Source organism: Kitasatospora sp. NPDC056327, assembly GCF_042261735.1.
In the GTDB taxonomy this organism is placed as follows: domain Bacteria; phylum Actinomycetota; class Actinomycetes; order Streptomycetales; family Streptomycetaceae; genus Kitasatospora.
Genome location: NZ_JBHJRC010000010.1, coordinates 1 through 55195, shown reverse-complemented (window position 1 = coordinate 55195; position 55195 = coordinate 1). Strand labels below are relative to the sequence as shown.

Here is a 55195-nt window from a genome sequence, read left to right as displayed (position 1 = left end):
CGGAGTTCGCCGCGTGCGTGGGCGCCGCGGAGCATGGCGACGGCCGAGCGGGCCTTCATGCCACCGGCGCTCAGCCCCTCCAGCTTGGCCCAGAAGCCGGGGTGCGGATGGGGCAGCGGGGTGGTGATCCGGGCCAGCGGGGTGCGGCCGAGCAGCGGCAGCAGGTCCGGATTGCCGAGCGCCGCGCCGGGATCGAGCAGGGCGGTCACCGGGCCGCACCCCCGTACTGGTGGAGGACGGTGGGCCCGCCGTCGAGCCAGAAGAAGGGGTAGGGCTCGGCACTGACGCCGGTCACGCCGTCGCCGAGCAGGCACGGCAGCACGGCGCTCGCGGTCTGCGCGAAGAGCACCAGGGGCTTGCCGGTGGCGCGGGCGTGGGCGAGCAGCGGGTCGAGGGAGCCGTTGCCGAGGGTCATGCCGGAGGCGAGGATCGCGTCGCAGTCGGCGAGCCGGGCGAGGGCGTCGGCGTGCACCGGCTCGTCCCATTCGGTGGTGCCGCCCTTGAGGTCGCACGCGAGGTAGTCGACGCCGTGCGAACGGAGCTGTTCCAGGAGGGAGTTGACGACTCCGACGACCAGGACCCGGCGGACGGCGGCGAGCGGCAGCAGCCGGACCACGGCGGCGGCGCGGGCGCGGGACTTCGCCAGCGAGGTGCCGGCCGGCAGGGCGACCGCCCGGGCGCCCCGGGCCGGTCCGTGCGGCCGGCAGTGGCCGAGGTAGGCGTCGAGTGCGGCGACCCGGACGGCGGTGCGCGGGTGGTCGAGCAGCTCGTCGACGGTGGCGCCGACGCAGTCGGTGAGGGTGTCGTCGGGCAGCTCGCCGGGCTCGACGGCGCAGGAGCCGACGGCGGCGCCGAGCCGGAGGCTGAGCACCTCGTTGCGGTAGCCGCGGGTCCGGCCGCCGTGCCGGACGGCCTGGGCGGTGGTGAAGGCGAGGGCGATCCGCAGGGAGGCCGGGTCGGGCCCGTACGCCCCCGTACGGGCCCGCCCGGTGATCAGGTCGAGCACGGGACCGGCGGCGGTCCCGGTGCCCGGGGTCGGGCCCGGGATCGGGCCCGGGGTCCGGGCTCCCGGGGCCGTGGCACTCCGGGTCGCGGCGGCGCTCACGCCGGCACCGCCGTGGATCCGGCCACGGACTCCGCGGCACGCCCGGCGGCCGGAACGGCCGGCGCGACCGGCACGGTGGGCCCGGCGGGCGCAACCGGTGCGGCCGGCCCGGCGACCCGGTCGGCGCCGGCGAAGCGGGGGGTGAGCCCGGCGAGCAGCCGCTCGGCCGTGCGGCGCGCCCCGGCCCCGCCGGTGTCGGCGGTCATCACGTGCCCGAGGTACTCGTTGTTGCTGGTGGCCGGCCGCACGGCGCGCCCGGCCCCGGCGAGGCCGAGTTCGACCACCGCGGGGTCGTTCCGGACGTCCTCCTCGCCGTCGAAGCCGTCCAGCAGCCCCGCCTGCCCGTCCCCGGGCACGAGGAAGGCGATCGCGGCGCTGGCGACCCCGGTCGGGTGCACGGTGAGGTCGGGCCGACGGCCGAGGGCGACGTCGACGGCGGCGGCGGCCAGGTCGACCCCGGTGACCCGCCGGACCAGCTCGGTGATCCGGTTCCCGGCCGGCCGGGGGTTGACCTCGACCACGCGCGGCCCGGCGGGGGTGAGCTTGATCTCGGTGTGCGCGACGACCTGGTCGAGCCCCAGCGCGGTGAGCGCGGCGACGGCCGTGCCGGCGGCGGCCGCGGCCTCGGCCGGGTCCAGGGCCGCGGGGAACATGTGGCCGGTCTCGACGAAGGCGGGCGCGCCGCCGACGCTCTTGTCGGTGATCCCGACGACGTGCGCGACGCCGTCCGCGGAGACCGTCTCGACGCTGACCTCGGGCCCGGTGAGCAGTTCCTCCAGCAGCACCGCCGTCTCCCGCCGCTGGCCGCGCGCGTTGACCGGGAAGGCGTCCAGCGCTCGCATCGCCGCGAGGAGTCCGCCCTCGTCGCGGACCTCGGTGACGAACATCCCGGCGCACAGGTCGACCGGCTTGACGACCAGCGGGTAGCCGATCTCCCGGGCGGCGGCACAGGCCTGCGCCCGGTCGGTACAGAGCGCGTACGCGGGCCCGCCGACACCGGCCTCGGCGAGCCGCCGGCGGGTGAGGTCCTTGCGGCAGGCGTCGGTGACCGCCGCGGGCGCGGGCCCGGGCAGGCCGAGCCGGTGGGCCACCCTGGCGACCTGCGGCAGGTAGTAGTCGCAGGAGGAGAGCACGCCGTCGAAGCCGAGCAGCCCGTGCAGCCGTTCGGCGAACGGGAGCAGCGCGTCCGGGTCGTTGGTGTCGGCGGTGAGGATGTTCTCGGCGGCGAGCAGCGGGTGCGGGCCGTCGGCGGGGGTGGTGGCCCGCAGGTAGTGGTGCAGGTCGCGGGTGAGGAAGGTGAAGCGGTGGCCGCCCTCCCCCAGCGCCCGGGGCAGCAACCTGCTCATGGAGCCGACCCAGCTCTCGATCACCAGCAGATGCGCCACGACTCTCCCTTTCGACGGACACGACGGCACGGCGGACGCGGCGGACACGCCGGCGGCGGACCCGGCCGGTACGTCCGACACGGCGAACAGGCAGGACCGTAACGGGATTCGTTTTCATTTTCAACACGCCCGGCCGAGACATCCGCCGGGGCATCAGATGAAATTGATTTTCATGTACTCTGGCCCTCACCCGCCCCGCCGCAGCCCTGCCGGAGCCGTCTGATGAACCGTCATTTCCCCTATGTCGTCCGCCATGCGCTCCCGCAGGACGTGCCCGGAGCGCGCCGGCTGATCCTGGACACGTTCTACCGGGAGTTCGGCTACGGCTACGTGCCCGACTGGCACGCCGACGTCGTGGACCTCCAGAGCCACTACCTGGACCACCCCCGGCACGCCCTGCTGGTCGCCGTGCACGACGGCGAGGTGGTCGCCACCACCGCCCTGCACTCCGCCGGACCGCTCCACCCGCCGCACCCGCGCGAGATCGCCGAGCGCTACCCGTCCGGGACGACCGCCCAGCTGGTCCGGGTCTACGTCCGGGCCGAGCACCGCCGGCACGGACTGGCCCGCGAGCTGGTCCACCGGGCCCGCGAGTTCGCCGCCGGGGAGGGCGGCTACCGGCGGCTCTACCTGCACACCAACACGGAGATCGCCGGGGCCGAGCCGTTCTGGCGCAGCCTCGCCGAGGAGGTCTACGACGCCCGGCCGACCGGCGAGCACGGCCCCGGCGTGGCCACCGTCCACTTCGAGATCCCGCTGCGCCGGCCGGTCGCCGCGGCGGGCGCGGCGGGCCCCGGCGGAACCGTCGGAGCCATGTGACGCAGGTCACGTCCGGGTACGAAATTTCCGGGGAGCGATTCCCCGTTTAGCCCTTCGTAGGACTAAGCGGGGAGTGACTCCCCGGAAGCCGTTTTCCCGGGAGGAGCAGACCCGTGACCACCGTCGCCCACCGGACGGCCCGCGAAGCGGGGCCGGTCCGCACGCCCAGACTGCGTGCGGACGCGAGCCGCAACCGCGAGCGGATCCTCCTGGCGGCCCGGGACGCGCTCGTCGAGCACGGCGCGGACGCGCCCCTGGACGAAATCGCGAAGCGGGCGGGCGTCGGAAACGCTACGCTCTACCGGAACTTCCCCACCAGGGTGGCGCTGATCCGCGAGGTGGCGCTGCACGTCAAGAACCGCGTCGTGGCGATCGCCGAGCGGGCGGCCACCGAGGTCGTCGGCCCGTTCGACGCCCTGGAGCGGTTCGCGCACGAGACGGTCGACGAGAAACTCGGCGCACTCTGCCCGATGCTCACCGACCGGATCGATCTGCACGACCCCGATCTGGTCGAGGCCCGCGAGCGGCTGCTCGGTGTCGTCGGCGGACTCCTGGACCGGGCGAAGGCGGCGGGCGAACTCCGGCCCGACGTCGACCACGGCGACCTGTTCATCGCCATCAGCCAGCTCACCCGCCCGCTGCCGGGCACCTCGTGCCACGTCATGGGGGATTTCGTCCACCGGCACCTGCAACTGTTCCTGGACGGCATGCGGGCACCCGCCCGTTCCCTCCTGCCCGGCCGCCCCGCGACCTTCGAGGACTTCCACAGCGACCACTGATCCGTAGCGCCGGCCGCACGGCGCGCCCCGACGCGCGCCGGCCCGGCCGCGCGGCGCCCCTCCGCCACCGCGCACCGCGGGACGGCGACGAGTGACCGCCGCGTGCCGTGCCGTGCCCGCGCGCTCCCACGGCTTCCGCACCCTTCGTGTGCCGTTCCGCACCTTTCCGCACCCATCCGCACCGTGAATTGAGTACCCCCATGCCACGAACCGACGCCCTGCCCGCCACCCAGCCCGATCCGAGGCGCTGGAAGGCCCTGATATTCATCGGCCTGGCGCAGCTGATGGTCGTCCTCGACGCCACCATCGTGAACATCGCGCTGCCCTCCGCCCAGAAGGACCTCGGCATCACCGACGGCAACCGCCAGTGGGTGATCACCGCGTACGCGCTCGCCTTCGGCGGTCTGCTGCTCTTCGGCGGCCGGGTGGCCGACCTGTGGGGGCGCAAGCGGACCTTCATCGTCGGCCTGACCGGCTTCGCGCTGGCCTCCGCCCTGGGCGGCGCCGCCGCCAACACCGCGATGCTGCTCGGCGCCCGCGCCCTCCAGGGCGTCTTCGGCGCACTGCTGGCGCCGGCCGCGCTCTCCCTGCTGGCCGTCATGTTCACCGAGGCCAAGGAGCGCGCCAAGGCGTTCGGCATCTACGGCGCGATCGCCGGCGGTGGCGGCGCGATCGGCCTGATCCTCGGCGGCCTGCTCACCGAGTACATGAACTGGCGCTGGACCTTCTTCGTCAACATCCCGTTCGCCGTGGTCGCCGCCGTGGGCGCGGTCATGGTGATCCGCGAGCCCGCCGAGGGCCGCAACCGCAACAAGCTCGACGTCCCCGGCGTCCTGCTGGTCACCACCGGCCTGGTCGCCCTGGTCTACGGCTTCACCCGCGCCGAGTCGGACGGCTGGGGCTCGGGCGTGACCATCGGCCTGTTCGTCGCCGCCGCCGTGCTGCTGGGAGCGTTCGCCCTGGTCGAGCAGAAGGTCAAGGCGCCGCTGCTGCCGCTGCGCGTCGTGCTGGACCGCAACCGCGGCGGGGTCTACCTGTCGCTGGGCCTGGCCGTGATCGGCATGTTCGGTCTCTTCCTGTTCCTGACCTACTACCTGCAGATCGTGCTCGACTACAGCCCGGTCCTGACCGGCGTGGCCTTCCTGCCGATGGTGGCGGGCATGATCACCGGCTCGACCCAGATCGGCGCCCGGCTGATGACCCGCGTCCCGGCGCGGTACCTGATGGCCCCCGGCTTCCTGGTCGCCTCGATCGGCATGCTCATGCTGACCCAGATCGACCTGGACACCTCCTACCCGGCGCTGATCCTGCCCGGCCTGGTCCTGATGGGCCTCGGCATGGGCACCGCGTTCATGCCGGCCATGAGCCTGGCCACGCACGGCGTCGAGCCGCGCGACGCCGGTGTGGCGTCGGCCATGGTCAACACCTCGCAGCAGGTCGGCGGCGCCATCGGCACCGCACTGCTGAACACCATCGCGGCGAGCGCCACCACCACCTGGCTGGCGGCCCACGCGGGCGCCGCGACCAGCCCGGCCGCCGCCAGGGCGGTGCAGTTCCAGGGCATGGTCGAGGGCTTCTCGACCGCGATCTGGTGGTCCTTCGGGATCCTGGTGCTGGCCGCCGCGATCGCCTTCGTGCTGATCAACGCCGGCCGCCCCGGCTCCGGCGGCGCGGGCGAGGGCACGGGCGCGGCGGACGCCAACGAGGTGCCGGTGCTCGTGCACTGACCCTCGCGGGGTACGCGACGGTGCGCTGCGGCCCGCCCGGTGTCTTCACGGCACCGGGCGGGCCGTTCGCCGTCTCCGGGCACCCCCGCCGTGGAAATGGGGAAGAGTCCCCGGTTATTCTGGTCGAGCCCAGAAACGGGGATAGCTCCCCGCTTCACTTCGACCGAGGTGCGTGGACATGACCCGGAATCAGAGCACCGCCGGCGGACGCGGACAACGCGCCGCCGACTGGGCCGACGGCCGGCTGGGGATCTACACCCTGGCCAGGGCCAACCTGCGCAAGATCTTCCCGGACCACTGGTCCTTCATGCTGGGCGAGATCTGCCTGTACACCTTTGTGATCATCATCCTGACCGGCGTCTGGCTGACCCTGTTCTTCAAGCCCTCCATGGGCGAGGTCGTCTACGACGGCTCGTACGTCCCGCTCAAGGGCGTGCCGATGTCCGGGGCCTACGCCTCGACCGTCGACATCAGCTTCGAGGTGCGCGGCGGTCTGCTGATCCGCCAGATCCACCACTGGGCGGCGCTCGTCTTCATCGCCGCGATGTTCGTCCACATGATGCGGGTCTTCTTCACCGGAGCGTTCCGCAAGCCGCGCGAGATCAACTGGCTCTTCGGATTCCTGCTGCTCTTCCTCGGCATGCTCGACGGCTTCTTCGGCTACTCGCTGCCCGACGACCTGCTCTCCGGGACCGGCCTCCGCTTCGTCGAGGGCGCGGTCCTCGCCGTCCCGCTGGTCGGCACCTACGTCCAGATGTTCATGTTCGGCGGCGAGTTCCCGGGCACCGACATCGTGCCGCGGTTCTTCACCATCCACGTGCTGCTGATCCCCGGGGTCATGCTCGGCCTGCTGGTCGCCCACCTGATCCTGGTCTTCCACCACAAGCACACCCAGTGGGCCGGGCCCGGGCGGACCGAGCGCAACGTCGTCGGCATGCCGCTGATGCCGGTCTACCTGGCCAAGGCCGGCGGGTTCTTCTTCCTGGTCTTCGGCGTGATCGCCGCCGTCTCGGCGATCGCCACGATCAACCCGATCTGGGCGTACGGCCCGTACCGCCCGGACCAGGTCTCCACGGACGCCCAGCCCGACTGGTACATGGGCTTCGCCGAGGGACTCGTCCGGGTGATGCCGGGGTGGGAGGTCGGCCTGTGGGGGCACACCCTCAACCTCGGCGTGCTGATCCCGTTCTCGCTCTTCCCGCTCGTGCTGGGCGCGATCGCCGTCCACCCGTTCGTGGAGGCCTGGGCCACCGACGACAGGCGCGAACGCCACCTGCTCGACCGCCCGCGCAACGCCCCCGTGCGCACCGCGCTCGGCGCCGCCTGGATCTCGCTCTACCTGGTGACGCTGGCCGGCGGCGGCAACGACCTCATCGCCACCCACCTGCACCTGTCGCTCAACTCCATCACCTACGCCGTCCGGGTGGGATTCTTCGTCGTCCCGGTGGCCGTCTTCGTCGTCACCAGGCGCTGGTGCCTGGGGCTCCAGCGGCGGGACCGCGAGAAGGTGCTGCACGGCCGCGAGACCGGCGTCGTCAAGCGCCTGCCGCACGGCGAGTTCGTGGAGGTGCACGCCCCGCTCGCACCCGCCGAACTGCACCGGCTCACCGCGCACGAGCAGCCGCGCGCCCTCGAACTGCCCGCCGCCGTGGACGACAATGGAGTGGTCCACCCGGCCGGGGTGCTTGACCGGGCCCGTGCGAGGCTGTCCCGTGGGCTGTACGGCGGGGGCGCCCGGATCCCCGGGCCCACCGCAGAGGAGTTCCACCGGGCAGCCGCGCACCACGGTCCCTCCGGGCCGGACGGGCACGACGGGCGGTCCGGGTCCGACCCGCACCGTGCCAGTTCCGAGCAGCACGCCGTCACCGACCAGCACGCCGTCACCGAGCGCCACGAGAGCAGTGGCGGACGCGGCCACTGAGACCGCGACCGTCCGCACCCGCCCGCCGAACCGGAGAGGGAGGACACCGTGCACGACCGTACCGACCAGTTGGCCGACAGCAGATACCTCCTGCTCACCACCTACGGCGAGGACGGCCGTCAGGTCCGCTCGCAGATCTGGGTGGTCGCCGACGGTACCGCCCTCGGCATCTGGACGCCCGCCCACTCCGGTGAGGCGGAGCGGATCCGGCGACACCCCAAGGTGCTGGTCGGCCCGTGCGACGCGCACGGACGCCCGACGGGACGCCAGCTCCCGGCCCGCGCCGCCGTCTGCGACGCGGACGACACCGCCCGCTACCGCACCTCGCTGATCAACAAGTACGGTCTGACGGCGTTCCTGGCCCTGGCCCGCAGCCGGATGCGGCTCGGGCTGGCGGGGACGGTCGGCATCAGGATCACGCTCAACGAGCTGGAGCAGCGGCTGATCGGGCCGGAGTGGCAGGTGCCGACGACGTACTGTCCGAACTGAGCGGGGTCCCGGCCCGATCGGGGGCCGGCCGGGCGGGCACGCGGACCCGTCGGGCCGGCCCCTCCCGCGTCCGGGGCCCGGTCCGGGGTGGGCGGGGCCGTGGGCGGGCTGCTGCTCGGGGGTCGGGGCGCGGGGGCGTGCCGTTCAGGGCGCGCCGTCGTCCGGGGCGCGGGCGAGGTCTCCGGGCTCGCAGGCCTCCCGCCCGGTCCCGGCGTGCACCACCTTGACGGCCCGGCCGGGCCCGCCCGGCACCACCCGCTGCTCCCGGCCGCAGCGCGGGCAGATCAACGGGATGCGCGCGCGACGGCCGGCCGGTCCCGCGGCACCATCCGGCCGAGTCACGTCAGCGGGTGGGTCGGGACCGGACTGACCTCCTGGATCTCGCCGTGGGCCTTGGTGAGCAGCTGCGAGGTGAGGTCGCTGAGCGCCCGCGCCGCCGCGATCTCCTCGCCGACCCGCAACTGGTCCGGGTCGGAGGGGTGACGGCTGGCGGAGCCGTGCGCGCGCAGTTCCGTCCCGTCGCCCAGCCGCAGAAGGGCGGCGGCGGTCGTCCTCGCCCCTTCCTCGCGGAATTCCATCTCGATGTGCCAACCGACAAGAGTCTGCATGGCGGATCACCTCCGACGGTCGCTTCTCGTCCGGCTACTCCTCCAGGGTGCGCCGCCCCGGCCGTGAGCACCAGGGCAGGCCGTGCGACCTGCACCGGAGCAGGACTTGAACGCGTTCAATCCGGGGCGTAGAGTCGGCGCGCGAGATGGGTTTGAACGCGTTCAAGGGAGGTGCGGGCCGTCATGGGGCGAGGAACCGCCGAGCTGGTCGACCTGCTGGTCCTGCTCGCCATGGGCGCGGTCGTCCCGCTCGGCCTGGCCCTGATCGACGAGCCCGGCCTCGCCCGGCTGCGCCGCCTCTGGCCGCTCGCCGCCGTCCCAGGAGCCCTCTCGCTCTGGCTGCCGCGCGGCCCGCTCGCCACCGGCAGCGCCGCGCTGTACGCGCTCGGCACCCTCGCCCTCGCCGCCCGCGCCCCGCTCCGCCTGGCCCGCACCCGCTCCCTGGCACCGCCCGAGATCGCCGTGCTCACCGCACTGGCGACTCCCTCGGTCGCCGGAACCGCCCTCGTCGCGGAACGCTCCGGACACCGCCTGTTCGGCTTCGACCTCGACGTCCTGGCCCTGACCGTCCCGCACTTCCACTACGCCGGATTCACCGCCGCGCTGGTCGCCGGGCTCGTCTGCCGTGCCGCCCCCGCCCGGCGGACCGGCCGCTGGGCCGCGCTCAGCGTGCCGGCCGGGACCCTGCTCGTGCTGGGCGGCTACTTCGTCGGCGACTGGGCCGAACTCGCCGGCGCCGCCGTCCTCACCGCCGGCATGTGGCTGGTCGGCCTGCTCACCTGGCGCGACCTGCGGACCCGCGCCGACGACCGCGCCACGCCGGTCCTGCTCGGCGTCTCGGCCGCCGTCCTCGCCGTCACCATGCTGCTCGCCCTCTGGTGGGCGCTCGGCGAGGCCTCCGGACTCCCCCACCCCACCCTCGGCTGGATGGCCGCCACCCACGGCGTCGGCAACGCCCTCGGCTTCGCCCTGTGCTCGCTGCTCGCCTGGCGCCGTCTCGCCCCGACCCCTGCGGAGCGCGTCCGATGAACGACCTCGGCGACCTCGGCGACCTGAGCGACCTCTGCTACCCCGAGGTCGGCGCCAGCGGCGACCTCGGCGCCCCGCTCCCTCCCGGGTACAACCACCTCCGCCACCGCGCCCGGATCGGCCACGGCCGCGCCGCCCTGGACGCCGCCGGCGCGGCCGTCCTCGACTGGCGGATGCACCGGGCCGCCGGCGTCCGGATCACCGCCGGCGCCGACCGCGCCGCCCCGGGCGTCGCCGTCCACTGCGCCATCGGCCTCGGCCCGCTGCGGGCGTCCGCCCCGTGCCGGGTGGTGCGGAGCACGGGCGGCGGAACCACCGGCGACCGTCACGGCTTCACCTACGGCACCCGCCGGGGCCACCTCGCGGTGGGTGAGGAGACGTTCGTGGTGGAACTGGAGCCGGACGGCACGGTGTGGTTCACCGTGAACGCCTTCAGCCGCCCCCACCGCTGGTACGCCCGCCTCGCCGGCCCCCTCCTCCCCCTCGCCCAACACCTCTTCGCCCACCTCTGCACCCGCGCCCTCACCCGCATCGCGGCCACGGCCGGCGCGTAGGCGCACAGGCGCCCGGCCGTGGCCAACGCAGGAAGTCGGCCGGGCCGACTTCTCACGTGCCAACTGCCTCCGCAGGCAATGCGGACCACCACCACGAGCCCCACGGAGGACAAGCGGGGCGGGAATACCGGGGATGCCGGTGACCCGCGCGCCTCACCGAGCCGGCAAGGCACAGGAAGTCGGCCGGGCCGACTTCTCATGTACCACCTGCATTCGCAGAGCCTGCGTATGCAGAAGGCGCCAGGAGGTGCCCCTATGGATCTCCGGTCAAGGCCGTGCACCAGGACGGCGGAATGACGACGTGGGGGCCGCTGTGAACGGCAGTACGGAGTTCTCGCCGAGGGCCCCATGGACGGCCGGCAGGACCGGTCCCGGGCAGCCGGGACTTCCGCGGCGGAGTTCGAGCAGCTGGGGGCCGGGGCTGGGCGGGCTCTCGGCGGTTCAGGCCGATCCGGCAGGCCGGGGTCCGTGGAAGGTGCCGTCGCGGAGCACGGCGAAGAGGACGTCGACCCTGCGTCCGGCCAGGCGGCGGAGGGCCTGGGTGTGCCGTTTGCCCTGGGCCGATCTTCCTGTCGTGGTACGCGCGGGAGGCCGGGTCGCCGAGGGAGGCGGACGCGGCCGGGAAGAAGGCCCGTTCCAGCTGCTTGTTGCCGCGGCGTGAGGGTTGCTCGCCGCGTCCGGAGGATCGGGAACTGCGGGTCGCGGGGGGGCCGGCGCAGGAGGCGTCCACCGTCGGGTGGGTGTCCGTCCACGGCTCGACGGTCGCCCCCGGTGCCCCGGCACCGTCCACGGGGCCGGGATTGGCGGCGTCGGTGTTCGCCGGAAAGGTCAGGGGGTGGGGATGGTGAGGAGGAGGGTGTCGGTGTCGAGGGTGCGGATCTCGAAGTGGTCGATGGCGGGGGGTGGATAGGCGGTGCCGCCGGTGGTGTGGAGGGGGGTGGTGGCGGGGTAGCCGGTGGCGGGGACGTTCCAGGTGGTCACCGTCTGGTGGGCGCCGGTGCTGGAGACGGCGACCAGGTGGCAGGTCAGCGGGCCCTGGACGCCGGAGAGTTCGAGGGTCACGCGGCTGCCCCAGGGCGCGGTGTCGACGCCGACGACGGCGTGCGCGCCGGTCGCCGGGTCCGTGGCGGTGAACCGGTGGGCGGCCGCGGTGGCGGTCACGGCGGGCGGGGAGTCCGCGGTGATGACGGTGGCGGTCACCACCGGGCCGGCGATCGTCAGCGCCGCGGCGGCGGCGACCAGCACCAGCCGCCGGACCTTCCCCCGCCGACGGCTCGCCCGCACCTCCGCCACCAGCCGGTCGAGCAGCACCGGATCCGGGCGGGGGACGGGGTTCACGAGGTCCGCGGCGGCCGCGTACTCCCCCAGCAGCGCCTCCACGGGGGCGAGTTCGGACAGCAGCTCGGTGCACTGCGGGCAGCCGGTGGCGAGGTGGGCCTCGAAGGCGGCGCGCTCGACCGGGTCCAGGACGCCGAGGGCGTAGGCGCCCGCGTCGGAGTGCGGAGGCCGGGGCGGGGGCTGGGGCTGGGGCTGGGGCCGGGACGGTGTCACGATGTCACTCCCCGTTCCTCCAGCGCGAGCCTCAGCGCGCGCAGCGCGTAGTGGACCCGTGAGCGCACGGTGCCCGCGGGTATGCCGAGTTCGGCGGCGGCCTCGTTGGCGGTGCGGCCCTTGAAGTAGGTCTCGACGATCGCCTCGCGGTGCGCGGGCGAGAGTTCGCCGAGCGCGTCCGCGACGGTCATCATCCGCAGCGCGCGGTCCAGCTCGTCCTCGGCGGGCAGCAACTCCAGCGGGACGGAGTCCACTTCGCGCGGCCGGGCGAGTTCGGCACGGTGCTCGTCGATGACGATCCGCCGGGCGACGGTGGCGAGCCAGGGCCGGGGGGAACCGGCGGCCGGGTCCAGCCGGTGGAGGTTGCGCCAGGCCCGCAGCAGCGTCTCCTGCACGACGTCCTCGGCGCGTTGGCGGTCCCCGGCGACCAGGTGGAGGACGAAGCCGTACAGCGGCCCGGCGTGCTCGCGGTAGAGCGCGCGCATCAGCTCCTCGTCAGGTGCCGGCGCGCCCCGGGCGGCCGGGCGGCCGCCACCGGGAGGCTCCTCGGTCACCATCACATCCTTGCGCACCCGTGCCTCCGGGTCGAGGGTCGCCGCCCCCGGCGGGGACGGTCGGGACGGGCTCCGGTCCGGGCCCCGCGCCGTGCGGCCGGGTCGGCGGACCGGGCCGAACGGGCGGGCCGAACGGACGGGGCCGAACGGGCCGGGCAGGCGGCCCGGCCGGAGGGCGGGCTCAGTAGCCGGGGCCGGCGGGACCGCTCGGCGCGGCGGCCCGGTCCCCGGTGGGGGTCACCGCGAACCAGGTGCCGTCGACGCCCTGGCCCCTGGTGTCGCCGGGCCGTTGGTCGGGCGCGTAGCGGTAGAGCGGCCGGCCCGCGAGGGTGAGCTGTCGGCTGCCGTCGGCGCGGGTGACGGTGCCGACCAGACCGGCGTCGACGCCACTGACGGTGACCGTCGCGCCGTCGGCCGGGACGGGTGGCCAGATCGCGGCGCAGCCGCCGTTGCAGGTGGCGGTGGGCGGGTCGGCGCTGTCCCGGTCGAAGCGGTAGAGGGTGTAGCCGGCACTGTCGGTGACGATGGTGCCCAGGTGGGGGTCGGTGGTGGTCCGCAGGGTGGCGCCGTTGGTGCCGGGCGCGGCGGGTGCCGCGGGCGCCGAGGGCGCGGCGGGCGGCATGGCCGGCGGCGGGCCGCCGGTTCCGGACGAGCCGCAGCCGGCCACCAGGGCGGCCGCGGCCAGTCCGGACGCGGTGAACAGGGCGAGCCGGCCGGGCCGGTGGCCGGGGCGGCGGCCCGGGCCGCCGCCCCCGTCGTCCCCCGGCCCCCCGGTGCGACGGTTGGTGCGCATGGTGACAGCTCCCCGGTGGGTGCCGGTGCACGTCGGTGCCGGACACCCTCCGGTACGGATGCGGGCCGGTGTCCGCTCAACGGACGACGCGGTAGGGTCCGCGGAATAGCTCGCGGGCGGCAGCCGTTGTCGCGGGCACATGGCCTTGACCGCCACCACCGGAAGGGCAGGAATCGCGACATGAGCAGCACGGTCGAGCTGACCAAGGAGAACTTCGACGACATCGTCCCCGGCGCGGACGGCAAGGATTTCGTCTTCATCGACTTCTGGGCGGCCTGGTGCGGCCCGTGCCGTCAGTTCGCGCCGGTGTTCGAGAAGGCCGCCGAGCGGCATCCGGACCTCGTCTTCGCCAAGGTGGACACCGAGGCGCAGCAGGAGCTGGCCGCGGCCTTCGGCATCCAGTCGATCCCGACCTTGGCGATCATCCGTGAGGGTGTGCTCGTCTTCTCGCAGGCGGGCGCGCTGCCCGAGCCGGTGTTCGAGGACCTCATCGGCCAGGCCCGCGGCCTGGACATGGCCGAGGTGAAGCGCAAGGTGGCGGCGGAGCAGGCCGCCGGCCCGCAGGCCTGACGGCCGGCCGCACGCGCGGCCCTTTCGCGACGGCGAGTTCCGGGGCGGTCCCTCCGCCCCGGGGCTCGCCTTCGCGCGTTCGGGCCCCGCGACTGCGGTTCCGGCTCCCGGCCCAGGCCCTCGGTCCCCGCTCTCTGTCCCCGCCCTCGGTCCCCGGCCTCAGTCCCCGGCTGTCGGCTCCCCGGCTGTCGGCTCCCCCACCGCCGGACCGGCGTCCGCGCTCCAGGCCGCGAGGCGGGCGGCGAGGGCGCGGAGTTCGTCCTGGAGGGCGGCGGGACGGCGGACGGTGAACGGCCAGCCGAGGCCGGCCAGCATCACGGCCATGCCGTCGAGCCGTTCGGCCCGCGCGCGGAACAGGACGCGGCCGTCCCCGGTGCCGGTGACCGTGCCGGCCGTGGGCGGGATGCGGTGGCGGGCCTCCGCGAGCGTGGTCGAGAGGAGGACCTCGACCTCGTGCGTCCACGGCACCGCGGCCAGCGACTCCAGCACCCGCTGCACCGGGTCGACGCCGGCCGGCGGTTCGAACCCGGTCTCGCACGGTTCGGCCGCGCGGATCCGGTCCAGCCGGAAGGTCCGCTGCTCGCCGCTGCGGTGGTCCAGACCCGTGGTGTACCAGCGGCCGGAGTGGAAGACCAGCCCGTACGGGTCGAACTCGCGCTCGCTGGGCGCGCCCTCGCGGTCCCGGTAGTCGAGCCGGACGCGGCGCCGGCGGCGGGCCGCATCGGCGAGGGTGAACAGCGGGCCGGCGGCGGGGCTGGGGCCGGTGGCCGGCGCGGCGGTCAGTCCGAGGGTCTGCTCGACGGCCGCGATCCGGTCCCGCAGGTGCGGCGGCAGGACCCGCTGGATCTTGGCGAGCGCCGACTCCCCGGCCTGCTCGCCCACCGACAGGCCGGACCGCCGGCCGGCCAGCAGTCCGAGCACCACGGAGGCGGCCTCGTCGCCGGTGAGCATCAGCGGCGGCAGCCGGAAGCCCGGCATCAGCCGGTACCCGCCGTACCGGCCGCGGTCGGCCTGGACGGGGATGCCGAGTTCGACGAGCCGCGCGGCGTACCGGCGGACGGTGCGGACGTCGACCTCCAGCCGGGCGGCCAGCTCGGCACCGGTGAGGCCGGGGCGGTTCTGGAGGAGTTCGAGCAGGGCCAGGGTGCGGCTGACCGGGTGTTCCACGGATCCTCCGGTCCTCGGGTCGGCCGGTGCCTCGGATCGCCCGCACGCACCCCGGAGCAGAATCGCTCGACGGGCCGATAAATCCGGTCGAGTTCTGTCCTCTTTTGATTCTAGGGTCGGAGCAACGGCGGCCGCGCGGCCCAGTACCTCAGGAAAAGAACTCCAGGAGAGGACCTTCCTCATGAGCACCTTCGTACTCGTCCCCGGTTTCTGGCTCGGCGGCTGGGCCTGGGACGCGGTGGCCGAACCGCTGCGCGCCGCCGGCCACACGGTGCACGCGGTGACCCTGCCCGGGCTCGCGGAGCGGGCCGGCGAGGCCGGTCCCGGGACCGGCGCGGAGGCCCACATCGCCGATCTGACCGACCTGTTGGTCCGGGAGGACCTCCGGGACGTGGTGCTGGTCGCGCACAGCGGCGGCAGCATCGCCGTCACCGGCGCGGCCGACCGGGTGCCGGAGCGCATCCGCCGGGTGGTCTGGGTCGACTCCGGTCCGATCGCCGACGGCGTCGCGATCGCCGACCTCTGGGACCCGGCCTACCGCACCGCGCTGGAGAACTCGCTGGTCGACGGCTGGCGGCTGCCGATGCCCTCCTGGGAAGTGCTCGCCTCGGGCGGCGCCGACGCGGCGGGGATCGACGAGGCCGGGCTCGCCCGGATCCGCGAGCGGGCGAGCGACCAGCCCGGCCTCACCCTCACCGAGCCGGTGCGGCTGACCGGCGGGGCGGAGAAGCTGCCGAAGGGCCTGGTGTCCTGTTCCATCCCGCTGGCACAGGTCCGGGAGATGATCGCCGCCGGGCACCCGTACTTCGCCGCGCTCGGCGGGCCGGAGTGGGAGCTGCGGGAGGTGCCGACGGGGCACTGGCCGATGTTCTCCCGGCCGGCCGAAACGGCGGCGGTGCTGGCGGAGTTGGCCGAGGTCGAGTAGCCGCGGGGCGGCCGGCCGGGGACGCGGGACGGGGAACGCGTTCCCGGCCGGGGACGCGGGACCGGGAACGCGCCTCCAGTCGGGGGAAGCGGGACCGGCCGGGGCAACGGGGCCCGGCGGGGCGACGCGGGCCGGGCGGAACGGCGTTCGCCCGCGTGTTCGGCTGCGCCGGGCGGACGGCCCGGCGGAGGATGGGGCAGGACACCGCGGAGCCACGGCACCGCGGCCCGCCGGCACCACGACCCGACAGCACCACGTGCCGCAAGCACCACGGCACACCCGCGCGAGCACGGAGGAACACGCATGACCTCTCCCCAGTCCACCGCCCCCGAGGAGTACGACGTCATCGTGATCGGCGCCGGCCCGACCGGCGAGAACGTCGCCGACCGGACGGCCGCCGCCGGGCTGCGCACCGTGATCGTGGAGAGCGAACTGGTCGGCGGCGAGTGCTCCTACTGGGCCTGCATGCCGAGCAAGGCGCTGCTGCGCCCGGTGGCCGCGCTCGCCGACGCCCGCGCGGTGGCCGGCTCCCGGGAGGCCGTCGGCGGCGGGGCGCTGGACGCGGCCGCGGTGCTCGCCCGGCGCGACTCGTTCACCTCGCACTGGAAGGACGACGGCCAGGTCCAGTGGCTGCGCGACACCGGCATCGACCTGGTCCGGGGTCACGGCCGGCTGGTCGGCGAACGGCAGGTGACGGTCGAGGCGGAGGACGGCGGCGAGCGGCTGCTGGTCGCGCGGCACGCCGTCGCGATCTGCACGGGCAGCCGTGCGGTGCTGCCGCAGGGCGTCCCCGGGCTGGCCGACGCGCGCCCCTGGACCAACCGGGAGGCCACCGGCTCGCCCACCGTCCCCGGGCGGCTGGCGGTGGTCGGCGGCGGCGTGGTCGGCGTGGAGCTGGCCACCGCCTGGCGGGCGCTCGGCTCGCAGGTGACGCTGCTGGTCCGCGGCGGCGCACTGCTGCCCCGGATGGAGCCGTTCGCCGGCGAGCTGGTCGCGGACGGACTGCGGGCCGCCGGGGTGGACGTCCGCTTCGGCACCGAGGCCGCCTCGCTGGAGCGGACGCCCGGGGACGCCGCGGACGGCGGACCCTCCGAGGTGACGCTGGTCCTCGGCGACGGCGAGCGGCTGACCGTGGACGAGGTGCTGTACGCCACCGGGCGGGCCCCCCGCACCGCGGACGTCGGCCTGGAGCAGGTCGGCCTGCACGCCGGCACATGGCTCGACGTGGACGACAGCTGCACCGTCCTCGGCGTCGACGGCGGCTGGCTGTACGCGGCCGGAGACGTCAACCACCGGGCGCTGCTCACCCATCAGGGCAAGTACCAGGCCCGGATCACCGGCGCCGCGATCGTCGCGCGCGCCGAGGGGCGCCCGCTGGACACCACGCGCTGGGGCGCGCACGCCGCGTCCGCCGACAGCGCGGGCGCTCCGCAGGTGGTCTTCACCCACCCGGAGGTCGCGGCCGTCGGCCTGACCGCCGACGCCGCCGAGCGGGCCGGCCTGCGGGTCAGGACGATCGACCACGACCTCGGCGCCGTGGCCGGTGCCTCGCTCTACGGCGACGACTACAAGGGCCGGGCCCGGGTGGTCTTCGACCTGGACCGGAAGGTGCTGGTCGGCGCGGCGTTCGTCGGGCCGGGCGTCTCCGAGCTCCTGCACTCGGCGACCGTCGCGGTGGTCGGCGAGGTGCCGATCGACCGGCTCTGGCACGCGGTGCCCGCGTACCCGACGATCAGCGAGGTGTGGCTGCGGCTGCTGGAGGGCTGCCGGGGCTGAGCGGTGCGGCCGGGCAACGGGGCTCGGGGTGCCGGGGTGGGTCGGGTGATCCGCCCCGGCCCGCTCGCCTCCGCCCGGTGCAGCGCGGCTCGGTGCGGCGCAGCCCCGTGCGGCGCGGCGAGATGTGACGGGCGCGCGACGGCGGGACACTGGGCCGGGGAGGGTGTCCGGCGGGGGCCGTTTCGCCGACCAGGTGGTGTGTGGCAATGACCGAGGTGCTGTTGGCCGTCGGAACCGAGAAGGGCCTCTTTCTCGGACGCAGTCGTGACCGGCTCACATGGGAGTTCAGCGGTCCGCACTTCCGGATGAACGCGATCTACTCCGTCGCGATCGACCGCCGGAACCACGCGGACGGGCAGCCCCGCGGCGACGGGAGCGTCCGGCTGCTGGTGGGCGCGGACAGCAGCCACTGGGGGCCGTCCGTCTGGCACTCGGACGACCTCGGCGCCACCTGGTCCGAACCGTCCACCCCGGCCGTCCGCTTCCCCGAGCACACCGGCGCCTCGCTCACCCGGGTCTGGCAGCTCCAGCCGGCCGGTCCCGAGGCCCCCGGCGTGGTCTACGCGGGCACCGAGCCCGCCGCGCTGTTCCGTTCCGAGGACGGCGGCGAGTCCTTCACCCTGGTCGAATCGCTCTGGAACCACCCGCAGCGCACCGAGTGGGGCGCCGGCTACGGCGGCCAGGGCCTGCACACGATCCTCGCCGACCCGCGCGACCCGCAGCGGCTGCTGGTCGCCGTCTCCAGCGGGGGCGTGTACCGCAGCAAGGACGGCGGCGCGAGCTGGGAACCGTCCAACTCCGGCCTGCGGGCCGAGTTCCTGCCGGAGGAGAGCCAGTACCCCGAGTTCGGCCAGTGCGTGCACAAGATCGCCCCGGACGCAGTGAACCCGGACCGGCTCTACCTGCAGAACCACGGCGGCGTGTACCGCAGCGACGACGGCGGCGCGAGCTGGCGCCCGATCGCCGACGGGCTGCCCGCCGACTTCGGCTTCGCGATCGCCGCCCACCCGCGCCGCGCCGACACCGCGTACGTGTTCCCGCTCGGCGGCGCCGACGACCGGATCCCGCCCGGCCGCCGCTGCCGGATCTTCCGGACCACGGACGCCGGTGACAGCTGGCAGGCGCTCGCCGACGGCCTGCCGGGCGAGGACCACTACGGCATCGTGCTGCGCGACGCGCTGCGCACCGACGACCTCGAACCGGCCGGCATCTACTTCGGCAACCGGACCGGCGACGTCTACGGGAGCCACGACGCGGGCGAGCACTGGTCGTTGCTGGTCTCCCACCTGCCGGACGTACTGTGCGTCCGGGCGGCCGTCATCGCGGACTGACACGGCGCGGGGCCCGGCACGACGCGGTGGGGCGCGGGGCCGGGCCGGGCGGCCCGGCCGTCGACGCGGCCGCCGGCCCGGAGCCGGGCTCAGGTGTCGTAGTCGCCGTCCCAGGGGGCGGAGAAGCCGAGGCCGTCGGGGTAGAACTCGGCCCAGTCGTCCTGCTCCGCGCCCTCGCCGTGCCGCTCGACGACCAGGCCGAAGCGGCAGCCCTCGGTGCGCACGGCGAAGGGCGCGATCGCGATGTCCCCGAACTCCCGCTCCGGCAGGGCGTCCAGCCAGCGCCGCAACAGCGCCTCCGCGGCCGTCACGGCCTCGCCGCCGAACACGCCCGGCACCGCCTCGATCCGGGAGCCGAGGTGGCGCCCGGCCTCGTCGAAGCGGTGCAGCACCGCGAAGCAGCGCCGGTCCGCCTGCTCCGCCCGTCCCTCCGCCGCCTCCGGCACGGCGTAGGTGACGGAGGCGAAGAACTGGCCGCCGCGGCAGCGGCCGATCGTGTCGGTGCGGTAGCCGGGCTCGTACGCGATCGGGATGACCTCGGGAACGCTCATGCCCCGCACGGTAGGCGCCGCCACCGACACTTCCCGGCCGGGAACCCCCGCTCCGGAGCGGGGCGGGGCAACCCTGCGTGGGTGCGGACGGCGGGAAGGCCGTGGCGTCGGGCACGGCGGTCCCGGGAGGGCGGGGCCGGAGCCCGGGGGGCGGACCGCCCCGGGTCAGCCGCGCCGCGCCGCCCCGGGCGCCCGCCCCCCGGCTCGTGCAGGTGCGGCCCCGTGACCGCGGGCGGCCTACCGGCCGGGACGGCCGGATAGAGCGGATCCGCCGGGCCGAGCGGATCTGCCGGACCGACCGCGTCGGCCGACGGGTTGATCGGAACGGATCGTTCACCGAGCATGGCGGGCAAGGGCGTGCCGAGGGGCGGGCCGACTCGCGAGGATCGGACGAACGGCGTGACGGAAACGCAGACCGACCGGCAGTACGGCTACGGGGCCGACGGCGTCGCCGTCGTGCGCTACGAGCGCGGGGAGCGGGAGGGCCGCCCCTGGGCCGACCGGCTGGAGGTGGTCGACCCGCGCGCCGACCTCGCCGCCCAGGCCGCGTACGTGCGGACGGAGCTGGCGGGTTGGGTGGTCTCCGGGCCGGTCGAACTCGGCCAGGAGCTGGTGCGGCAGGGCTCCACCGTGCTGCGCCACGGCCACACCATGCGCCGCGAACTCACCGACGCGCCTCCCGCCGAGGGCTGGGAGGCATGGGCCCGGACGCCGCTGCGGGACGGCCTGCGTGCCGTCCCCTGCGACCGCGACGCCAAGGAACTGGCCCCGGCCTCGCTCACCGCCTTCGGTCCCGGGCACCCTGACCACCGGCCGGACGACGACGAGCAGACCGGGACTCAGCGGCTCGCCGAACTCCTCGCCGGGCAGATCATAGGACCGGTGCTGCCGTCCAGCACGCTGGTTGTCGACGGCACCGACCGGGTGGTGGCCGGCGCCGTCCTCACCGACTGGGACGGCCTGCCCTGGATCGCCCACGTGTTCCGCGACCCGGCACGCGGCTACCCCGGTCTCGGCCGCGACGTGCTGCGCCGCGCGGTCGCCGCCGTCGCCGCCTCAGGCGCCGCCGCCGTCGGACTCGCCGTGACCGAGGGCAACCGGGCCCGCCGGCTGTACGAGGAGATGGGTTTCACGGTGACGGGCACGTCCCTGACCGTCATCGTCCCCTGAGCCGCAGCCGCACCGGTCCGGACGGCAGCCGTCGCGTGCGGCACCGGTCGTGCCGTCCCGGAGCCGGCCCTCAGGGGTGGGCCAGCTCCAGGACGGCTATGCCGGCCAGCACCGTCGCGCTCGCCGCCATCCGCAACCGCCCCAGGCGCTCCCGGAAGACCACGGTGGCGATCAGCGCGGCAACCACGATGCTGGTCTCGCGCAGCGCCGCGACAGTGGCGAGGTTCCCCCGGGACTGCGCCCAGACCACCAGCCCGTAGGCGGCCAGCGACAGCACCCCGCCGGCCAGCCCGAACGGCACCGCCGGACCGGCACCGGCCAGCAGGCCCCGCCCCCGGCGCGCCCGGGCGATCAGCGCCAGGACCGGGCCCTGGAGCAGGAAGAGCCAGGCGACGTAGCCGCCGACCGTCCCCGCCTGCCGGACACCTCCGCCGTCCGAGACGGTGTACGCGGCGATCATCACCCCGGTACCGGCGGCCGCCGCGAGCGCCGGCAGCTGCGCCCGGCCCGGCACGCCGTGCGCGAGGGCCAGCCCGACCAGCCCGCACGAGATCACGGCCACGCCGAGCAGTTCCCCCACCCCGGGCGTCTCGCCGAGCAGGGTCACCGACAGCACCGCCACCAGCACCGGCGCCGAGCCGCGCGCGATCGGGTACATCTGCCCGAAGTCCCCCAGCTGGTAGGCGCGGAGGAGGAGCAGCTGGGAGGCCACCTGCATCGCCACGGAGGCGAGCAGGTACGGCCAGGCCCCGGCCGCCGGGAACGGGAAGAGCAGCACCAGCACCACCGCGCAGGCGGTGTACGCGAGGTTGATCAGGGCGAAGCCGACCAGCTTGTCCTGGATCCGGTGCGCCAGCCCGTTCCAGACCGCGTGCAGCACGGCGGCGGTCAGGACGGCCACGGGAACGGCGGCGGACATGGCGGTGCTCCCCTCCTTCGAACGGCGCCGGACACCTCCCGGCCGGCGGGGCGGCCACGGGTGTCCGACGGGCCGGCAGCGCGCCGGCCTCGGAATCGAATTCCACGGTACACTGGATTCATGGAAGAGCGTTCCGAATTCTCTCCGCTGGAGTCCCAGCTGGCCGCACACCTCCGCGCACGGCTCGGCGAGCTGCGCGGCAGCGAGGCGCGGGTCGCCGAGGTGCTCCTCGCCCGCGGCGCCGACCTGGTCGGCCTCAGCGTGAGCGACGTCGCCGAGCTGGCCGGGACGGCGCCCTCCTCGGTGGTCCGCGCCTGCCAGCGGCTCGGCTTCCGGGGCTACCAGGAGCTGAAGATCGCCGCCGTCCGGCAGGCCCCGGCCCCCGCGCCCGACCCGGCCGACACCCGCGACCCGGCGGCCCGCGCGCTCTCCGACACCGTCCGCGCCGCCCGCGAGGCGCTCGACGGGATCGCCACGACGCTGACCCCCGACGGACTGCGGGCGGCGGCCGAGGCGCTGAACGACGCCGACCAGGTCCTGGTCCTCGGCGCGGGCCTCTCCGGCGCGGTGGTCCTGGACGCCGCGTACCGGCTGCGCGCCCTGGGCGTCCGGACGGACTCGTCCGCCGACCCGACCACCGCCCAGCTGGCCGCCGCCCAACTGCCCCCCACCGCCGCCTGCCTGGCCATCAGCCACACCGGCGCGACCCGCACCGTGGTCGACGCCGCCCGGCACGCCCGCGACAACGGCGCCACCGTCATCGCCCTCACCAGCTACGCCCGCTCACCGCTCACCGGCACCGCCGACCACACGCTGGTCGCCGGCGGCCAGGACCTCGTCTTCGGCCTGGAGACCACCGCCAGCCGGATCGCCCACCTGACCGTGCTCGACGCGCTGACGCTCACCCTCCTCACCCTCCGCGGCGAGCCGGCCGAGCGCGCCCTGCGGCTCTCCGCGGACGTCACCGCCGACCACACGTACTGACGGGTCCGGAGCCGCCCGTGCACGAGGCCTTCACGTCGCTCCAGCGGCCCTTCGAGAACGCCGGGTTCCGTCCGGGCCTCGGAACCGTCGCCGGGTGGACGGCGGCGAACGGGGACGCTCCCGCGCTGTTCGTCGGTCACACCGGGGAGGGCTCCTGGCCCGTCGGCGACGGCGTGAACGACCCCGGCCTCGGCGGCGCCTGCGCCTGCGCGGCCATGTGCATCGGGGTCGCGACCGGCCACGACTCAGGCGTGCGAGAACCCGCCGGCCTGCCCCCGGCCGGGCCGCCGAACGGGACGCGCCCGGCACTCCGGGGCACCGGGTTCCGCTCCGGCTCCCGGACCGGAGCGGCCGACAGCCGCTCAGGCGCGGAGCCGGACGGCGGGGCGGTGGCGGTGACGGTGCCGAGGCGGACGAAGCCGCGCCCGGTACGGCGGGCCGCGGCGGGCGGTGGGTCCGCCGGCGCGCCCGTGCCGTGCGATCCCCGCGCAGACGGACGGGCCCGGTCGGTCCCGTGGACGGGCGGCCACGGAGAGGGCGGCCCGGAAGGGGTGCGCGGAGCCGGGATCGGGGGAAGGCCCGGAGGAGCCCGGGCAGGGAGACCGGGGGCAGCGCCTCGGGGACGACGGGCACCGGGGCGTCGTCGCGGTCGTGCCCGGCCCGGGGCCCGGGGCTGCGCGGTGGTGGCTGTCCAGCCGGTGAAATGGCTGCGGGGCCGGTCAGTGGCGGTGTGTAGGCTCGCGGGCATGGCAAGGGTGACGCGGGACGACGTGGCGAGGGTGGCGGGGACGTCGACCGCGGTCGTGAGTTATGTGATCAACGACGGACCGCGTCCGGTGGCGGCGGCGACGCGGGCTCGGGTCCTCGCCGCCGTCGAGGAGCTGGGGTACCGGCCGAACCGGGTCGCGCAGGCGATGGCGCGGCGGCGCAGCGACCTCCTCGGCATGGTCGTGCCGGACGCCCGTCAGCCCTTCTTCGCCGAGCTCGCGCACACCGTGGAGCGGGCGGCCGCCGAGCGCGGCAAGCTCGTGCTGATCGGCAACTCCGACTACGCCGACGAGCGCGAGGCCCACTACGTCCGCGCCTTCCTCGGCATGCAGGTGGACGGTCTGATCCTGGTGACCCAGGACCCGTCCGTCCCCGGTGTCGCGGGTGCGGACTCCCCCGACGGGACGCCGGTCGTCCTGCTGCACCACCGCGCCGAGACGGAGCACGGCATCGCCGTGGTCGCGGACGACGAGGGCGGTGCCCGGGAGGTCGTGCGGCATCTGCTCGGCCACGGGCACGCCGAGGTGCACTGCTTCGGCGGGACCTTCTCGCTCAGCCCGAGCGACCCGGTGACCGTCCGCACCGCCGGGTGGGCCGCCGCGCTCGCCGAGGCGGGACTGTCCACCGAGGGCCGGCTGACGCAGGCGCCGTTCGACCGCGTGCGGGCGCACCGGGAGGCGCTCGCGCTGCTGTCGCGCGCCGACCGGCCGTCCGCCGTGTTCTGCACGACGGACGACCAGGCGATCGGACTGCTGCGGGCCGCCGACGACCTGGGCATCCGGGTGCCGGAGGACCTCGCGGTGGCCGGGTTCGACGACATCGCCGAGGCGGTGATCGCCGGACCGTCACTGACCAGCGTGGCCACGGCCCAGGAGGAGATGGCGCGCGCCGCCGTCGACCTGGTGCTGGGCGCGCGCACGGGCGGGGATTCCGCGCCGTCCACCGGGGCCCGGATGTTCCCGGCCCGGATGGTGGTCCGCCGCTCCTGCGGCTGCGGCGGGGCCTGAGGCGCTGCCGGCCGGGCCGCCCTGCGGCCGCCTCCCCGTGGTGCAGCGGGCGCGCGCGGCCCGGTCGGGCCGACCGGCGGCTCCTCCAGCCGCCGGGTGCGCGGGGTGCCGTCGCAGGCGGCCGGGGCGGCGCGGGACTCCGGTGCCCGGTCGGCGAAGTGGCGGGCGACGGCGACCCGGGTGCGCAGGGCCGGAATCGGACGGCCCTGCGGCCGGAGGGCTCTGGACCGGACGGCTCTGCGATCGGACGGCCCCGGAAGCGGGCGGCTCCGGGACCGGGACGGCGCTTGTCCCGGTCCCGGTGCCTACCGGGTGGGCAGAGCCCGGTCAGGTGCCCGGTCGGTCGGTCTCGGTCAGACCCCGGCCCGGGTGAATCGGCGGAAGAGGAGGAACGTCAGGCCTGCGGTGAGCAGGAGCAGCAGTCCGGTCTCGACGAGCTGGATCGGCACGAGGTGCGCGGGCGGGTGGTACTCGCCCCAGGCGGTCGGCGCCGTCAGGCAGCCGTCGGCCTCCGAGAGGCAGTCGGAGTGCCCCAGCCGGCGCCCGTCCGCCAGCACCACCCCGTTGTCCACCAGCCAGGAGTTGACGGGTTTGACGAAGCCGTTCAGCACCGTGCTGTAGGGCTGCTCCTCCTCGACCACCGGCCAGAAGTACGGCCGGATCACGGACATCGCCCCGTGGGTGAGGCCGATCAGCGCACCGCTCACCACCACGGCGGGGACGGTGTGCCGCACCACCTGGCCGACCAGGGTGCCGAGCACCAGGGCGAACAGCCACCAGCCGACCGGAACCACGCCGATCACGGGATAGGTGAACCCCTGGAACGGCGGGTCGAAGGCCCCGGGTTCGTCCAGGATGTCCGACCACCACACCCAGCTGGTCAGCGCGGCCAGCACGACCGAGACCGGCACGACGGCCACGGCGAACACCGCCAGCCGGGCCGTCAGCCAGCGGCCCGGGGAGACGGACTGCGCCAGCACCAGCCGCAGCGTGCCGCGTTCGTGCTCCTGGGCGAGCAGCGGGCCGCCCACGAACATGCCGATCAGCACCGGGGCGAAGGTGAGGGCCGGCTGCGCGACGTTCGTGAAGGCGTCGCTCAGGACCGACACCTGCGTGTAGCGCATCCAGCAGTCGGGCTCGGACCAGGCCTGCGGGGTGTAGCAGCCGGTCTGCCGGAGGAGTTCGAGCCGGTCCCGGAGGAGGACGTGCAGGACGACCAGGGCGACGGCGGCGAGCAGGGCGAGGACGGCCAGGTTGCGCAGCGGGACCCGGCTCTGGCGCAGCGCCAGCCACAGCACCCCGCGCGGCCGGCGGGCGCTCCGGGTGCGGGCGGGAGCGGTGGCGGACGAGGGAGCGGGAACCGGAGCGTCCGGGCCGGTCAGGGTGCTGGTGCTCATACGGCGGCCTCGGGGTCGTGGTCGGCGTGGACGGCAGGGGCGGCGGGAGCAACAGGGGCGAAGGCGGCGGCAGGAGCGGAGGGGACGGCGTGCGGGAGGGCACGGCCGGGGGCCCCGGCCCGGAGGTAGCCGAGGAGCAGTTCCTCCAGGGTCGGGCGGGCCGACTCCCACGGGCCCTTCACCGGGGTGCCGGTGCGCAGCAGTGCGGTGAGCTGACGGCCCCGGACCCGCTGCTCGACCGCCTCGCCCGCGGGGAGCGGCGCCCGGCCGGCGACACCGGTGACGACCCGGTGGCCGTCGAGGAGGTCGTCGAGGTCCCCGGCCAGCCGGATCCGGCCCGCCTGGAGCAGCAGGACGTGGTCGATGACGCCGTCGAGTTCGGGCAGGACGTGCGAGGAGACGACGATCGTGGTGCCGCGTTCGGCGGCCTCGGCCATCAGCATGCCCATCACGTCGTGCCGGGCGAGCGGGTCGAGGTCCGCCATCGGTTCGTCGAGCAGGAGCAGGTCGGCGCGCTTGCCGAGGGCGAGGGCGAGCGCCACCTGGGTGCGCTGGCCGCCGGAGAGCGAGCCGACGCGTGCCCGGGGGTTCAACTCTCCCTTGTCGATGATGCTCCGGGCGATCGCCTCGTCCCATCCGGGGTTGAGCTCGCGCCCGAGGCGCAGGGTCTCCGCCACCGTGAACGAGGGGTAGAGCGGCTTCTGCTGGGCGACGTAGGCGACCCGGGCGCGGGTCCGCTCCGTCCCCACCGCCTCGCCGAACACCCGCAGTTCGCCCTCGGTGGGCCCGGTGAGGCGGGCGGCCAGGGTGAGCAGGGTGCTCTTGCCGGCCCCGTTGGCGCCGACGATCCCGCAGATCCGTCCCGCCGGAACGGTGAAGTGGCAGTCGCGCAGCGCCCACTCGTCACCCGGATAGGCCTTGCCCAGCCCCACGGCCTCGACCGCCGGACGCTCCCCGGCCGGTGTCGCGCCGGCCGACGGCGGTGTCGTGTCTGTCATGCGGTCCCCCCACCCTCCCTAGTTCGAACCGGTCGGCGGATCCGCCGGCCCGGTGGACGACCGCGGTGCCGCGGCGGCACCGGTGCTTCCGGCGGCCGCACCGACGCCGGTCTCGAATCGCTGCTCCAGGACGGAGGCCATCAGCGCGCCGATGTCCTCCTGGTCCAGCCCGGCCCCGCGGGCTTCGTCGACCCAGGCCACCAGGCCCGCGCGCAGCGGCCCGTCGGCGGCGGCCCCGGGCCGGGCCAGCGAACGGCGGACGAAGGTGCCGAGGCCCGGGCGGGGCTCGACCAGTCCCTCGCGCTCCAGTTCGCGGTAGGCCTTCAGCACGGTGTTGGGGTTGATCGCGGTCTGCTCGACCACCTCCCGCGCGGTCGGCAGCTTGTCCCCCGGCTGCAGCACGCCCAGCCGCAACGCCTGCTTGGTCTGCTGAACGATCTGCTGATAGGTGGAGACGCCGCTGCGCCGCTCGATGCGGTACTCGATCACACCGCCATCACCCTTTCACTAGTTCATTAGTGGAATCGTGGCGGACCACGGCTCGTCGGTCAAGTCGGACCCCGGGGCGGGGCGCGGAGCGGGGACTACGGACGGTGGAGCAGGCGGAGGTCACCGTCGTCCACGACCCGCCGGTAGCCCAGCAGTTCGTAGCGGTCGAGCATCCGCCGGGTGTCGGCGATCGCGCACGGCGCCTTCACGCTCGGGTCCGCCAGATCGACGGCGACCCACTGGGGCCCGCCCCGCTCCCGGTCGGCCGGCGGCGACGGCTCGCGGCAGACCAGACCGACCGTGGTCCGCCCGGCCAGCTGGGCGGCGAGCCGGTTGGAGGCGGCCACGGTGGCGCCGTCGGGTATCCGGTCGAGCATCGCCCTGGTCGCCGTGAGACGGGGCGAGGTCCCCCAGGCGCCCGGAGCCGCGAGCTCGTGCAGCGGGTACACCGGCAGCGTCACGACGGCCACCAGGCCGGCGACCGCCAGGGCGCGGCGGGCCCGGCGTACGGCGGTCGGATCCGGTACGGCGGCACCGCCCGGTGACGTCGCACCGCCCGGGGCAGGGCCGCCGTCCGGGGCAGGAGGACCGTCCGGCGGAGGCGCGCCGCCCGGCGCCACGGACCCGTCGACGGCCGCGGCCCCCGCGGCCACCCCGGCGCCCACGAGGACCCCGGCCCGCGCGGCGGCGGCGCTCCGGGCGGCCGTGCTCCGGGCGAAGGCACCGGTCCGGTCCAGGGCGTCCACCAGAGCCGCCACCAGCAGCGGCATCAGCACCGCGCTGTAGTGGTAACCCACCCCCCAGTAGTGCGGGTTGTCCGCGATCAGCCGCCAGCCGAGGGTCGGCACGCAGAGCAGCGCCAGCGGCGAACGCAGCCCCAGGAACCCGGCGGTCGCGGCGGCCAGCCCGAGCAGCAGCCACTTCAGCGGCGGCCAGACCACCCGGACCGCCGCGGCCCACGGCGGCCCCCCGGCCTCCCCGCCCCCCATCTGCCCCCAGTAGTCGAAGGTGCCACCGGGGTTGAACGACGGCAGCACCACCAGCACGGTCAGCGCCGTCGCGGCGAGCCCGAACACCGCCGTGCCGAGGCCCAGCGCGCGCGTCCTGCGCGTGCGCGGGGCCCGCAGGAGGACCAGCAGGCCGACGACGGTCACGGTCAGCCCGAGGTCCTCCTTCACCAGCACCAGCGGCAGCGCCCAGAGCACCGCCGCGACCGGCCGTCGCCGCCCCAGCGCGGTGGCCGCGAAGGCCAGCAGCGGCACGGCGAAGGCGATCTCGTGGAAGTCGTCGGCCACCGCCTCGACGATCCCCCAGGACGCTCCGGTCAGGCATCCGACGACGAGGGCCAGCCGCCGGCCGCCGACCTCGTGGGCCCAGCGGGCGAGCGGCACCACGGCCAGCGCCATCAGCACCGCCTGCGCGACGAGCAGGGTGGCGGCGGCCGGGAACGCGCGGTACAGCGGGGCGAGGGTGACGAGCAGCGGGTGGAAGTGGTCCCCGAGCAGGTGGTAGCCGGGAGCCTTGAGCAGCACGACCGGCGCCTCACCCTGCGCGTAGGCGCGCACGGCCTGCTCGAAGATGCCCAGGTCGTAGGCCTGGGTCAGGATGCGCCGGTGCCGGTTGAGGGCGACGCAGGCGTAGAGCACGGCGAACAGTCCGGCCAGCCCCCAGGGCAGGACCCAGGGCCGGTGGAGCGAGCGGAGCACCTTCCTGCGGAGCATCCACATCAAGAAACCACCCTTTCACTATTGAATTAGTGAAAGGGTGGTGGAGCCGGTCCGGGCCGTCAACCCCGCCCGGGCCGAACGGCTGCCCGATCGCGCAGACCCGCCGCCCGGACGGCGCTCCGGAACGGGCCCGCCCGGCCCCGGGCAGCGCCCCGGAACGGGCCCTCCCGCCGTCGTGCCGGGGGCTTCCCCGCCCCGGATGCGGGGGTCAACCCCCCTAACGGAAAGGGGGTTTCTCTGATTCTCCGCAGCCGCTCCGATCAGCAGACTTTCCACCATGAGCCCAGAGCCCACCACCCTCGCGCCCCCGGCCACGGCCACCCTGCAGCGCCGCGACCCGGACGGCAGCGACTTCGCCCAGCTCACCTGCCGGATCGCCGAGGAGGGGCTGCTCGACCGCCGCCCCGGCTACTACACGGTCCGCTTCGGGCTCACCCTCGCGGCGTTCGCCGCCGGCTGGTACGCCCTGTTCGCCCTGGGTGACACCTGGCTGCAGCTCGCCCTGGCCGCCGCGATGTCCGCCGTCTTCGCCCACCTCGGCCTCCTGGCCCACGATCTGGCACACCGTCAGGTCTTCGCCGGACGGCGGAGCAGCGAGACCGGCGGGCGGATCGTCGCCAACCTGCTGATGGGCATGAGCTACGGCTGGTGGATGAACAAGCACACCCGCCACCACGCCAACCCCAACCACGAGGGCCGGGACCCGGACGTCGCCCCGGACATCGTGGTGTGGTCGCGGCAGCAGGCCCGGCAGGCGCGCGGGGTTGCCCGGTTCATCGGCCGGCGGCAGGCGTACCTGTTCCTCCCGCTGCTGTTCCTGGAGGGCCTCAACCTCAGCTTCAACAGCTTCCGCGCGCTGCGCAGCCCGTACCTGAAGCGGCCCCGGCTGGAGGGCGCCCTGCTCGTCCTGCACTTCGCGGCCTACTTCGGCGTCGTGTTCGCCGCGCTCCCGGCCGGCAAGGCGGTCGCCTTCCTCGCCGTCCACCAGGCCCTGCTCGGCGTCTACCTGGGCTGCGTCTTCGCGCCGAACCACAAGGGCATGCTGATGGTGACGCCGGAGATGCGGCTGGACTTCCTCCGCCGCCAGGTGCTGACCTCGCGCAACGTCCGCGGCAACCCCGTGCTCGACCTCATGATGGGCGGCCTCAACTACCAGGTGGAGCACCACCTCTTCCCCAGCATGCCGACCCCGGCGCTCCCCCGCGCCGCCCGGATCACCCGCCGGTTCTGCGCGGAGAAGGGCATCCCGTACTACGAGACCGGACTGCTGCGCTCCTACCGGGAGATCGTCACCCACCTGCACCGCACCGGCGAGCCACTGCGCGCGGACCACTGACCGCCGGGCACCGGGCACGGAAGGCCGGTCACCGCACGCCGGACCGATCCGACGCCCCGGGGACGAACCCCCCGGGGCGTCAGGTCAGTTCGGCGGCGAGCAGGTCCATCAGGAGGTTGTCGTGCCAGGTGCCGTCCGAGCCCCGCTCGTACTGGCGCATCACCCCGATGGGGCGGAAGCCGACCTTCTCGTAGCAGCGGATCGCCGGGGCGTTGTCGGCCGCCGGGTCGATCACCAGCCGGTGGTAGTGGTGGTGGTCGACCAGGTGGCGGGCCAGGGTGCGGACGGCGTCGGAGCCGAGGCCGCGGCCGTGCCGGGCGGGGTCGAGGTAGATGTCGATGCCGGCGTGCCGGTACTCGTCGCTGTTGTCGGCGTACCACTGGACGGCACCGATGACCCGGCCCCCGGCCTCGACCGCGAGGATCTCGGTGTCGGGCTTCTCGATCTCGGTGGTGACGGTGTCGACGAGGTCGTCACCGCCCCGCCAGCGGGCGTAGACCTCGGGGGTCCGGCGGATCGCCACCAGGGCCGGGATGTCGTCCGCGGTGGCCGGGCGGAGCGTGACGTGCGCGCCGTGCAGAATCGTCCCCATAGGAGCGGATCCTGCCACGGAACGCCGTTCCCGGCGAGTCGGGTTCGGCTTTGCGCGTGGCCTTCCCAGCAGGGATGATTCGCCGTCGTGATACGTCTGTCGATCTTCGTCCTCGCCGTCGTGGTCTACATCGTCTACCGGATCGTCCGCCGCCGTCGCCACCTGGCCTGGGCCCGCGACGGCTTCGACCCGGCCGCGTACGGCATGCCTCCCCGTGAGCGCCTCGATCCGACCCGGCCCGGACCGCCGGGCCCGCTGGAGCGGCGGCAGCGCTCGCAGGCGGTCGCCGAGGCGGCCTGGGCCGGGGACTGGCGGCCGGCCGCCGCGTACGCCGCCGAGCCCGGGGACCACTGGGACGAGCGCTGGTCGCGGCTGGAGCTGCTCGGCGCGATCGCCGAGGAGGGCGACGGCTGGCTGACCGCCTGGCGCGCCGCCGAGCCGGGCAACTGCGACGCCGCCACCCTGGAGGCCAAGCTGATGGTGCACCGCGCGTGGGAGGTGCGCGGCTCCGGCTACCGGCACGAGGTCGGCGACGAGGCGATCGAGCAGTTCGTCGCCCTGCTGCCGGCCGCCGTCGAGGCGGCCCGCCGGGCCGCCCTGCTGGACCCGGCGAACCCGGGCCCCTGGGTGGTGATCGTGACGGCGGCGCGCGGCGCGCAGTTCACGCCGGAGCAGTTCCGGGAGGCCTGGGACGAGCTGGCCGGGCGCGCCTTCTACCACTACCAGGGCCACTGGCAGGCCATGCAGTACTGGTGCGAGAAGTGGTTCGGCTCGAACAAGGAGATGATGGCCTTCGCCGAGCGCGCCATGGACGCGGCTCCGCCCGGGAGTCCGCTGGGCGGGATCTACCTGCACGCGCTCGCGGAGCTGGAGAGCCGCAAGGGCATCGCGTCCACGCTGGCCGCCGACCGGACGAAGTGGCGGATCGAGAACCTCGCCGCCCAGCTGCGGCAGGTCCGGCCGGACGACGAGCACCTGCCGCAGCTGCGGCACCTGTTGGCGCACTTCGCCGGCGAGGTGGAGTCCTACGACGTCGCGCTGGAGCAGTTCCGGGCGATCGGCCCGTGGTGCGGGGCGCACCCCTGGACCGGGCAGGAGGACCCGGTGGCCGCGTTCGACCTGGCGCGCGCGCTGGCGGTGAAGCGGGCCAAGGCGGAGCCCCTGGCGGCCGAGCTGCGGCCGGCCAAGAACACCGGTCTGCAGCAGAGCCGCTGACGCGCCGCACCGGCGGGAGGGGTGCTCCCCGCGTGCCGCCCCTCCCCGGCCGGTCCGGCGGCCCGTCCGGCCGGACCGGGAGTCAGGCGGTCCCGACCGGGAGACCCGCGCCGGCCCGGTCCCGGACGCCCTCGCGGTCCTTGCGGACGCCGGTGCGGCCGAGCGCGATCGGCCGGTCGGCGACCCGACCGCTGTCGGGGCAGGCCGTGCCGGAGCGGTGGGTGACGACGACGGCCGCCCGGTCCGGGCGCGGACCGGGGCCGGGCGGGGCCCTGCGGTTCCCCGCGGCGCCGGTCCGACCCGGGAGGCCGGCCGGGGCCCGGCGCTCCTCCGGTGGCCGGGCCGGAGAACTGCCGAAAGAATTCTCCGGGCGACTGTCGAAACGGCCGCCGGCCGTTCGACGCAGGGGTGAGAGGCGGGGACGGGCCCCGTCCGCACCGACGAGGAGTGAGCCACCATGCCGCGCTTCATGACGCTGATCCGCATCGACGAGGAGAACGCCACCCGGTTCGAGCCGGACCCCGGCTTCGAGGACCGGATGGGTGCGCTGTTCGCGGAGATCACCAAGGCCGGGGTGATGCTGGACACCGCCGGGCTGCTGCCCACCAAGGAGGGCACCCGGCTGCTCTGGGAGGGCGGCAGGGTGAGCTGGACCGACGGCCCGTTCACCGAGACCAAGGAGGTCGTCGGCGGCTACGCCCTGCTCCAGTGCAAGGACAAGGCGGAGGCCCTGGAGTGGACCCGCCGCTTCCTGGAGACCCACCCGGCGAGCTGGACGGTCGGCGCGGAACTGCGCCAGATCGACGAGGCCGCCGCACCGCCGGAGGCGTGACCGCCTGGCGGGCGTTTGCCCCGCCGGGCGGCGGCTGCTCTGATGGGTGACCGTGACGGAGCGCAGCGCTGACGCGGTGGAGCCGGACCGTACGGCCGGGACGGCCACCACGGTCGAGGCGGTGTTCCGGATCGAGTCCGCCCGGATCGTCGCGGGCGTCACCCGCATCGTGCGAGACATCGGCATCGCCGAGGAACTGGCGCAGGACGCGCTGGTCGCCGCCCTGGAGCAGTGGCCGGAGTCGGGCGTCCCGGACCGTCCGGGCGCCTGGCTCATGGCCACCGCCAAGCACCGCGCGATCGACCTGGTCCGCCGCCGCGAGACGTACGCCCGCAAGCTCGCCGAGGTCGGGCGGACCCTGGAGGACGTCCCGCCCCCGGAGCCGTCCGGGCCGGAGGACATCGACGACGACCTGCTGCGGCTGATCTTCACCGTCTGCCACCCGGTGCTGTCGGCGCCGGCCAGGATCGCGCTGACCCTGCGGCTGCTCGGCGGGCTGACCACCCCGGAGATCGCCCGGGCCTTCCTGGCCCCCGAGCCGACCGTCGCCCAGCGGATCGTCCGCGCCAAACGGGCGCTGGCGCAGGCCGGGACACCGTTCGAGGTCCCGTACGGCGCGGAGCGGGCGGCCCGGCTCTCCTCGGTGCTGGAGGTCGTCTACCTGATCTTCAACGAGGGCTACTCCGCCACCGCCGGGGGCGACCTGCTGCGGCCCGCGCTGTGCGAGGACGCGCTGCGGCTCGCCCGGCTGCTGGCCGCGCTGATGCCCGGGGAGCCGGAGACGCACGGGCTCGCGGCGCTGCTGGAGCTCCAGGCCTCCCGCACGGCCGCCCGCACCGGGCCGGACGGCGCCCCCGTGCTGCTGGCCGACCAGAACCGCGCCCGTTGGGACCGGCTGCTGATCCGGCGCGGGCTGGCCGCCCTGGAGCGGGCGGGCACCGGCCCCTACGCGGTGCAGGCCGCGATCGCCGCCTGCCACGCCCGGGCCGCGCGGTACGAGGACACCGACTGGGCCGCCATCGCCGCGCTCTACGGCCGGCTGATGGCGCTGACGCCGTCCCCGGTGGTGGAGCTGAACCGGGCCGTGGCGCTGTCGATGGCCGAGGGTCCGGCGGTGGCGCTGGAGGTGGTGGACGCGCTGGCCCGGGAGCCGGCGCTGAGCGGCTACCACCTGCTGCCCAGCGTCCGGGGGGACCTGCTGGTCCGGCTGGGGCGGGGGGCCGAGGCGCGGGCGGAGTTCGAGCGGGCGGCGGCGCTGACCCGCAACGCCCGGGAACGGGGGCTGCTGCTCGCCAGGGCCGGCACGGCCGAGGCGGCAGCAGCCCCGGCGGACGAGGGCTGAGGGCCGGAAGCTTCGAGGAGCCCGGAGGGGGTCCGAGGGGGTCCGGGAACTCCGGCGGGGGTTCGAGGGGGCGTTCGAGGGGGCTGTTCGAGGGGGGTGGAGGGCTCCGGGAGGCCCGCTCAGAGGGCGTCGTCGAGGCGCAGCCGCGCGCTGACGTGACCGAGGCCGTCGGCGAGGACGGCGAGCTGCTCCCGGGTGAGCACGTCGATGAGCAGTTCGCGGACCAGCGCGACGTGGCCGGGGGCCGCGTCGCGCAGCATCTCGCCGCCCTCCTCGGTGAGCTCGGCGAAGACGCCGCGCACGTCGCTCGGACAGGAGCGGCGGCCGACCAGGCCCATCTTCTCCAGCTGGGTGACCTGGTAGGTCAGACCGCTCTTGGAGGTGACCAGGCGGTCCGCCAGCTCGGTCATGCGCAGCGAGCCACCGGGGGCGGCGGAGAGGTGGACGAGGATCTCGTACTGGGTGTGGGAGAGTCCCGAATCCTCCTTGAGCTGGCGTTCCAGGCGGCGGTTGAGGAGGTTGCTCGCGGTGACGAAGCTCCGCCAGGCGGCCATCTCCTCCTCGTCGAGCCACTGGGGCTCGTGCGGGGAGGCGGCGGAGGGGGGCGCCGAAGGTGCGGACGAGGTGGAGGGCATGGGGTGATCGTACTCCTATTGTTCAAATTCGAAGGACGGTGTACCGTCGAACGCGAGAGTTCAAATTTGAACTACTAGCCCGTACTCGTCCGTGGGGAAACCACCACCGAGGGCCGGAGGAGAAGAGCCGCAATGAGCACCACCGCACCCGAGCGCATGCCCGCCCTCTACCTGTCGCACGGCGCGCCGCCGCTCGCCGACGACCCGGTCTGGCCCGGCGAACTGGCCGCCTGGTCCGCCGACCTGCCCCGCCCCCGGGCGATCCTGATGGTCTCCGCGCACTGGGAGGAGGCCCCGCTCGCGCTCGGCGCCGTCACCACCGTGCCGCTGGTCTACGACTTCTGGGGCTTCCCCGAGCACTACTACGGCGTCCGGTACGCCGCCCCCGGCGCACCGGAGCTCGCCGAGCGCGTGCGCAAGCTGCTGCGCGCCCCCGGCACGCCCGTCCAGGACATCCCGGACCGCGGGCTCGACCACGGCGCCTACGTGCCGCTGGTGGAGATGTTCCCGGAGGCGGACATCCCGGTGCTCCAGGTCTCCATGCCGACCCTGGACCCGCAGCGGCTGCTGGAGATCGGCCGCCGGCTCGCCCCGCTGCGCGACGAGGGCGTGCTGATCGTCGGCAGCGGCTTCTTCACCCACAACCTGCGGGCGCTCAGCCGCGACGGCGGGGTCACCTCGGTGATGGCCGAGTTCGACGACTGGGGCCGGCGTGCCCTCGCCGCCCAGGACCTCGACGCGCTGCTCGACTTCGAGCGGAAGGCCCCGGCCGGCCGGCTCGCCCACCCGCGCACCGAGCACTTCGCCCCGCTGTTCGTCACCCTCGGCGCGGGCGCGGACGAGCTGGACGGCCAGCGGACGGTGATCGACGGGTTCTGGATGGGACTGGCGAAGCGCTCGATCCAGATCGGCTGACACCCCGGCCGGGACGGGGCCGACCGGCGCGGGGGCCGGCCGGCCCGGGCGGGAAGGGGCCGGGTCCGCGGGGGCGGACCGCCCTCAGAGCGCGCAGCAGGTGAAGCGCTCGCCGATGTGCTCGGGCTGCTCGATCTCGTCGACGAGCGCGACCGCGTAGTCCGGCACCGAGATCCGGCTCTGCCCCTCGGCGTCGGTGAGCAGCTGCTCCAGTCCGGTCCGGTAGCGCCCGGTGCGCGGTCCCGGGCCGATGTGGGCGGCCGGGCTGAGCACCGTCCAGCGCACGTCCACGACCGTCCGCAGGTAGTCCAGCGCGTCACCGTGCGCGTGCATGATCTGCAGCACCGCCTCCGGCAGGCCCGGCGCGTCCCAGACCCGTACGCCGGGCGCGGTCTCCAGGCTGCCCGCGCCGCCGACCGCCAGCAGCCGGGGCGCCTCGCCGCCGAGCCCGCGCAACCCCTCGACCAGTGCCCGGGCGGCCGGCTCGATCAGCGCCCGGTGGCCCGCGCCGTCCCCGCCGCCGACGGCGCTCACCAGGACGTCCTGCCCGGCGGCCACCCGCGCCACGTCGGCCGGAGCGAGCACGTCGCCGGCCTCCACGGACACCTCCCCCGGGCGGCCCGCGAAACGGGCGGGGTCGAGGCGGGACGGGGTGCGGACGACGGCCGTCACCCGGTGGCCGCGCGCGGCGGCCTCCTCGACGACGGCGCTGCCGATGGTGCCGCCGGCGCCGAACACGGCGATCCTGGCCATGGGGTACCTGCCTGTTCTCCGGGGGGTCGGGTGGCGATCCGGGCGGGCCGTGACGCGGGGTCCGGGGATCCGGAGCCAGCAGTAGCACCCGGGGCGGGCGGGACCCTGGCGGACACGCGGGCGCGGGTGGGACGGTGGGGGAATGACTGACCGCCCGCCGAACGGTGACGACGTCCGGGCCGCGCTCGCCGAGCTGACGGCCGTCCTGGGACCCGCGGCCGACCCCGGCACCGCCGCCGCGGGCGGCACCGCCCGCTGGGACGCGCCCGCCGGACCGCTGGAGTGGAGCTGCCGGGAGACCGCCGTCCACATCGCCCACGACCTGCTCGCCTACGCCGGCCAGCTGGCCGCCCGGCCCGCCGACCGCTACCTGCCGCTGGACCTGACCGTGCCCCCGGGGGCCGGACCGGCCGAGGTGCTCACGGTCGTCACGGCCTGCGCCCGACTGCTGGCCACCGCCCTGGACGCGGCGCCGCCGGAGCTGCGTGCCTGGCACCACGGGCCGTGCGACCCGGCCGGTTTCGCCGCGATGGGTGTCACCGAGACCCTGGTGCACACCCACGACATCACCCTCGGGCTCGGCCTGGAGTGGCGGCCCCCGGAGCGGCTCGCCGCCGCGGCGCTGGCCCGGCTCTTCCCCGGCGCGCCGGCCGGCGGCCCGGCGGACGTGCTGCTGTGGTGCACCGGCCGCGGGGAGCTCGACGGCCGCCCCCGCAGGACCTCGTGGACCTGGCGGGCGGCCGTCGCCGGGTAGCGGGCCGGCGGGTGCGGACCGTCAGCCGGAGGCGGCCCCGGTGGCGATCCGCTCGGCGGCGCTGCGCTCGACGCAGAACTCGTTGCCCTCGATGTCGGTGAGGGTCGCCCAGCCCTTGCCGTCCGGGGTGCGGTGGTCCTCGAACAGCACCGCACCCAGGGCGAGGAGGCGCTCGACCTCCTCGTCCCGGGTGCGGTCCTGCGGCTGGACGTCCAGGTGGACGCGGTTCTTGACGGTCTTGCCGTCGGGCACCCGGATGAAGAGCAGCGAGGCGCCGGCCGATTCGACCTGGGCCTCCGGGTCACCCGGGTGGTCGTCCTCGGCGAGGGTGCCGTCCAGCACCTCGGCCCAGAACCGGGCGAGCGCGTAGGGGTCGGCGCAGTCGATCGTCACGTGTCGTACCAGAGAAGCCATGGGGGTCACTGTGACCCGGATCGCGGCCCCGGTCCACTCGTTATCCGCCGGCGCCGCCCGCCGGTCGCCGCCCGCCGCCGCCGGCCGGGCGGCTGTGCCAGTGGCCGTCGAGGGGGTACTGCGGCGGGAGCCTCGGGACGAGGGCCTCGAACGGGTAGCCGGCCTTCTCGGCGACCCGGCAGGAGGCCTCGTTGTCGCCCTCGTGGAAGAGGTCCAGCCGGACCGGACCGGCGGCGCAGAAGGCCTCCGCCGCCCAGTCGGTGAGCGCGGCCAGGGCGCGCGGCGCCACACCCCGGCCGCGGGCGGCGGCGGCCGTCCAGTAGCCCACCTCGGCACCCGGGGCACCAGGGCCGCCGAGCTTGAGCACGACGTTGGCGACCAGCAGCCCGCCCTCCAGCACGGCGAAGGAGTACCGGGTGCCGTCCGCCCGGCCGCGGTCCTGGACCGCCAGCCAGCGGGCCGCGCCGTCGAGGTCGGTCACCGGAGTCCGGGTGAAGCGGCGCAGCGCCGGATCCCGGTAGATCTCGACGAGCGCGGGCGCGTCCTGCGCCCGGAAGGGACGCAGCAGCAGCCCCTCGGCGCGCGGGCCGCCGGCGGGGGTGACGGTCACGTGAGGTCCTTCCGCTCCCGGAGCGGGGCGGGGCCCGGCCGGACGGCGGCGTGCCCGACGCGGACCGGCGTGCAGCCTGCCGGGGCCCGGGCGGGCGGCGGCCCGGCGGGCATCCACCGGTGGAAGGGAGCACTCGGCCTGCGGAGGCCGTCGAGGCCTCCGCAGGCGCCGTGGAGGCTCCGGGAACGGTGGTCGGTCATCGGTGTTCCTCTCCCCCGTGCACGTTGTCCTGCCGTCACCTCTTCCTAGCAGCGGAGCGGGGCGCGCGCCTCCTCCGCAGGCCCTGTTCGCCGCCGGGCGGATCCGGTCCGGTTCGCCCCGCTTGACCTTGACACTGGCGGCAGGGTCGGAGGGTTGCCGTCATGAGCGAGACGACATGGACGGACGGGGCGGCGGCACGGGAGCTCCGGGTGGTGGTGGTCACCGGCGCGGGGACGGGGATCGGCCGGGCCACCGCGCACGCCTTCGCCGACCGGGGGGCGCACGTGCGGGTGCTGGCCGTCGGTCGGCGGGCCGAGCCGCTGGCCGGGACGGCGCGGCGGGCGCCGGGGCGGATCGTGCCGGTGGTGGCGGACGTGACGGCGCCGGACGGGCCCGGAACCGTCGTCCGGGCGGCGCTGGAGCGGTTCGGACGGCTGGACGTGCTGGTCAACAACGCGGGCATCGCCCCGCACGCGACACTCGGCGGGTACACCCCGGAGGGCCTCGGGGCGCTGCTGGCCACCAATCTGACGGCGCCCGTGCTGCTGGCCCAGGCGGCGCTGCCCGCGCTCACCGCGAGCCGGGGCGTGGTCGTCAACGTCAGCACCGCCGTCGGACAGCGCGGCTGGCCCCACAACTCGGCCTACGCGGCGAGCAAGGCCGCGGTGGACTCGCTGACCCGCAGCTGGGCGGTGGAGCTGGCGCCGCTCGGCATCCGGGTCGTGGCGGTGGCGCCGGGGCCGATCGAGACGCCGATCGCCGGTCACGCCGGGATCGGCCCCGAGCGGCGGGCGGCCCTGCGCGCCTGGCAGCTGGCGCACACCCCGCTGGGGCGGATCGGGGACGCCGCCGAGGTCGCCTGGGCCGTCGCACAGCTCGCCTCGCCGGAGGCCTCCTTCGTCACCGGCGTAGTGTTGCCGGTGGACGGGGGCGCCGTGGTCGGCTGAGCGCGGCCACGGAAGGACGGGGCCGGCGGGTGCGGATCGGCGAGCTGGCACGGGTGACCGGGACGACCGCCCGGGCGCTGCGGCACTACGAGCAGGCCGGGCTGATCGGCTCCGGGCGCGCGCCCAACGGGTACCGGACGTACGAGGAGTCGGCGGTGGTGCGGGTGCGCAACATCCGCGCGCTGCTGGAGGCCGGGTTCACCCTGGAGGACGTCCGGCCGTTCCTGGGGTGCCTGGACCGGGACGCGTTCGGGCCGCCGTCGGCCGGCGCGCTGCGGATCGCCCGGGACCGGCTGGCGGTGCTGGAGCGCCGGATCGCCGCCCAGACCGCGGCCCGGGACCGGCTCGCCTCGGCGATCGCGGCGGCGGAGCGGGAGAGGGCGGAACGGGAGGCCCCTCCTGCCGGGGAGGCGGGCGGGGGCCCGTACGGGTGACACCCCCGATCGGGGGTGTGCGGGGAGTCGCGGGCGGAGGACAGTGGGCGCCATGCAGATTCCACTCTCCGTGATGGACTTCCTCGACCGGGCCGAGCTGGTCTACGGCGACCGGGTCGGCATCGTCGACGAACCGGTTCAACCGGCCGAGTCCTGGGGCGATCTGACGTACCGACGGGTGGCCGAACTGGCCCGGGCGCAGGCGGCCGGACTGGACCGGCTCGGGGTCGGGCCCGGCGAGCGGGTGGCGGTCGTGTCGCAGAACTCGGCGCGCCTGCTGACCTCGATGTTCGGCGTGAGCGGCCACGGCCGGGTGCTGGTGCCGGTGAACTTCCGGCTGCGGGCCGAGGAGGTGTCGTACATCGTCGAACAGAGCGGCGCCTCGGTGCTGCTGGTCGACCCGGAGCTGGCCGGACCGCTCGCCGGGGTGGTCGCCCCGCACAAGTTCGTCATCGGGGCGGACAGCGACGCGCTGCTGTACGACTTCGAGCACGCGCCGCGCCGGTACGCGATCGACGAGAACGACACCGCCACCATCAACTACACCAGCGGAACCACCGCCCGCCCCAAGGGCGTTCAGCTCACCCACCGCAACCTCTGGCTGAACGCGACACTGATGGCCCTGCACTTCGGGGCGAGCGACCGGGACACCTATCTGCACACCCTGCCGATGTTCCACGCCAACGGCTGGGGCCTGCCGTTCTCACTCACCGGGCTGGGCGCGCAGCACGTGGTGCTGCGGAAGGTCGACGGCGCGGAGATCCTGCGCCGGGTCGAGCGGCACGGGGTGACCTTCCTGTGCGGCGCGCCCGCGGTGGTGCAGATGGTGCTGGACGCGGCGGCCGACCTGGACGGCCCGGTGCCCGGCCGCGGCCGGGTGCGGATGGTGGTGGCCGGCGCGCCGCCGCCGACCTCGGTGGTGCAGCAGGTGGAGTCCGAACTCGGCTGGGAGTTCATGCAGATCTACGGCCTGACCGAGACCTCGCCGGTGGTGACGGTCAACCGCGGCCGCGCCGAGTGGGACGGACTGCCGGCCGAGCGCCGGGCGGAGAAGCTGGTGCAGGCGGGCGCACCGGCGATCGGCAACCAGGTGCGGGTGGACCCGCAGGGCGAGGTGCTGGTCCGCTCCAACGTCGTGCTGGACGGCTACTGGCGGCAGCCGGAGGCCACCGCGGAGGCGCTGCGGGACGGCTGGTTCCACACCGGCGACGGCGGCACCCTGACGGACGGCTACCTGACCATCTCGGACCGGAAGAAGGACGTCATCATCAGCGGCGGGGAGAACGTCTCCTCGATCGAGGTGGAGGACTGCCTCTACGGCCACCCGGCGGTGGCCGAGGCCGCGGTGATCGGCGTGCCGGACGCCCGGTGGGGCGAGACGGTCAAGGCACTGGTGGTGCTGAAGCCGGGGGCGGAGGCCACCGAGGCGGACCTCGTCGCGCACTGCAAGCAGCGGCTGGCCGGCTACAAGTCGCCCACCTCGGTGGAGTTCCGGGACGCGCTGCCGCGCACCACCACCGGGAAGCTGCAGAAGTTCCGGCTCCGCGAGCCCTACTGGGCGGGGCGGGAGCGGAAGGTCAACTGAGGACCGTCTCCCGCCGCGGGCCGCCGCCGGGGTGTCCGGCGGAAGGCGCTCAGTCGAGCAGGCCGCACTCCCGGGCGGCGAGGGCGAGTTCGGTGCGGTTGCGGACGCCGAGCTTGTGCATGGCGCTCTTCAGGTAGCCGGTCACCGTGTTGCGGGTGAGGCCGAGCCGGGCGGCGATCTCCGGGTTGGTCCGGCCGGTCGCCGCCCAGCGGAGCACCTCGTGCTCGCGGCGGGTGAGCGGCGCGGCCGGAGCCGGTCTTCGCGCCGGGGCACGGCCGGCGGCGGGGACGGAGACGGCGGCGGGGGCGGCGGGACCCGGCGTCCCGCACCAGGCGGCGGCCCCGGACAGGGCCCGGGTGGCGGCCTCGGCGAGCCTGCTCACGGCGGCGATCCGGACGTCCCCGAAGGGCACCACCGCCCGCAGCGAGGCGTACACCACGCCGTGCACCGCGCCGCCGTGCAGCAGCGGCACGGTGAGCATCGCGTAGAGGTCCTCGGCGGTGACGGCGGCGTCGTAGTGGTGCGAGATGGTGGTGGCGGCGCGGTAGTCGGGCACCCAGCTGGGCGTCCGTTCGACCAGGGCCCGGCCGCCGAGGCCGGTGCCGGCCGGGACGGCGAGGTCGTGCAGCAGGTCGGCCCGGGTGCCGGCCCAGTGCCGCAGCACCATGCCCTCGCCGCCCGCACCCCGGCCGCCCGTGCGCCGGTCCCCCGCCCCCGGGCCGCCGGGGCACGGTCCGGCCGCCCCGGGGACGCCGACCAGGCCGACGTCCGCGCCGCAGTCGGCGACCACCCGGCGGGCGAGGTCGCCGAGCACGGCGTCCCGGACCAGCTCGGCGGCCCGGGCGGCGAGGTCGTCCGGGGCCTCGGCGCCGCTCTTCGGCACGGTCGGCGCGGTCGCGCCGGTCGGGGCGGTCGTCATCGCGCGATTGTCACACGGGTGCCCGATCGTGGGGAGGGGGCGCGAACGTGTTCGACGTGGGTGTCCCGTGGAGGTTCGGCTCATGGGGTCCGGCCCCCGCCGGACCCCGCGGGCCGTCGGGAGTGACCAGGTTTCCGAACGTGCGAAGGGAAGATCCATGACGGACCCGAACGTTCCCGGCGCCCCGCCCGTCCTGGCCGGCCTGCTGGCCGACCTGCGGGCCGAGAGCGAGGCGCTGGACGCGCTGGTCGCCGGGCTGGACCCGGACGGCTGGGCGCTGGACACCCCGGCGCCGGGGTGGACGGTGGCGCACCAGATCGCCCACCTGGCGTGGACCGACGACTGGTCCGAACTGGCCGCGCGCGACCCGGAGTCCTTCGTCACGGAGCTGCGCCGGAGCCTCGGCGAACTGTCGGCGGCCGGGGCGGACCCGATCGAGGAGGGCGCGGCGCACGGGGCGGCCGAGGAGCCGGCGGCGCTGCTCGCCCGCTGGCGGGTCGGCCGGGAACGGCTCGCGGCCGCGCTCACGGCCTGCCCGGCCGACGTCCGGCTGCCCTGGATGGGCCCGCCGATGAAGGCCGCGTCGATGGCCACCGCACGGCTGATGGAGACCTGGGCGCACGGGCAGGACGTGGCCGACGCGCTCGGCGCCGTCCGGGAACCGACGGCCCGGCTGCGGCACGTCGCGCACCTGGGCGTGCGGACCCTGGGGTTCGCCTTCACGGTGCACGGACTGCCCGCCCCGCAGGTGCCGGTGCGGGTGGAGCTGACCGCGCCGGACGGCGGCTCCTGGACCTGGGGGCCGGCCGGCGCGGCGGACCGGGTGAGCGGACCGGCCCTGGACTTCTGCCTGCTGGTCACCCGGCGCCGGCACCGGGACGACCTCGCGCTGACCGCCGTCGGCGGGGTGGCGACGTCCTGGCTGCCGATCGCCCAGGCCTTCGCGGGCCCGCCGGGGAAGGGCCGGGAGAAGGGGTCTTCGCTTTAGCGGATGATTCGTCAAATATGCCGACGGGCGCGGTAAACCACACGTTTCGGCGATATACAGAGTTCGTCGGCGAATGATGGACTTCCGTCATGAAGCAAATGAACACCCGGATGCGCACCGCCCTCGCGGGGGCCGCCGCCCTGCTCGCCGTCGGCGGCCTGCTCGCCACCCCCGCCCAGGCCGCGTTCGCCCCGGTCACCGGCCCGGCCGCCGCCGTGCCGGTGCGGGTCACGGCGGGCACCCCGGCCGCGCACCAGGTGGTCACCTTCTTCTCGGAGTACCGGCGGGCGGTGCTCGGCGGGAGCGGTGAGACCCCGCGCGCCGTCCGTGAGCGCTACCTCGCCCCGCACCTGAACTTCCGGCTGGACGCCTGGGCGCAGGAGCACGACGCCGATCCGGTGTTCCGTGCCCAGAACGTCCCGGCGGACTGGTCCGCCCAACAGGTGAAGGACGAGTACGGCTTCGCCTCGGTGCGGCTCACCGAGTTCTGGGGCGGGGGCGGCAGCCAGGACGTCTGGTACACCGTCCGGCTGAGCGACCTGCGGATCGTCGAGCTGAACGACGAGCCCGCCTTCTGACCGGCCACCCGTGACGCCGGTCCCCTCCGGCGGATCCACCGCCCCGGCGGTCACCACAGACCCCGGCGCGGCGCAGGCACCCCCCACGACTGCGCCGCGCCGGCCGTTCACCACCGGCGTCCCCGGCTGCCGCCGACCGCCGCTACTTGCCGCCGTCGCGCAGGAGCAGCAGCCCGCGGCCCCGCTCCAGGGCGCCCGCCGTCCAGTCCGGGAGCAGTTCGCCGACCAGCCACTCGACCTCCTCGGCCGCGTCCTCGTCACCGCCCGGGAGGAGTTCCGGCTCCCCGTGGATCCGCCCGGTGTCGAAACCGGCCAACTCGGCCCGGACGCGGTCGAGTTCGGAGCCTGCGGCGAGGACGGGGAAGGGCCACGGGTCGGCGTCCGGCGCCGCGGCGGCGTCCGGCCACGGGAACGGCCAGGGCCGTGCCCAGAGGCCGGCGAGGACCGGCAGGTCCCAGGCCCGGAAGGCGTCCGCGAGTTCGTGCCAGCCGCGGCCGGGCAGCGTCGCCGCGCCGAGGGCGTCACCGGCGCCGGGCAGCAGGAGTTCCAGCAGCCAGCCGTAGCCGGCGGGGCGGGCGGGGTCGGGCCGGCCCTCGGCGAGCTCCCGCAGCGCGGGCTCCACCCCGGCGGGATCGGTGGCCCGCAGCAGCCGGCCGGCCGCCGCGAGCGGGCCGATCCGGTCGAGGGCGCCCCGGACGAAGTCCTCGTCGCCGGAACCGACCGTGCGGAACAGGGCGTCGCCGTCGACCGCGAACGCCGAGAGGTACTGTTCGGACATCGCGCCATTATGGCGGTGCCGTCATCTCCCTTGGCGCGCGGGGCGATCGGCCCGCCGGGCGACGGGCGGCACGGTGGCTCAGGGCGCCGGCGCCCCGGCGGCCGGGACGGTCCAGGGGGCGACGCCGATCCTGCCGGTGGTGCCGAGGTCGAGGTCGGCCGGGACGGTCAGCCGGGGACGGCCCGGGAGCGGCGCGACCTCCAGGAAGCGGCCGTTGTCGGGGGCCCGGTTGCCCGCCGCCACCGTGTTGCGCCAGGCCAGCCGGAACTCGGCGTACTCCCGGGGCCGGAGGGTCAGCGGCTTCGGGGCGGCGTCGAAGTCCGCCAGGGTGGCGATGCCGGCCGAGCCGCGCCCGGCGGTGACGGGGAGCGGGGCGCGCTCGGCGTCGAGGACCCGGACGGCGGGGTGACCGTTGAGGCTGTACGGGCGGGTGCCGCAGTTGGTGAGCCGGACCGACATCACCCGCAGGCCCATCGCCGCGTCGGCCGGACCGACGGCGAGCGCGACGCCCTCGGGGGAACAGGCGGACACCGGGACGGGGGTCGCGGTGGGCGTGGCCGCCGGCAGGGGGTCCGGCCGGACGACGGTCCCCGGGGCCGTCCCGGTGACCGGGGGGACGGTGGGCGTCGCCGGGAGGGGCGCGTCGCCGATGCTGCGTGCCGGGCCCGGCGCTCCCCCGCCCGCACCGGTCGCGGGGGTGCTGCCGCACCCGGACGCCGCCAGCGCGCCGGCCGCGAGCAGCAGCCCCGCCCGGACCGGGCCCGGGGCCCGGCCGGCGCTCCGGGGTGCACGGGCCGCCGGCGCGGGGGCCACCGGCGGTACGGGACCCGGTGCCGCGGGACGCGGCCGTACGGGACGCGGCCGTACGGGACGCGGCCGTACGGGACGCGGTGGTGCGACGGTCGGCGGCGCGACGGCCCGCGACAGCGGCGGCGACGGATCCATGGGGAGGATCATGGCACGGACCGCCCCCGCGCCGTCACAGCCCGATCCGCAGCGGCGTGAGCCGGGTGGCGACCAGATTGGTGGCCCCCCGGTCCCGTTCGACGTGCCCGTGGACCAGCAGCCCGGCCCGGTCGAGCGCGGTGCGGCGCTGGGACTCCCAGACCGGCCGGCTGCAGATCACGTTGATCAGCCCGGTCTCGTCCTCCAGGCTGAGGAAGAGCACGCCGCCCGCCGTCGGCGGCCGCTGCCGGTGCGTCACCAGACCGCCCACCACCACGGCCGCGCCCTGCGGCGCGTCCGGCAGCTCGGCGGCCGAGAGCGCCCCGCCGCGCTCCAGCTGGGCGCGCAGGTGCTGGAGCGGATGGCTGGTCGCGGACGTCCCGGTGACCCAGAGGTCGGCGATGGTCTCCTCGATCGGGGTCATCGCGGGCAGCTCCGGCGCCGCGGTACCGGGCGTCGTCCCCGGGATGAGGTCCGCCGAGACGCCCGCGAACGCGCCCGCCGCCCAGAGCGCCTGCCGCCGGCCGAGCCCGAAGCAGCCGAAGGCGCCCGCCGCGGCCAGCGCCTCCAGGGCCGGTCCCGGCAGGCCGGCCCGGCGGGCGAAGTCCTCCAGGTCCGCGTAGGGCCGTCCGGCGGCGACCGCCTCGGCCTGGGCGGCGCCGATGCCGCGCACGGTGTCCAGACCGAGCCGGATCGCGGGCTGCGGCCGGCCCGCGGTGAGCGGCGGTGCCGGTGTCGGCCCCCGACAGGGTTCCAGGGTGGGCCCGGCGCCGCTGGCGTTGGCGTCCACCCCGCGCACCCGCACACCGTGCCGGCGGGCGTCCGAGATCAGGCTGAGCGGCGAGTAGAAGCCCATCGGCTGGTTGGCCAGCAGGGCGCAGGTGAAGGCCGCCGGGTAGTGGTGCTTCAGCCAGGCGCTGGCGTACACCAGGTAGGCGAAGCTGATCGCGTGGCTCTCCGGGAAGCCGTAGTTGGAGAAGGCCTCGATCTTGGTGTAGACGTCCTGCGCCACCTCCTCCGGGATGCCGCGCTCGGCCATGCCGCCCAGCAGCCGCTCGCGCAGCCGGGCGACCCGCTCGTGCGAACGCTTGGCACCCATCGCCTGGCGCAGCCGGTCCGCCTCGGCGGGGGTGAACCCGGCGCAGTCGATGGCGAGTTGCATCATCTGCTCCTGGAACAGCGGCACCCCGAGGGTCTTGCCGAGCGCGTTCTCCATCAGCGGGTGCGGGCAGCCGGCCGGCTCCACCCCGGCGCGGCGGCGCAGGTACGGGTGGACGGAGCCGCCCTGGATCGGGCCGGGCCGGATCAGCGCGACCTCCACGACCAGGTCGTAGAAGTGGTCCGGCTTGAGGCGGGGCAGGGTGGCCATCTGGGCGCGCGACTCGACCTGGAAGACGCCGACGGTGTCGGCCCGCCGCAGCATCGCGTAGACGCCCGCGTCGTCGTCCGGGATGCTCGCCAGGTCGTAGCGTTCGCCGTGGTGGCGGGCGATCAGGTCGCAGGTGTCGTGCAGCGCGGCGAGCATGCCGAGGCCGAGCAGGTCGATCTTGACCAGCCCGGCGCCCGCCACCGACTCCTTGTCCCACTGCAGCACGGACCGCCCCGGCATCCGGGCCCACTCGGTCGGGCAGATCCCGGCGATCGGCTCCCGGGTGAGCACCATGCCGCCCGAGTGGATGCCCAGGTGGCGCGGCAGGCCGTGGAGCTGCCCGGCGAGGGCGAGCACGTCGGCGGGGACGACGGCGTCCGCGCCCGGCGGCGAGTGGAAGTCGGCCTGCCGGCTGAACGCGTCCACCTGGCCCTGCGGGTAGCCCAGCACCCGGGCGGCGTCGCGCAGCGCCAGCCGGGGCCGGTAGGTGATCACGTTGGCGACCTGGGCGGCGTGCTCGCGCCCGTAGCGGCGGTAGACGTACTGGATGACCTCCTCGCGGCGGCGGTTCTCGATGTCCAGGTCGATGTCCGGCGGCCCGTCGCGGGCGGTGGAGAGAAAGCGTTCGAAGAGCAGCCGGTAGTGCACCGGGTCGACGGCGGTGATCCCGAGCGCGTAGCAGACCGCCGAGTTGGCCGCCGAGCCGCGCCCCTGGCACCAGATGTCCTCGCGGCGGCAGAAGTCGACGATGTCGTGGACGATCAGGAAGTAGCCGGCCAGGTCGAGGTCCTCGATGACGTCCAGCTCGCGGGCGAGCTGACGGCGGGCCGGGCCGTTCCCGGGCCCGAACCGGGCCGGTCCGCGGCCGGCGACCAGGGCCCGGAGGTGGCTGATCTCGGTGTGCCCGGGCGGGACGGGGTAGCCGGGCAGCTCCGGGTCCAGCGCGGCGAAGTCGAAGGCGCAGGCCCGGGCGAGGTCCACGGTGGCCTCGCGGACGCCGGGGAAACGGGCCAGCCGGGCCGCCATCTCGTGACCGGAGCGCAGGTGGGCGGTGCCGGCGGCCTGCGTCCAGCCCGCCGCCTCGGGGAGGGTGCGGCGGTCGTGCAGGGCGGCGAGGCTCTGGGCGAGCCGGCCCTGGGCGGGGCTCGCGTGGTGGGCGTTGGTGGAGGCGACGGTGGTCAGGCCCAGCCGCGCGGCGAGTCCGGCGAGGGCGTCGTTGCGCAGGTCGTCGCCGGGGAGCCACTGGTCGATCAGCTCGACGTGGACGTTCTCCCGGCCGAACGCCTCGGTGAGGGTCCGCAGCTGCTCCTCCGGCGGCCAGGGCGGCGGGGACCCGGCCGAGGCGGCAGCCGGTGAGCAGCGCCCAGTGGCCGCCGTGCGCGTCGGCGAGGGCCGCGAAGTCGTAGACCGGGTTCCCCTTGGCCCCGCCCGCGAGCTGGGCCGCGCCGATGACCGTGGAGAGCCGGCGGTAACCCTCCGGGTCGCGGGCCAGGACGAGCAGGTGCTCGACGCCGCCCCCGCGCTCCCGGCGGATCGTCAGCTCGGCGCCGAAGACGGTGGAGACGCCGGTGCCGCGGGCCGCCTCGGCGAGCCGGACCGCCCCGTAGAGACCGTCGTGGTCGGTGAGGGCGAGCGCCTCGACGCCCAGCCGGGCGGCCTCGGCGACCAGCGCCTCGGGGTCGCTGGCGCCGTCGAGGAAGCTGAAGGCCGAGTGGACGTGCAGCTCGGCCCAGGCCGGTCCGGCGGGCGGGCCGGCGGGGGCACCGGCGGGCCCGTCCCGCTCGCTCCCGGCGTGCGGGTGCAGCGGGACGACGTTGCCGCCGTCGCCGGACATCCGCCGGTGCAGCTCGCTCCAGGGGAGGAGGGGGTGGCTGGTGAATCCCATCGGGGTGGTGCCTTCGGTCTCTCGTTCGTTTCCTGCCCCCTCCGGTCCTCCGGGCCGTCCGCCGGCCCGGCCCGCCCGTCCCGGCCCCGCCCGGGCCTGCCGGGCGGGGCCGTCAGTCGTACCCGGCCTCCACGAACCAGGCACCCCCCTCCACGGTGAGCAGCAGCGCCCGCCCGTCCGCCACCGTCACCTGGAACCGGGCCCGGCGGCGGGCCCGTGCCTGGTCCCACCAGTACTCGACCGCCGGCCAGGGGCCGGTCCAGCCCTCCACCGGCAGCTCCCGCCCGCGCACCGCCACGGTGGCCGGGCGGGCCGACACCCCCGCCCGGCCGTCCACCGTCACCGGCCGCCCGGCCGCGTCCAGCACCGTCGCCGGCACCGGCACGCGGTGCACGACGGCCGGCCAGACGGCCCGCGGCCCGCCGACGCTCCCCGGCCAGGGCGCGTCGGGGGGCGCCGCCGGGTCGTACGGCTCGCCCCACGGCACCCGCACCGCCTGGTCCTCCGGGCCCCGGCCGCCGGCCGGCTCGATCCGGCGCAGCCCGGCGTGCCCCAGCACCGCCTGCACCCGGGCCACCGCCCGTTCCACCCGGTCGTCGGCCACCGCCTGTCCCCAGAGGGCCAGTTGGCGGCCCTGGTCGGGGGTGAGGTCGTCGGGGACCAGACGCAGCGCGGTGAAGCCGCCCGGCTCGGGGCCGCGGGGGCTCCCGGGTTCGTCCGGCCGGCCGAAGGTGCCGGCGCCCTGCCAGGCCTGGAGCTGCCAGCGGACCCGTTCGGCGAGCGCCGTCGCCGACAGCCGGCCCTCGTGCCGCCAGAGCCGCGCGACCGTCCGGCCGTCGGCGCACTCCACCTCGACGGCGACCCGCTGGCAGGTCAGCCCCGCCCCGGCGAGCCGCTGGTGCAGCCGTTCGGCCAGGGTGCGGGCGACGAAGACCAGCGGTTCGGCGAGCGGCTCGGGCGGGTCGAAGCGCTGCTCGACGGAGAGGTCCGGCCCCTCCGCGCGCGGCACCAGCGGGCGCGGCTGCAGACCGCGGGCCAGCCGGTGCGCCGTCGTCCCGGACGGTCCGAAACGGTCGGCCACCGACTCGGCGGGCAGCGCGGCGAACGCGCCGACCGTGGGCAGGCCCAGCCGGTCCAGCAGTTCGGCCAGCACGGCGTCGCCGAGCGCGGCCACCGGGTAGGGGGCGAGGAACTCCGCCGTCCGCCCGGCGGGCACCAGCACTCCGGCCCGGGCGGCGAGCACGGCGGCGAACAGGCCGTCGGCGACGCCGACCCGGCCGAGCGGCGGTGCGGGGTCGGGGGCCGCCGCCGGGGCCGCGGCGGTGGAGGCCGGGGGCGCGGGGTACGCGGGCGGGCGGGCGAAGCCGCCCCGGGCGCCGTCCCTGGCGGCGGGCGCGGCGGCGAACAGCTCCTCCGCCCCGGCCGTGTGCCGCCGGGGCCCGGCGGTCCCGGTGCCGGGGTGACCGGTGGCGGGGTGACCGGTGCCGGGGTGACCGACGGCGGAGTGGCTGTCGGCGGGGCGCGCGTCGGCGGAGTGGCTGTCGGCGGGGCGCGCGTCGGCGGAGTGGCTGTCGGCGGGGTGCAGCGGGACGACCTCGGCCAGTCCGCCCGCGGCCCGGCCGCGGCCACCGGCCGTCGCCTCCGCGTCCGCGGGGTGCGCCCGGCCGGCCGTCGCCGCGCCCTCGGCGTCACCGGCGGCGGCACCCCCGGCACCCCCGGCACCCCTGGCACCGCCGGCACCGCCCGGGGCGTCACCGGTGACGGCCGACGGCCCCGCCGCCGCCGCAGCCGACAGCGTCAGGGCGGCCGTGACCGCCCCCTGGACCTTCGCCGCCAGGGCCTCCTCCCCGCCGAAGTAGCGGGCCGGCCCCTTCACCGGGATCGCGCAGAGCCCCGGCCGCAGCACCTCCAGCCGGGGAGTGAACGCCTCCACCGCCGCGGCCACCGGCTCGAACCGCCGGACCTCCGCCTCCGGGTCGCGGTCACGCAGCTCCAGCGCCGGACAGAGCCGCTGGGCCAGCTTGAGCCGCTGCCCCTGCCGCACCCCGGCCGCCCGGGCCGCCGCCGAACAGGCCAGCACCCGGCCGCCCTCGACCACCGCCACCGGGACGTCCCGGTCCTCACCCGGACGTTCGACGGCCACCACCGGCCAGTCCGGACACCACACCACCAGCACCCGGGGGGTGACCGCGCCACCCGTCCCGGTGGATCCGGCAACCTCTCCGCCGGTCATCTCACACCACCGCCATACGGTCGAGGCCCACTCCGGCCCCCGCCGCGTCCTCCCCCACCCCGTCGACCGTCCCGGCGCCGACCGTCTCCTCCACGGTCCGCACCGCGCCGTGCGCGTCCGGCAGCCAGAGCCGGGCCGTCCGCCCGCGCACCGCCGACCCGCGCCCCTCGGCCACCACCTCCACCTGCCGTCCGGTGAGCCGCCCGTGCCCGTCGCCGAGCCCGAACCACCGCCCGGAGCGCACGCCCAGCCGCAGTCCGGCCCCGGGCCACGGCCCGGCCACCAGCAGCACGCACCCGCTGCGCCGCAGCACGGCGGCCAGCCGGGCGGCCAGGTTCGGCGGGACGGGGCCGTCCGGGCGCAGCATGATCAGTTCGACGGCGCCGGCCAGGACGGACACCACCTCGGCCCAGTGCGGCCCGGGGTCGTCGGCGACCAGCAGCCGCCGCAGGTCGAGCCCGTACCCGGCGGCCGCGGCCAGCCCGAGGTCCGGCAGTCCGACCGCCGCCGCCCAGCCGCCGTCGGTCTCCCGCACCCCGGCGGCCAACGCCAGCAGCAGCCCGGCGTCGCCGCCCGCCACCGAGACCGCCGTGCCCCGGCGCAGCCCGCCCTCCGGCAGCACCCCGCGCAGCGCGGGCACCACCGGCAGCAGCCCCCGGCCGGGGGCAGCGGTCGACGCCACCGGTCGGAGCGCGGTCTTCCGCTCGACGGTGGATTCGAAAACTGGTTCGAAAACGGGCACACCCCCAGGATCGAACATTCGTTCGCAAAGATTCAAGTCCGAATCCCCCACCCCCCTCGTCACTCTCCGTGATCTTCCGGTCGGGGCTTGAGTCTCCCGTGGGGGGAGACGGGAGAGTACGGGCATGGACGGCGACACGCTCCTCACGATCGGCGACCTGGCCCGGCGGACCGGGCTGAAGGTCAAGACCATCCGGTACTACTCCGACGCCGGGATCGTGCCGCCGACGGACCGCAGCCCGGCCGGCTACCGGCTCTACGACATCGGTGCGCTCGCCCGCCTCGACCTGGTAAGCACCCTGCGCGACCTGGGGCTCGGCCTCACCCGCATCCGGCAACTGCTGAACCGCGAGGTCTCGGTGCCCGAGGTCGCCGCCGCACACGCCGAGGCCCTGGAGGTGCAGATCCGCACCCTCCGCCTGCGCCGCGCGGTCCTGCGCGCGGTGGCCAAACGGGGCTCCACACCCGAGGAGATGAACCTCATGCACAAGCTCGCCAAGTTCTCCGACGACGAACGCCGCCGTCTGATCAACGACTTCATCGACGACACCTTCGGCGGGCTCGACGCCAACGCCGAGTTCGTGGACATGCTGCGCACGGCCATGCCCGAGCTGCCGGACGACCCCGAACCCGAACAGGTCGACGCCTGGGTCGAACTCGCCGAGCTCACCCGGGACCCCGGCTTCCGCGGGGCCGTGCGCCGGATGGCCGAGTACCAGGCGGCCGAACGCGCCCGGGGTGACCGCACCGGCCTGCACCACGAGCTCACCGAGGCCGTCCGCGACGCCGTCGGCCGGGCGATCGAGGACGGCACCGACCCGGCCTCGCCCGGGGCCGCGGCCGTCGTCGACGACCTGACCGCCCGCTACGCGCGGACCTTCGAACGCGCCGACGACGCGCGGCTGCGCCACTGGCTGCTGAAGCGCCTGGAGATCGCCGGCGACCCCCGCGCGGAGCGCTACTGGCACCTGCTGGCCGTCATCAACGGATGGCCCCTCGGCCCCGCCCTGGCGCCGGTGTTCGCCTGGTTCACGCAGGCCCTGCGCGCCCGCGACAGGAGGTAGCCCGGCTCCCGCCGCCCCGGCTCCCGCCGCCCCGGCTCCCGTCGCCCCGGCGCGCACCGGACCGGGGCGCCCCGTGGCGACACCGGGGCACTCGCACCGGGGCGGCATCCCGGGCGGCGGCGCGGCGGACCGCGAACTCCCGGCCCGGGAAAAGGTGGTGAACGCGGCGGGCGGTGGCGGCAGACTGGCCGGCATGACCGAGACCGATCACTCCGGAGCGACCCGCGGGACGCCCGACGGCGCCGAGCGGCCCGAGACGTCCGAGAGGTTCAAGAAGGACCTGCTCGTCTATCTGCAGGACGCCCGCGACGCCCTGCTGTGGAAGCTCGAAGGGCTCTCCGAGTACGACGTCCGACGGCCGCTGACGCCGACCGGGACCAACCTGCTGGGGCTGGTCAAGCACGCGACGGCGGCGGAGGCCCTGTACTTCGGCGAGACGTTCGGGCGGCCGTTCGACGCGCCCCGGCCCTGGATCACCGGGGACGCCGAGCCCAACTCCGACTTCTGGGCGACCCCGGAGGAGAGCCGGGAGCGGATCGTCGGCCTGTACCGGACGGCCTGCGCGCACGCCGACGCGACGATCGGCGCACTGCCGCTGGACGCGGTCGGCCGGGTGCCGTGGGGCAACCGCAGCGAGGTGACGCTGCACCACAGCCTCGTCCACATGACCGCCGAGACCCAGCGGCACGCCGGGCACGCCGACGTCGTCCGCGAGCTCGTCGACGGCGCGACCGGCCAGCGGCGCGGTGGGGAGAACACGGCTCCCGGCGACGCGGCCTGGTGGGCGGAGCACCGGGCCCGGGTGGAGCGCGCCGCCCGGGAGGCGTCCGGGCACGAGGCGGGCGGGCACGGCACGGGCGTCGGCGCTCAGGAGTAGCACCGGGCGACGGCCCCGCCGGCCTCGGCACCCCGGCGCCGGGGCGGTCGCCGGACGCACGGCGAACCGGACCCGTGCGCGGAAGCGGCACCGGCACCGGCACCGGCACCGGCGAGCCCCCCGTTCGCCTTCGTCTTCGCCCGCGTCCCGGACCGCGGGCCGGGACGCGGCCGGCCGCCCGGCCCGGGTGCTACCGCCGCCCGGTGAGGAGGGAGACCCGGACGTGCTCCGGGTAGCCGTCGGCGGTGGGCGGTTCGGGAAGCGCCGCGCGCAGCCGGGCGGCGAAGGCCGGGCGCTCCTCCGGGGAGGGCAGCGCCGAGGCGGGGACGGCCGAGTAGACGGTGCCGAGGAGCTGGTCCGGGGTCAGGGCGTCCTGGTACTCGACCACCGTCTCGCCCACCCCGGTGAACCCGGCGGCCTCCAGCGCGGCCGCGTAACCGGCGCGTTCGGCGGCGTCGGTGCCGCAGGAGGCGGTCACCGGCCGGCCGAAGTGCTCCGTCAGCGCCGCGCGCAGGGCCCGCGACCAGTCGGTGTCCTGGGCCCACACCGGGGTGCCGTTGGCGATCACCGCGACGCCACCGCCCGGGCGGGTGAGCGGGTACAGGGCGCGGAACAGCTCCCCGGGCCGCATCCAGTGGATGGCGTTGCCGATCACGGTGACGCCGAGCGGGCGGGCGCCGGGCAGCAGCCCGGCCAGGGCGGGGACGTCCGCGTCGGTGCCGAGCAGCCACAGCGCGTTGCGCACGCCCGCGCGCTCGGCGGCGGCGCGCGCCTGGCCGAGCATGTCCGGTTCCGGGTCCATGCCGACGACGGTCCGGACCCGGGCGGCGAGCGGCAGCGCGAGCTGCCCGGTGCCGCAGCCGAGGTCCAGCGCGAGGTCGCCGATGCCCGGGTGGGCGTCCAGCGCGAACAGGCGCTCCAGGGCGTCGAGGACCGGCGGCGGATAGCCCTTGCGGTACTCGGCGTAGTAGGCGGCCACCTCGCCGGAGAAGTCCGGGCGGGCGGGGGCGGGCGGGGTGACGGAGGGGGCGGGAGAGGCGGTCATGGTTCATCCTTGCCCGCGCCCGCCGGGGCCAGTCGGCTGATCGCTGTCGGCGGAAGGGAGTTGGGGCGCGCGCCCGCACGGGGGCACGCCGGCGGTCCGCCGCGCCCCCCGGCGC

53 protein-coding genes and 2 pseudogenes (1 of these 55 cut by a window edge) are annotated in these 55195 nt (G+C 75.9%); 27 read left to right on the top strand and 28 right to left on the bottom strand.

Annotated features, from left to right (window positions below; all coding sequences use genetic code 11):
- From ACFCX4_RS03120 to ACFCX4_RS03110, 3 genes are all read right to left on the bottom strand, one after another.
- On the bottom strand, positions 1 to 209 hold the 5' portion of the coding sequence (locus ACFCX4_RS03120; protein ID WP_376138397.1) for a PLP-dependent cysteine synthase family protein. Its footprint begins 913 nt before the window's first position; the window shows 209 of its 1122 coding nt (coding positions 1-209); the start codon lies at positions 207 to 209; its stop codon lies beyond the left edge, outside the window.
- The gene (locus ACFCX4_RS03115; protein WP_376138396.1) at positions 206 to 1006 is read right to left on the bottom strand and encodes a Rossmann-like domain-containing protein; all 801 of its coding nucleotides are present in this window, start codon (positions 1004 to 1006) and stop codon (positions 206 to 208) included. Before ACFCX4_RS03115 ends, ACFCX4_RS03120 begins: the two co-directional genes overlap by 4 nt.
- A gap of 95 nt (positions 1007 to 1101) precedes the next feature.
- Positions 1102 to 2490 carry an ATP-grasp domain-containing protein gene (locus ACFCX4_RS03110; protein WP_376138395.1) on the bottom strand — a complete coding sequence of 463 codons (1389 nt, stop codon included), beginning with the start codon at positions 2488 to 2490 and terminating at the stop codon, positions 1102 to 1104.
- 222 nt (positions 2491 to 2712) lie between these two features.
- On the opposite strand from ACFCX4_RS03110, the gene ACFCX4_RS03105 reads away from it, so the two are divergent.
- From ACFCX4_RS03105 to ACFCX4_RS03085, 5 genes are all read left to right on the top strand, one after another.
- Complete coding sequence (locus ACFCX4_RS03105) at positions 2713 to 3309, top strand: GNAT family N-acetyltransferase (RefSeq protein ID WP_376138394.1); 597 nt, start codon at positions 2713 to 2715, stop codon at positions 3307 to 3309.
- Positions 3310 to 3422: 113 nt separating this feature from the next.
- The gene (locus ACFCX4_RS03100; protein WP_376138393.1) at positions 3423 to 4088 is read left to right on the top strand and encodes a TetR/AcrR family transcriptional regulator; all 666 of its coding nucleotides are present in this window, start codon (positions 3423 to 3425) and stop codon (positions 4086 to 4088) included.
- 200 nt (positions 4089 to 4288) lie between these two features.
- Positions 4289 to 5815 (top strand): MFS transporter, encoded by a 1527-nt coding sequence (locus ACFCX4_RS03095; protein WP_376138392.1) that lies wholly within the window; start codon positions 4289 to 4291, stop codon positions 5813 to 5815.
- 178 nt (positions 5816 to 5993) lie between these two features.
- Positions 5994 to 7736 (top strand): cytochrome bc complex cytochrome b subunit, encoded by a 1743-nt coding sequence (locus ACFCX4_RS03090; RefSeq protein ID WP_376138391.1) that lies wholly within the window; start codon positions 5994 to 5996, stop codon positions 7734 to 7736.
- A gap of 48 nt (positions 7737 to 7784) precedes the next feature.
- Complete coding sequence (locus ACFCX4_RS03085; protein WP_376138389.1) at positions 7785 to 8225, top strand: PPOX class F420-dependent oxidoreductase; 441 nt, start codon at positions 7785 to 7787, stop codon at positions 8223 to 8225.
- Between the two features lie 338 nt (positions 8226 to 8563).
- On the opposite strand, the gene ACFCX4_RS03080 is transcribed toward ACFCX4_RS03085, so the two are convergent.
- Entirely contained in the window at positions 8564 to 8833 is a 270-nt protein-coding gene (locus ACFCX4_RS03080) for a DUF1876 domain-containing protein (RefSeq protein WP_376138388.1), read from the bottom strand.
- Positions 8834 to 9016: 183 nt separating this feature from the next.
- Here ACFCX4_RS03080 and ACFCX4_RS03075 point away from each other — a divergent pair, with 183 nt between their 5' ends.
- Both ACFCX4_RS03075 and ACFCX4_RS03070 read left to right on the top strand, forming a co-directional pair.
- Complete coding sequence (locus ACFCX4_RS03075) at positions 9017 to 9862, top strand: YndJ family protein (RefSeq protein ID WP_376138387.1); 846 nt, start codon at positions 9017 to 9019, stop codon at positions 9860 to 9862.
- 23 nt (positions 9863 to 9885) lie between these two features.
- Complete coding sequence (locus ACFCX4_RS03070; RefSeq protein WP_376138422.1) at positions 9886 to 10416, top strand: DUF1990 family protein; 531 nt, start codon at positions 9886 to 9888, stop codon at positions 10414 to 10416.
- A 441-nt stretch (positions 10417 to 10857) separates the two neighbouring features.
- On the opposite strand, the pseudogene ACFCX4_RS03065 reads toward ACFCX4_RS03070, so the two are convergent.
- The 4 genes and pseudogenes from ACFCX4_RS03065 to ACFCX4_RS03050 form a co-directional block, all read right to left on the bottom strand.
- Positions 10858 to 11140 (bottom strand): annotated as a pseudogene (locus tag ACFCX4_RS03065) (IS110 family transposase); the annotation flags it as partial.
- A 104-nt stretch (positions 11141 to 11244) separates the two neighbouring features.
- A complete protein-coding gene (locus ACFCX4_RS03060) occupies positions 11245 to 11967 on the bottom strand; it encodes an anti-sigma factor family protein (protein WP_376138386.1) in 723 nt (240 codons plus the stop codon).
- A complete protein-coding gene (locus tag ACFCX4_RS03055; protein WP_376138420.1) occupies positions 11964 to 12524 on the bottom strand; it encodes a sigma-70 family RNA polymerase sigma factor in 561 nt (186 codons plus the stop codon). Before ACFCX4_RS03055 ends, ACFCX4_RS03060 begins: the two co-directional genes overlap by 4 nt.
- A 178-nt stretch (positions 12525 to 12702) precedes the next feature.
- On the bottom strand, positions 12703 to 13314 hold the full coding sequence (locus ACFCX4_RS03050; RefSeq protein ID WP_376138385.1) for a hypothetical protein: 612 nt from the start codon (positions 13312 to 13314) through the stop codon (positions 12703 to 12705).
- A gap of 180 nt (positions 13315 to 13494) precedes the next feature.
- Here ACFCX4_RS03050 and ACFCX4_RS03045 point away from each other — a divergent pair, with 180 nt between their 5' ends.
- A complete protein-coding gene (locus ACFCX4_RS03045; protein WP_376138384.1) occupies positions 13495 to 13884 on the top strand; it encodes a thioredoxin family protein in 390 nt (129 codons plus the stop codon).
- A gap of 159 nt (positions 13885 to 14043) precedes the next feature.
- Here ACFCX4_RS03045 and ACFCX4_RS03040 read toward each other — a convergent pair whose 3' ends face one another.
- Positions 14044 to 15051, bottom strand: coding sequence for a helix-turn-helix transcriptional regulator (locus tag ACFCX4_RS03040; protein ID WP_376138383.1), 1008 nt, complete (start codon positions 15049 to 15051; stop codon positions 14044 to 14046).
- Between the two features lie 181 nt (positions 15052 to 15232).
- On the opposite strand from ACFCX4_RS03040, the gene ACFCX4_RS03035 reads away from it, so the two are divergent.
- The 3 genes from ACFCX4_RS03035 (at position 15233) to ACFCX4_RS03025 (ending at position 19083) form a co-directional block, all read left to right on the top strand.
- Positions 15233 to 15976, top strand: a complete 744-nt coding sequence (locus ACFCX4_RS03035; protein ID WP_376138382.1) for an alpha/beta fold hydrolase — start codon at positions 15233 to 15235, stop codon at positions 15974 to 15976.
- A 303-nt stretch (positions 15977 to 16279) separates the two neighbouring features.
- Positions 16280 to 17752, top strand: a complete 1473-nt coding sequence (locus tag ACFCX4_RS03030) for a dihydrolipoyl dehydrogenase family protein (protein WP_376138381.1) — start codon at positions 16280 to 16282, stop codon at positions 17750 to 17752.
- A gap of 206 nt (positions 17753 to 17958) precedes the next feature.
- The gene (locus ACFCX4_RS03025) at positions 17959 to 19083 is read left to right on the top strand and encodes a WD40/YVTN/BNR-like repeat-containing protein (RefSeq protein WP_376138380.1); all 1125 of its coding nucleotides are present in this window, start codon (positions 17959 to 17961) and stop codon (positions 19081 to 19083) included.
- Positions 19084 to 19172: 89 nt separating this feature from the next.
- Here the strand turns inward: ACFCX4_RS03025 and ACFCX4_RS03020 are convergent, their stop codons facing one another.
- Complete coding sequence (locus tag ACFCX4_RS03020) at positions 19173 to 19634, bottom strand: hypothetical protein (protein WP_376138379.1); 462 nt, start codon at positions 19632 to 19634, stop codon at positions 19173 to 19175.
- 399 nt (positions 19635 to 20033) lie between these two features.
- Between ACFCX4_RS03020 and ACFCX4_RS03015 the strand changes: the two genes are divergently transcribed.
- Entirely contained in the window at positions 20034 to 20804 is a 771-nt protein-coding gene (locus ACFCX4_RS03015; RefSeq protein ID WP_376138378.1) for a GNAT family N-acetyltransferase, read from the top strand.
- 70 nt (positions 20805 to 20874) lie between these two features.
- Here ACFCX4_RS03015 and ACFCX4_RS03010 read toward each other — a convergent pair whose 3' ends face one another.
- Positions 20875 to 21723, bottom strand: a complete 849-nt coding sequence (locus ACFCX4_RS03010) for an EamA family transporter (RefSeq protein ID WP_376138376.1) — start codon at positions 21721 to 21723, stop codon at positions 20875 to 20877.
- Positions 21724 to 21843: 120 nt separating this feature from the next.
- Here ACFCX4_RS03010 and ACFCX4_RS03005 point away from each other — a divergent pair, with 120 nt between their 5' ends.
- Together ACFCX4_RS03005 and ACFCX4_RS03000 are read left to right on the top strand one after the other, a co-directional pair.
- Positions 21844 to 22707, top strand: a complete 864-nt coding sequence (locus ACFCX4_RS03005; protein WP_376138375.1) for a MurR/RpiR family transcriptional regulator — start codon at positions 21844 to 21846, stop codon at positions 22705 to 22707.
- A 746-nt stretch (positions 22708 to 23453) separates the two neighbouring features.
- Positions 23454 to 24482 carry a LacI family DNA-binding transcriptional regulator gene (locus ACFCX4_RS03000; protein WP_376138374.1) on the top strand — a complete coding sequence of 343 codons (1029 nt, stop codon included), beginning with the start codon at positions 23454 to 23456 and terminating at the stop codon, positions 24480 to 24482.
- A 353-nt stretch (positions 24483 to 24835) separates the two neighbouring features.
- On the opposite strand, the gene ACFCX4_RS02995 is transcribed toward ACFCX4_RS03000, so the two are convergent.
- From ACFCX4_RS02995 to ACFCX4_RS02980, 4 genes are all read right to left on the bottom strand, one after another.
- Positions 24836 to 25879, bottom strand: a complete 1044-nt coding sequence (locus ACFCX4_RS02995; RefSeq protein ID WP_376138372.1) for a hypothetical protein — start codon at positions 25877 to 25879, stop codon at positions 24836 to 24838.
- The gene (locus ACFCX4_RS02990; protein WP_376138371.1) at positions 25876 to 26877 is read right to left on the bottom strand and encodes an ABC transporter ATP-binding protein; all 1002 of its coding nucleotides are present in this window, start codon (positions 26875 to 26877) and stop codon (positions 25876 to 25878) included. Before ACFCX4_RS02990 ends, ACFCX4_RS02995 begins: the two co-directional genes overlap by 4 nt.
- A gap of 18 nt (positions 26878 to 26895) precedes the next feature.
- Positions 26896 to 27366, bottom strand: a complete 471-nt coding sequence (locus tag ACFCX4_RS02985; protein ID WP_376138369.1) for a GntR family transcriptional regulator — start codon at positions 27364 to 27366, stop codon at positions 26896 to 26898.
- Positions 27367 to 27461: 95 nt separating this feature from the next.
- Positions 27462 to 29087, bottom strand: coding sequence for a DUF2079 domain-containing protein (locus ACFCX4_RS02980; protein WP_376138367.1), 1626 nt, complete (start codon positions 29085 to 29087; stop codon positions 27462 to 27464).
- Positions 29088 to 29370: 283 nt separating this feature from the next.
- On the opposite strand from ACFCX4_RS02980, the gene ACFCX4_RS02975 reads away from it, so the two are divergent.
- A complete protein-coding gene (locus ACFCX4_RS02975; RefSeq protein WP_376138365.1) occupies positions 29371 to 30429 on the top strand; it encodes a fatty acid desaturase family protein in 1059 nt (352 codons plus the stop codon).
- A 79-nt stretch (positions 30430 to 30508) separates the two neighbouring features.
- Here ACFCX4_RS02975 and ACFCX4_RS02970 read toward each other — a convergent pair whose 3' ends face one another.
- Positions 30509 to 31021 carry a GNAT family N-acetyltransferase gene (locus tag ACFCX4_RS02970; RefSeq protein WP_376138363.1) on the bottom strand — a complete coding sequence of 171 codons (513 nt, stop codon included), beginning with the start codon at positions 31019 to 31021 and terminating at the stop codon, positions 30509 to 30511.
- A gap of 87 nt (positions 31022 to 31108) precedes the next feature.
- Here ACFCX4_RS02970 and ACFCX4_RS02965 point away from each other — a divergent pair, with 87 nt between their 5' ends.
- From ACFCX4_RS02965 to ACFCX4_RS02955, 3 genes are all read left to right on the top strand, one after another.
- Entirely contained in the window at positions 31109 to 32236 is a 1128-nt protein-coding gene (locus tag ACFCX4_RS02965; protein WP_376138361.1) for a hypothetical protein, read from the top strand.
- 457 nt (positions 32237 to 32693) lie between these two features.
- Complete coding sequence (locus tag ACFCX4_RS02960) at positions 32694 to 33068, top strand: YciI family protein (protein WP_376138359.1); 375 nt, start codon at positions 32694 to 32696, stop codon at positions 33066 to 33068.
- A gap of 52 nt (positions 33069 to 33120) precedes the next feature.
- On the top strand, positions 33121 to 34410 hold the full coding sequence (locus ACFCX4_RS02955) for an RNA polymerase sigma factor (protein ID WP_376138357.1): 1290 nt from the start codon (positions 33121 to 33123) through the stop codon (positions 34408 to 34410).
- 119 nt (positions 34411 to 34529) lie between these two features.
- Here ACFCX4_RS02955 and ACFCX4_RS02950 read toward each other — a convergent pair whose 3' ends face one another.
- The gene (locus ACFCX4_RS02950; protein ID WP_376138355.1) at positions 34530 to 35045 is read right to left on the bottom strand and encodes a MarR family winged helix-turn-helix transcriptional regulator; all 516 of its coding nucleotides are present in this window, start codon (positions 35043 to 35045) and stop codon (positions 34530 to 34532) included.
- Between the two features lie 132 nt (positions 35046 to 35177).
- On the opposite strand from ACFCX4_RS02950, the gene ACFCX4_RS02945 reads away from it, so the two are divergent.
- Complete coding sequence (locus tag ACFCX4_RS02945) at positions 35178 to 35960, top strand: dioxygenase (RefSeq protein ID WP_376138353.1); 783 nt, start codon at positions 35178 to 35180, stop codon at positions 35958 to 35960.
- 84 nt (positions 35961 to 36044) lie between these two features.
- Here ACFCX4_RS02945 and ACFCX4_RS02940 read toward each other — a convergent pair whose 3' ends face one another.
- Positions 36045 to 36713 carry an NAD(P)-dependent oxidoreductase gene (locus ACFCX4_RS02940; RefSeq protein WP_376138351.1) on the bottom strand — a complete coding sequence of 223 codons (669 nt, stop codon included), beginning with the start codon at positions 36711 to 36713 and terminating at the stop codon, positions 36045 to 36047.
- Between the two features lie 142 nt (positions 36714 to 36855).
- On the opposite strand from ACFCX4_RS02940, the gene ACFCX4_RS02935 reads away from it, so the two are divergent.
- Complete coding sequence (locus ACFCX4_RS02935) at positions 36856 to 37467, top strand: maleylpyruvate isomerase N-terminal domain-containing protein (RefSeq protein WP_376138349.1); 612 nt, start codon at positions 36856 to 36858, stop codon at positions 37465 to 37467.
- A gap of 21 nt (positions 37468 to 37488) precedes the next feature.
- Here ACFCX4_RS02935 and ACFCX4_RS02930 read toward each other — a convergent pair whose 3' ends face one another.
- Positions 37489 to 37881: a VOC family protein gene (locus ACFCX4_RS02930; protein WP_376138347.1), complete on the bottom strand. Its 393-nt coding sequence runs from the start codon at positions 37879 to 37881 to the stop codon at positions 37489 to 37491.
- A gap of 40 nt (positions 37882 to 37921) precedes the next feature.
- The gene (locus tag ACFCX4_RS02925) at positions 37922 to 38491 is read right to left on the bottom strand and encodes a GNAT family N-acetyltransferase (protein ID WP_376138345.1); all 570 of its coding nucleotides are present in this window, start codon (positions 38489 to 38491) and stop codon (positions 37922 to 37924) included.
- A gap of 362 nt (positions 38492 to 38853) precedes the next feature.
- On the opposite strand from ACFCX4_RS02925, the gene ACFCX4_RS02920 reads away from it, so the two are divergent.
- From ACFCX4_RS02920 to ACFCX4_RS02910, 3 genes are read left to right on the top strand one after another with little or no spacing between them, the layout of a single operon-like run.
- Positions 38854 to 39639: an SDR family NAD(P)-dependent oxidoreductase gene (locus ACFCX4_RS02920; RefSeq protein ID WP_376138343.1), complete on the top strand. Its 786-nt coding sequence runs from the start codon at positions 38854 to 38856 to the stop codon at positions 39637 to 39639.
- Between the two features lie 29 nt (positions 39640 to 39668).
- Positions 39669 to 40073 carry a MerR family transcriptional regulator gene (locus ACFCX4_RS02915; RefSeq protein WP_376138341.1) on the top strand — a complete coding sequence of 135 codons (405 nt, stop codon included), beginning with the start codon at positions 39669 to 39671 and terminating at the stop codon, positions 40071 to 40073.
- 52 nt (positions 40074 to 40125) lie between these two features.
- The gene (locus tag ACFCX4_RS02910; RefSeq protein WP_376138339.1) at positions 40126 to 41658 is read left to right on the top strand and encodes an AMP-binding protein; all 1533 of its coding nucleotides are present in this window, start codon (positions 40126 to 40128) and stop codon (positions 41656 to 41658) included.
- A gap of 49 nt (positions 41659 to 41707) precedes the next feature.
- Here ACFCX4_RS02910 and ACFCX4_RS02905 read toward each other — a convergent pair whose 3' ends face one another.
- Positions 41708 to 42577 (bottom strand): LuxR C-terminal-related transcriptional regulator, encoded by an 870-nt coding sequence (locus ACFCX4_RS02905; protein WP_376138337.1) that lies wholly within the window; start codon positions 42575 to 42577, stop codon positions 41708 to 41710.
- A gap of 157 nt (positions 42578 to 42734) precedes the next feature.
- Here ACFCX4_RS02905 and ACFCX4_RS02900 point away from each other — a divergent pair, with 157 nt between their 5' ends.
- Positions 42735 to 43565 (top strand): TIGR03084 family metal-binding protein, encoded by an 831-nt coding sequence (locus tag ACFCX4_RS02900; protein WP_376138335.1) that lies wholly within the window; start codon positions 42735 to 42737, stop codon positions 43563 to 43565.
- Positions 43566 to 43654: 89 nt separating this feature from the next.
- On the top strand, positions 43655 to 44143 hold the full coding sequence (locus ACFCX4_RS02895; protein ID WP_376138333.1) for a hypothetical protein: 489 nt from the start codon (positions 43655 to 43657) through the stop codon (positions 44141 to 44143).
- Between the two features lie 142 nt (positions 44144 to 44285).
- Here ACFCX4_RS02895 and ACFCX4_RS02890 read toward each other — a convergent pair whose 3' ends face one another.
- From ACFCX4_RS02890 to ACFCX4_RS02865, 6 genes and pseudogenes are all read right to left on the bottom strand, one after another.
- Entirely contained in the window at positions 44286 to 44921 is a 636-nt protein-coding gene (locus ACFCX4_RS02890; RefSeq protein ID WP_376138331.1) for a hypothetical protein, read from the bottom strand.
- 78 nt (positions 44922 to 44999) lie between these two features.
- Positions 45000 to 45452 (bottom strand): DUF4232 domain-containing protein, encoded by a 453-nt coding sequence (locus ACFCX4_RS02885; protein ID WP_376138329.1) that lies wholly within the window; start codon positions 45450 to 45452, stop codon positions 45000 to 45002.
- 448 nt (positions 45453 to 45900) lie between these two features.
- Positions 45901 to 48486, bottom strand: coding sequence for an error-prone DNA polymerase (locus ACFCX4_RS02880; RefSeq protein ID WP_376138418.1), 2586 nt, complete (start codon positions 48484 to 48486; stop codon positions 45901 to 45903).
- A 115-nt stretch (positions 48487 to 48601) separates the two neighbouring features.
- Positions 48602 to 49069, bottom strand: a pseudogene (locus tag ACFCX4_RS02875) (PHP domain-containing protein); the annotation flags it as partial.
- A 163-nt stretch (positions 49070 to 49232) separates the two neighbouring features.
- On the bottom strand, positions 49233 to 51353 hold the full coding sequence (locus tag ACFCX4_RS02870; RefSeq protein ID WP_376138327.1) for a hypothetical protein: 2121 nt from the start codon (positions 51351 to 51353) through the stop codon (positions 49233 to 49235).
- A gap of 1 nt (position 51354) precedes the next feature.
- The gene (locus ACFCX4_RS02865) at positions 51355 to 52035 is read right to left on the bottom strand and encodes a hypothetical protein (RefSeq protein ID WP_376138325.1); all 681 of its coding nucleotides are present in this window, start codon (positions 52033 to 52035) and stop codon (positions 51355 to 51357) included.
- Between the two features lie 184 nt (positions 52036 to 52219).
- On the opposite strand from ACFCX4_RS02865, the gene ACFCX4_RS02860 reads away from it, so the two are divergent.
- Both ACFCX4_RS02860 and ACFCX4_RS02855 read left to right on the top strand, forming a co-directional pair.
- Entirely contained in the window at positions 52220 to 53158 is a 939-nt protein-coding gene (locus ACFCX4_RS02860; RefSeq protein ID WP_376138323.1) for a MerR family transcriptional regulator, read from the top strand.
- A 193-nt stretch (positions 53159 to 53351) separates the two neighbouring features.
- On the top strand, positions 53352 to 54035 hold the full coding sequence (locus ACFCX4_RS02855) for a DinB family protein (protein ID WP_376138321.1): 684 nt from the start codon (positions 53352 to 53354) through the stop codon (positions 54033 to 54035).
- Positions 54036 to 54225: 190 nt separating this feature from the next.
- On the opposite strand, the gene ACFCX4_RS02850 is transcribed toward ACFCX4_RS02855, so the two are convergent.
- A complete protein-coding gene (locus tag ACFCX4_RS02850) occupies positions 54226 to 55080 on the bottom strand; it encodes a class I SAM-dependent methyltransferase (protein ID WP_376138319.1) in 855 nt (284 codons plus the stop codon).
- Positions 55081 to 55195 lie beyond the last annotated feature (115 nt).

Coding starts and splice junctions, on each gene's coding strand:
- ACFCX4_RS03090 (WP_376138391.1), top strand. CDS start 5,994: ATGACCCGGAATCAGAGCACCGCCGGCGGACGCGGACAACGCGCCGCC.
- ACFCX4_RS03035 (WP_376138382.1), top strand. CDS start 15,233: ATGAGCACCTTCGTACTCGTCCCCGGTTTCTGGCTCGGCGGCTGGGCC.
- ACFCX4_RS02855 (WP_376138321.1), top strand. CDS start 53,352: ATGACCGAGACCGATCACTCCGGAGCGACCCGCGGGACGCCCGACGGC.
- ACFCX4_RS03050 (WP_376138385.1), bottom strand. CDS start 13,314: ATGCGCACCAACCGTCGCACCGGGGGGCCGGGGGACGACGGGGGCGGC.
- ACFCX4_RS02995 (WP_376138372.1), bottom strand. CDS start 25,879: ATGAGCACCAGCACCCTGACCGGCCCGGACGCTCCGGTTCCCGCTCCC.
- ACFCX4_RS03045 (WP_376138384.1), top strand. CDS start 13,495: ATGAGCAGCACGGTCGAGCTGACCAAGGAGAACTTCGACGACATCGTC.
- ACFCX4_RS02860 (WP_376138323.1), top strand. CDS start 52,220: ATGGACGGCGACACGCTCCTCACGATCGGCGACCTGGCCCGGCGGACC.
- ACFCX4_RS02980 (WP_376138367.1), bottom strand. CDS start 29,087: ATGCTCCGCAGGAAGGTGCTCCGCTCGCTCCACCGGCCCTGGGTCCTG.
- ACFCX4_RS02990 (WP_376138371.1), bottom strand. CDS start 26,877: ATGACAGACACGACACCGCCGTCGGCCGGCGCGACACCGGCCGGGGAG.
- ACFCX4_RS03025 (WP_376138380.1), top strand. CDS start 17,959: ATGACCGAGGTGCTGTTGGCCGTCGGAACCGAGAAGGGCCTCTTTCTC.
- ACFCX4_RS03095 (WP_376138392.1), top strand. CDS start 4,289: ATGCCACGAACCGACGCCCTGCCCGCCACCCAGCCCGATCCGAGGCGC.
- ACFCX4_RS02900 (WP_376138335.1), top strand. CDS start 42,735: ATGACGGACCCGAACGTTCCCGGCGCCCCGCCCGTCCTGGCCGGCCTG.
- ACFCX4_RS03000 (WP_376138374.1), top strand. CDS start 23,454: ATGGCAAGGGTGACGCGGGACGACGTGGCGAGGGTGGCGGGGACGTCG.
- ACFCX4_RS03105 (WP_376138394.1), top strand. CDS start 2,713: ATGAACCGTCATTTCCCCTATGTCGTCCGCCATGCGCTCCCGCAGGAC.
- ACFCX4_RS03075 (WP_376138387.1), top strand. CDS start 9,017: ATGGGGCGAGGAACCGCCGAGCTGGTCGACCTGCTGGTCCTGCTCGCC.
- ACFCX4_RS02910 (WP_376138339.1), top strand. CDS start 40,126: ATGCAGATTCCACTCTCCGTGATGGACTTCCTCGACCGGGCCGAGCTG.
- ACFCX4_RS02960 (WP_376138359.1), top strand. CDS start 32,694: ATGCCGCGCTTCATGACGCTGATCCGCATCGACGAGGAGAACGCCACC.
- ACFCX4_RS02850 (WP_376138319.1), bottom strand. CDS start 55,080: ATGACCGCCTCTCCCGCCCCCTCCGTCACCCCGCCCGCCCCCGCCCGC.
- ACFCX4_RS02905 (WP_376138337.1), bottom strand. CDS start 42,577: ATGACGACCGCCCCGACCGGCGCGACCGCGCCGACCGTGCCGAAGAGC.
- ACFCX4_RS02890 (WP_376138331.1), bottom strand. CDS start 44,921: ATGTCCGAACAGTACCTCTCGGCGTTCGCGGTCGACGGCGACGCCCTG.
- ACFCX4_RS02930 (WP_376138347.1), bottom strand. CDS start 37,881: ATGGCTTCTCTGGTACGACACGTGACGATCGACTGCGCCGACCCCTAC.
- ACFCX4_RS03080 (WP_376138388.1), bottom strand. CDS start 8,833: ATGCAGACTCTTGTCGGTTGGCACATCGAGATGGAATTCCGCGAGGAA.
- ACFCX4_RS03010 (WP_376138376.1), bottom strand. CDS start 21,723: ATGTCCGCCGCCGTTCCCGTGGCCGTCCTGACCGCCGCCGTGCTGCAC.
- ACFCX4_RS02870 (WP_376138327.1), bottom strand. CDS start 51,353: ATGACCGGCGGAGAGGTTGCCGGATCCACCGGGACGGGTGGCGCGGTC.
- ACFCX4_RS02920 (WP_376138343.1), top strand. CDS start 38,854: ATGAGCGAGACGACATGGACGGACGGGGCGGCGGCACGGGAGCTCCGG.
- ACFCX4_RS02975 (WP_376138365.1), top strand. CDS start 29,371: ATGAGCCCAGAGCCCACCACCCTCGCGCCCCCGGCCACGGCCACCCTG.
- ACFCX4_RS02940 (WP_376138351.1), bottom strand. CDS start 36,713: ATGGCCAGGATCGCCGTGTTCGGCGCCGGCGGCACCATCGGCAGCGCC.
- ACFCX4_RS03055 (WP_376138420.1), bottom strand. CDS start 12,524: ATGGTGACCGAGGAGCCTCCCGGTGGCGGCCGCCCGGCCGCCCGGGGC.
- ACFCX4_RS03005 (WP_376138375.1), top strand. CDS start 21,844: ATGGAAGAGCGTTCCGAATTCTCTCCGCTGGAGTCCCAGCTGGCCGCA.
- ACFCX4_RS02895 (WP_376138333.1), top strand. CDS start 43,655: ATGAAGCAAATGAACACCCGGATGCGCACCGCCCTCGCGGGGGCCGCC.
- ACFCX4_RS03030 (WP_376138381.1), top strand. CDS start 16,280: ATGACCTCTCCCCAGTCCACCGCCCCCGAGGAGTACGACGTCATCGTG.
- ACFCX4_RS02950 (WP_376138355.1), bottom strand. CDS start 35,045: ATGCCCTCCACCTCGTCCGCACCTTCGGCGCCCCCCTCCGCCGCCTCC.
- ACFCX4_RS02945 (WP_376138353.1), top strand. CDS start 35,178: ATGAGCACCACCGCACCCGAGCGCATGCCCGCCCTCTACCTGTCGCAC.
- ACFCX4_RS02970 (WP_376138363.1), bottom strand. CDS start 31,021: ATGGGGACGATTCTGCACGGCGCGCACGTCACGCTCCGCCCGGCCACC.
- ACFCX4_RS02935 (WP_376138349.1), top strand. CDS start 36,856: ATGACTGACCGCCCGCCGAACGGTGACGACGTCCGGGCCGCGCTCGCC.
- ACFCX4_RS03020 (WP_376138379.1), bottom strand. CDS start 19,634: ATGAGCGTTCCCGAGGTCATCCCGATCGCGTACGAGCCCGGCTACCGC.